Source organism: Micromonospora sp. NPDC003816 (assembly GCF_042874705.1).
Classification (GTDB): domain Bacteria; phylum Actinomycetota; class Actinomycetes; order Mycobacteriales; family Micromonosporaceae; genus Micromonospora.
The window spans coordinates 55,164-111,923 of record NZ_JBIANP010000010.1 but is presented as its reverse complement, the minus strand read 5'-3'; the positions used below and the strand labels follow the sequence as shown (position 1 = coordinate 111,923).

Sequence of the window (56,760 nt, the reverse complement as noted above, 5' to 3'; positions counted from 1 at the left end):
CCGGACGGCGGCGACGGTCGGTGGGCGGCCCGGGTGCGTGCGGCGATGACCCGGACCTACCAGGCGGCCACGGTGGTGGCGGTGACCGCGCCGTCGTTGCGGGACGCGGTCGTCGGGGTCGGGGCCGACGCGGCCAAGGTCCGGGTGGTGCTGAACTGGACCGACGAGCGGATCTTCCTGCCCGCCACCGCCGGCCCGGCCGCGCGCCGTCTGGTGCGCCGCGACGACCGGTGCGTGGTGATGCACGCCGGCACCATCGGGGCGCGGCAGGGACTGGAGACGGCGGTACGGGCGGCGGTGGCGCTGGACCGGACCGTGGACCTGGTCCTGGTGGGCTCGGGCGCGGACGAGCGGCGGGTGCGGGGGCTCGCCGACGAACTGCGCGCCGACAACGTCCGGTTCGTCGACCGGCGCTCGCCGTTGGACATGCCGGAGATGTACGCCGCCGCCGACTACCAGCTGGTCATGTCCCGGAACCTGCCGGCGCTGCGCAGTGCCGTGCCGGACAAGCTCCAGGCGGCGCTCGCCTGCGGCGCGCCGGTGGTCGCGTCGACCGGTGGGGACACGGCCGCCCTGGTCGAGCGGACCCGTGCCGGGCTCTCCTGCCCGCCGGAGGACTGGGCCACGTTGGCGGACCGGTTCTGGCTGGCCGCGCACATCCCGCCACCGGCCCGCGCCGAGATGGGGCGACGCGGCCGGGAGGCGTACCTGCGGGAGATGTCGTTGCGGGCCGGGGTGGACCGCATCGAGGCGCTGCTGCGGACGGCGGCCGGCACCCCGCCCCGGAACACGAGTCGCGACCGAAACTCACATATGACCCAAGAGCGTCATTAATTCACCAACACAGTCGTTACCTGTTAGGAACAATGGTGGCTTCTGTCCGAATTTCGGAGTGGAGAGTGGTGTGACGGAGAGCGAGAGCCCGCGCCGTACCCGTGGCCGGTCGCGCCGGCGGCGGCGGACCCGACTGCGCCGTGCCCTGCTCGTCACGCTGGTGGTCGGCTCGCTGGTGGCGGGCGTGACCGGATGGGTGGGGTTCCGGGGCTGGCAGGCCCGGGCGCACCTGGTCAACGCCGCCGGGTTGGCCGGTGAACTGAGCGCGCACCTGGTCGGCGGCGACACCGACCGGGCGCAGCGGACCCTCGCCGCGTTGCAGGTGCAGTCCGGCGCCGCCCGTCAGGCCACCGCCGACCCCGGCTGGTGGACGGCCCAGCACACGCCGTACGCGGGCGCCAACCTCGCCGCCGTCCGGCAGATCTCCATCGCGGTCGACGACCTGGCCCGCCAGGCGTTCCCGGCGCTGCTGCGGGTCGACCTCGGCGGTCTGGTGCCGCGCGAGGGTCGGCTGGACCTGACCGGGCTGCACGGGGTCGGTGACGAACTGGTCGAGGTGGACGCCACCGTCCAGCGGATCCGCGCCGAGCTGTCCACCGTGCCCGCCGACCGGCTGGTCGGGCAGGTACGCGAGGCGCTCCAGCAACTGCGCGGCGAGATCGACCGGCTGGCCACCATGACCTCGGCGGCCGGCAAGGCCACCCGACTGCTGCCGCCGCTGCTCGGGGTGGACGGCGCGCGACAGTACCTGCTCGTGTCGCAGAACTCGGCGGAGTTGCGCGCCACCGGCGGCATGTTCGGCGCGTACGCGGTGATCCGGGCGAACAAGGGCCGCATCGAGATGGGCGACCAGGGCGCCAGCAGCGGCCTGGGAATGTTCGCCAAGCCGTTGAAGATCCCGGCCGAGCAGCGGGCCCTCTGGGGCGAACTGCCCGGCATGTACCCGGCCGACGTCAACCTCAGCCCGCACTTCCCGACCGCCGCCGCGCTCTACCGGGAGATGTACCGGCGGCACAGCGGCGACACCGTGGACGGGGTGCTCGCCGTCGACCCGGTGGTGTTGTCGTACCTGTTGCAGGCCGCCGGGCCGGTCCGGGTGCCGGGCGGCGTGTCGCTCAGCGCGGAGAACGCGGTGCGGACCCTGCTCAGCGACACCTACCAGCGGATGGCCCCGGAGGAGCAGGACACCTTCTTCGCCTCCGCCGCGGCGACCGTGTTCGACACCCTTTTCGCCCGCAACACACACCCGAACGGGCTATTGTCCGCTTTTAGCCGCTCTATACAAGAACGTCGGATACTGTTCTGGAGTGCCCGTCCGGAGGAACAGCGGGTGTTCGGCGAGAGCCGGATGGCCGGGACGCTTCCGGAACAGGACACCGTGCCCACTGTCGGCGTGTTCCTCAACGACGGCAGTGGCGCGAAGCTCGGCTACTACCTCCGGCAGACCGCCGACCTCACCGTCGGCGACTGCCACGCCGACGGCCGTCGCGAACTGCACCTCCGGGTGACGTTGCGATCCACCGCGCCCGCCTCGGGGCTCACCGAGTCGGTGCTCGGGTTGGCCCAGGCAGGAGACCCGTACACGGTTCGGACCCTGGTCTCGGTCTACAGCCCGGCCGGCGGGGCGGTGCTCGACACCCACCTCGACGGTGCCGAGACGTCGGTGGGCAACGGCACCGAGCGACGCCGCCAGGTGGCCACGGTGAACGTCGAGACAGGACCCGGTGACACCCGGACGCTGCAGGTCTCGTTGCTGACCGGCAAGACGGGCAGCGGCACGGCCGAGCTGTGGCTCACGCCCACCGCCACCCCATGGACCACCCATGTTGTTACCGCACCAAGCTGTACTCAGTAGGAGGGAACCAACAATGCGGCTATCCCGCATCATCATGGCGCTCACGGTCGGTTTGGCCGTGGTAGCCGTGCCGACCGCGGCGGGGGCGGCGCAGCCGCAGCCGACGCCATCCGTGAGTGGAACACCCCAGCCACCGCCCTACCCGCCGGTGCTGGCCTCGCTCACGGTGAACCGACCCACCATCTTCCTCGGTGAGACGGTCATCCTGACCGGCCGCAACTTCGGGCCGAACGAGACGGTCGACATCACCGTCACCACCCGGCCGCTGGCGGCACCCGCCGCCGGCACCGCCCGCCGCAGCGACGGCAGCACCGTCGCGATGGCCCCGGTCGCCTTCCAGGCCAGCGCGCCGCTGACCTTCACGGCCCGGACCAACGGGCGGGGCGAGTTCAGCCGCCGGTACACCCCGTCGGTGACCGGTCTGCTCACCTTCACCGCCGTCGGCCGGGAGTCCGGCCGGACCGCGTCGACCGAACTCCGGGTGCTGCACAAGAAGAAGCCGCACCTGCCGGTCACCGGCAGCAGCACGAGCACGCCGATGAAGGTCGGTGGCGGTCTCGTCGCCGCGGGCGCGGTCATGCTGCTCGGCACGGTGCTCTGGCGCCGCCGCCGCTTCGGCAGCGTGAACTGATCCGACACCGCGGGTCCGTCCCGCAGTGAGCACCGGTGCCGGTGCCCGCCGATCCCTCCGGCGGGCACCGGCACCGTTTCGTGCCACCCCGTGCCTCGCCGCCCCGCCGGTGCTACGCCGGGAAAGGGCGGGTGCGGCGGGCGTCGGCCAGCACGTCGGCCCACCACCGCAGCTCGTCGAGACAACCGGCCAGGCCACGGCAGAGGCCGTCGTCCGGCGCGTACCGCTGCTGGTCGTTCAGGCAGTCCCACGGCGCAGGGAGGCCGACGACCCGCCGGGTGGTCACCATGCCGAGTTCGGCCAGCACACCGCGGAGCTGCTCGATCGCGGCGTATCCGCCGTGGACGCCGTACGCCACGATCGTCGCGGGTTTCAGGCGCCACTCCCGGTAGTGCCAGTCGATCAGGCGCTTGAGTGAGGCCGGGTAGCTGTGGTTGTACTCCGGCATCACGAAGACGAAGGCGTCGGCCGCGTCGATCCGGTCGGCCACGGCGCTCTTCGGACCACCGCCGGGATACAGGAGACTGTCGTCGGGCAGGGGCGTGTCGGCCAGGTCGATCAGATCGACGTCGGCGGAACCCCCCAGCGCGGCGACGACCCAGTCGGCGATCGTCGGCCCCATCCGGTCCTTGCGGACGCTCGCCGAGATCACGGCCACGCGTACGCCTGCGGGTGGGGTGCCGTCGTGCTGTTCGTGCGAAGCGGTCATGGCAGCGAGGTTCCATGTTGAACATTGGTTGAAGTCAAGTCGGGGCGTGACTACGGTGCGGATATGAGTGTGAAGCCGGCCTCCCTGATGACGCTCACCGTCGGCGACGTCGCCGTGCGCAGTCGCGTCGCGCCGTCCGCCGTACGGTTCTACGAGAGCCATGGCGTGATCACCGCGGTCCGCACCACGGGCAACCAGCGCCGTTTCGAGGAGTCGGCCGTGTGCCGCATCGAGATCGCCAGGGTCGCCCAGCGGGTCGGCATGACCGTGCGCGAGATCGCCGCCCTCTTCGGCGGCCTGTCGGCGAACCCGACGCCCGAGGAGTGGGGGCAGGTCGCGCACCGGCTGGTCAGCGAGGCCGAGGAGCGACTGGCTGACCTCAGGACGCACCTCGCCGCCCTGGAGTCCGGCACCAGGCTCTGCGACATCGGGCGCGCCGAACCGGTCCGGTCAGCACCCGCACGGCCTTGACTTCACCATATGTTGAACCGTGATCGTGCGTCGTATGAGCGGACGCACGTACGACCTTCAGCGGGCTGGGCACCGCATCTCATCCCTCGTCGACCACGCCACGATCGTCGGTCTGGGCACCTCCACCCGTGAGGCGCACGAACTCTTCGGCCTCGTCGAGCAGACCACCCACGCGTTGGTCGAATCCGGATTCCGCGTCGTCGCGGTGCTGGACAACCCGCGCATCGGTGAGCGGTACGACCAGTTCGTCCAGGGGCAGCAGATCGATCTCGACGCGGCGCTCGGTCAGGCGTGGGGGCCGTGGCGAACGACCGAGATGCGCGAGGCGCTCGGCCGGCTGCGCCGGCACAACGAGCGGCACCCGGCCGATCCGGTGCGGATCGTCGCGATCGGCGGTTCGCGCGTGCTGCCCGCCGACTACGACCGGGCCGTGGGGCTGATCGCGCGGCGCGACGCGACGACGGCGACACGCGTCACGCAGCTCTTCGACGTCATCCGCACCGCCCACGACGACGGCGAGCACGTCCGACGTGCGCGCGGCACCCACCCCGGCACGCCCTTCGTCGACCTCGCCCGCACCGCCCAGGACCTGGTCGCCGGGCTCGACCCGGGCCCGGAGCGTGACGAAGCGCTGCCGCTGCTCGACGCGATCGTGGCGCATCACGCCAACGCCATCGGCGTGGGACACGACCTGGCGCGGGAGGAACGGGCCGCCGCCGACCGCCTCCTCGCACACCAGCGGCGCACCGGTGACCGCATCGTCCTCTGGGAGGGCAGCGCGCGCGTCGCCACACACGAGGTCATGACCGGCGGCCATCTCCGGGCGGCGCTCGGCGACGGGTACGCCGCCGTCCACCTCACCTTCGGTGATGGCCGGATTCCCGGCCGCGACCTTCCCCCGGCGAGCCCGGACTCGCTGGAGGCGGTGCTGCTGGCCGACGGGGACGACGACGTACGGGTGGTGGACCTGCGCTCGCCGCACCCGACCGAAATCACCCCGATTCTCGATCGGCCCGCGCGGACCCGGGTGATCTCCGGGATGTACGACCCCGAGCGCGACGAGGAGCCTTACCACGAGCTGCCCTCGCCCCGGCACAGTTTCGACGTCGTCGCGGTCCTCCCCACGATCACGCCGATCCACCCGAGATAGCCGACAGCCGCACCGGAGCGGCTGCGGGTACCCACCGCCCGGTTGATCAAGAGGTTTTGGTGCTCTCGGGCGCGCGTCGAGCACCAAAACCTCTTGATCAACCGGGCGGGGTGGGGCGGGGTGGGGTGGGTGGGGGAGTGGGGTGGGTTAGATCAGGCCCTGGGCGAGCATGGCTTCGGCTACTCGGCGGAAGCCGTTGATGTTGGCGCCGGCCACGTAGTCGCCGGGGAGGCCGTACTCCTCGGCGGTGGCCCAGCAGCGGGCGTGGATGTCGCGCATGGTCTCGCGGAGCCGCTGCTCCGACTCGGCGAACGTCCACGACTCCCGGCTGGCGTTCTGCTGCATCTCCAGGGCGCTGACCGCCACCCCACCGGCGTTGGCCGCCTTGCCGGGTGCGAACCGGACCCCGGCCCGGCCCAGGATGCGGACCGCCTCCGGGGTGGTCGGCATGTTCGCCCCCTCCACCACCGCGACGCAGCCGCCGGCGACGAGCTGCGCGGCCTCGGCGCCGCCGATCTCGTTCTGCGTCGCGCACGGTAGGGCCAGGTCACAAGGCACCTCCCAGGGAGTACGCCCGGCGACGGCGACCGCATGCGGCACCTCGCGTACGTAGTCGGCGAGCCGGCCCCGGCGGCGTTCCTTCAGGTCCCGCAGCACGTCGAGGTCGATGCCCTTCTCGTCCAGGACATACCCGGACGAGTCGGAGCAGGCGACCACCCTGCCGCCGAGCTGGTGCACCTTCTGGATCGCGTAGATCGCCACGTTACCGGCGCCGGAGACCACCACCCGTTTGCCGTCCATGCTGTCGCCGCCCTGGGTGAGCATCTCCTCGGCGAAGAACGCCGCGCCGTACCCGGTGGCCTCGGTACGCGCCTGCGCGCCGCCGTACGACAGGCCCTTACCGGTGAGCACGCCCGACTCGTACCGGTTGGTGATCCGCTTGTACTGGCCGAACAGGTAGCCGATCTCCCGGCCGCCCACCCCGATGTCACCCGCGGGCACGTCGGTCTGCGCGCCGATGTGGCGGTACAGCTCGGTCATGTAGCTCTGGCAGAACCGCATCACCTCGCGGTCCGAGCATCCCTTGGGGTCGAAGTCGGCACCGCCCTTGCCGGCCCCGATCGGCAGCCCGGTCAGCGCGTTCTTGAAGATCTGCTCGAAGCCGAGGAACTTGACGATGCCCAGGTAGACCGAGGGGTGGAAGCGCAGGCCGCCCTTGAACGGGCCGAGGGCGCTGTTGAACTCCACCCGGAATCCCCGGTTCACCCGGACCCGACCCCGGTCGTCCTCCCACGGCACCCGGAAGATGATCTGCCGCTCCGGCTCGCAGATCCGTTCGATGATCCGGGCGTCGGCGTACTCCGGGTGACGCGCGAGCGCCGGGCCGATGCTCTCCAACACCTCCCGTACGGCCTGGTGGAACTCGGGCTCACCCGGGTTGCGGTTGACCACACTGGCGAACACCGACTCGACCGTCTCCGGCATCACCGACACGTCCTTCCGGTCCGGGCACGGCGTGGTGCCGTGCCTTGTCGCCCCGTCACGCGGTGCCCCCGGATACGGATGGTGACCACTGTCCGGTTCACTGGCAGCGTGGACGAGACGATCTGGACGACTGTACGCACTGCGCGTGACTGGCTGGACGTGACAAACGGCACCGGTGAGGCGGAGCTGACCTGCCGGATGCTCAAGCTCACCGAGGAGGCGGGTGAGGTGGCGGGCGCCTGGATCGGGTTCCTCGGCCAGAACCCGCGCAAGGGGGTCACGCACACCCGGGCGGACGTGGCGGCGGAGCTGGCCGACGTGGCGTTCACCGCGTTGGTCGCCATCGAGAGCCTGGGTCTGGACGCCCGCGAGGTCCTCGGCGGGTGCGCCGACAAGGTCGCCGGTCGGCTGGGCGCACCGGTCGAGGGGGAGGTTCGTCCCCGAGTTGACTGATCCGACCCGCTCCCTGGCGCGTACCTGCTGGTAGGGGACCGTGGAAGGGGACGTGGCATGGCCGAGTCGGAGCACGAGGCGTACCGCCTGACACCCTCGGGTCGGGGGTCGGAGGACGCGGTGCCGGCACCACCGGCAACTGTCGGTGACGAACCGCGAGACGCGGACGACGTGACCGTGGGTGACGACGCGACCGTGGGTGAGGACGAGCCCGAGATCCGGGACGAGCCCGGGGACGGACGACCGACATGGTCGGCCGGGGCGCGGCTGCTCGCCGCCGCCGCGGTGCTGATGCTGGGGCTGGGCGCGACCGCCGTGGTGGTGATCCTCTCCGACCCGCACCGGCTCGGTCGGGTCTTCTCCGGCGACCTGCCGGAGGTCACCGCCGCCCCCGAGGGCACCAGCGGACTGGGTGGCGCGGCGCAGGCGGCGGCGCAGCGCCCCGAGCAGGTCGAGACCGCGCCGCTGGACGGCCGTCGGCGGGCCACCTTCGAACTGGTCGACGACGTGACCCGGTTCGACCTGCGGGTGACGGACCTGGGGGAGGAGCTGTACCGGATCATCACCCCGGCCGAGTCGGTCACCCGGCTCCTCCCGGAACTGGTCGGCGACCGGGTGCGGCTGCGGCTGACCCGCGACGGTGCGGGTCCGGGCGAGGTCGAGGTGCTGCTCAACGCCCGGGTGAGCTGGCAGGTGGCGCTCACCGGTGGGAGCACCGAACGGCGGCTGGACCTCGCCGCCGCCCGCCTGGGCGGCCTGGAACTGGCCGGTGGCGCGACCCGGACCACGCTGCGGCTGCCCGCCGTGGAGGGGCTGGTCGTGGTGCGGGTCACCGGCGGGGTCAACCGGTTCGACGTCACCGTGGTCGGCGGCGTTCCGGTCCGCGTCCGGTCGGTCGCCGGAGCCGGAGCGATCGCCGTGTACGACGAGCGCCTCGACGGGGTCGCCCCGCAGACGGTGCTCGGGTCGCCGGGCTGGGACCGGGCCGCCGACCGGATCTTCCTCGACCTGGTGGCGGGCGCGAACCGGGTGACCGTACGCGGAGGCTGAGCGGGTCCGGCGCGCGGGCGTACAGTCGGATGGTGGAACGTGCCGAGTCGATGCCCGCGCAGACCCGACCGCCCGGTGTGGCCACCGTCGACCCCGGCAGCGTCCTGTTGCCCGGCCACGACGTGCCGCTGGGGCGCTACACGACGGTGCGTCGGCTGCTTCCGCAACGCACCCGCCGGATGGTCGGCGCCTGGTGCTTCGTGGACCACTTCGGTCCGGACGACGTGGCGCAGCGCCCGGGCATGGAGGTGCCGCCGCATCCACACACCGGGCTGCAGACCGTGACCTGGCTGCTCGACGGCGAGATCCTGCACCGCGACAGCCTCGGCAACGTGCAGCCGATCCGACCCGGGCAGCTCAACGTGATGACCTCCGGGCACGGCATCGCGCACTCCGAGCGGTCCCCGGCCGCCCATCCGCCGCTGATGCACGGCGTGCAGCTCTGGGTGGCGCTGCCGGACCCGGCCCGCGCCGGCGCGGCCGACTTCGCCCACCACGCCGAGTTGCCCCGGTGGCGCGACGGCGACCTGGACGTCACCCTGCTCGTCGGTGACCTCGGCGGCGAGGTCTCGCCGGCCCGGGTGCACACCCCGCTGCTCGGCGCGCAGCTCGACCTGAGCGGTGCGGGTCCGGCCGCACTGCCGTTGCGTCGCGACTTCGAGTACGCGCTGCTGGCGCTCGACGGCGCCGCCGAGGTGGACGACGTGGCGCTGGAGCCGGGGGCACTGCTCTGGCTCGGCGCCGGGCGGGACACCCTGACCGTGCGCGGTGGGCCGGGTGCCCGGCTGATGCTGCTCGGCGGGACGCCGTTCGAGGAGCCGCTGGTGATGTGGTGGAACTTCGTCGGCCGCAGCCACGAGGAGATCGCCGACGCCCGGGAGGACTGGATGGCCGGTCGGCGCTTCGGTACGGTCGCCGACGACCCCGACCCGCCGCTGCCCGCCCCGGCGCTGCCCACGGTCCGGCTCAAGGCCCGCGACCGCTCCGGCGGCTTCCGGAACTGACCGGCGGCGCCCGAACAAACCGGATGAAATACCTTCGTCCGGCACCCCCTGTCCGTTCGGCTGATGGCGTGCGGTAAGGTAGTCGCAGTAACAGCCGCCCGGTTCGGGTGGTTGTCGCCGTCTGGTCATGGCGACCCGGTTCGGGTTCGCCGTGCTAACAGGGCAGGCGATTACGTAGCGGCGCCCCCGGTCGCGGTTCGCGGCCGGGGCGCCCGCCTGTCGGAGTCCTGTCGGGTGCCGTGACCCCGACCTGCCGACAGGCGGTCCGGGCGATCGCCCGTCGACCGACCGATCAGATGCTGCGCAGGTGCTGCGACACCCGCTGGTGACGCTTGTCCCGTCCGGCCGCGCCGCGCTGGGCGTCGTCGGCCTCCTCGCTCGCGTCGATGTGGGCGGAACGCGCCACCTCGGTGCTGTTCGCGTAGTCCACCGGCGGCAGCGCGCGCAGGGCCTGCACCACGTCCGGCGGTGCCCCCTCGCGTTCGGCCTCGCGTACCACCTCGTCCTTGTCGGCGGGGTAGTCCAGGCGGGACAGGTACTGCAGGACGTCGGCGTAACTCGCCATGGATTCGGCTCCTCCCGGCTTCGATCCGGCCACGACCGGCCGCGGTTACCCACCCCGGCTGCCGTCACGCCCCGCCACGGGCCGCCGTTTCCGACCCGCTCCGCCGGGTAACCGCCGCCCGAGGGGGTACGCGATGGACTACGACACGTTCGTCGACCAGGTCGCCCGGCGGGCCGGTACGACGCCGGAGCGGGCGGTGGACCTGACCCGGGCGACGCTGGCCACGCTGGCCGAGCGGCTGACCGGCGGGGAGGCCCTGGACCTGTCTCTGCAACTGCCGGCGCCGCTGCGCCAGTCGATGCGGACGACACCCGACGGTGAGGCGGCCCAGCGTTTCGACGCCGACGAGTTCGCCGCCCGGGTGGCGTTCCGCCTCGGGGTGCAGACGTCGGCGGCCCGAGGCGGGGTCCGCGCGGTCTTCACCGCACTGCGCGAGGCGCTGGCCGGTGAGTTCGAGACGCTGATGGTCCAGCTTCCCCGCGACTATCGCGACATGGTCGAGCCCGCGCTGGCACCCGGCGCGACCCTGCGACGCCGCTGACTCAGCCCACCGCCCCGTCGGCCCGCAGGGCGGCCACCCGTTCCGGTCCGTAGCCGATCTCGGCGAGGACCTCGTCGGTGTGCTCGCCCGGCCAGGGCGGCGGTCGGCGTACCGAGGTGGGGGTGCCGGAGAAACGGGGGGCCGGTGCCGGTTGCACCACGCCGTCCCGCACCACGAACGTGTCCCGCGCCACCAGGTGCGGGTGCTCCGGCGCCTCGGCCCAGTCCAGCACCGGCGCGACGCAGGCGTCGGAGGCGGTGAGCAGGGCCGCCCACTCGTCCCGGGTACGGGTCCGGAACAGCCGCGCCCAGGCGGCGCGCAACGCCGGCCAGTGCGCCGGGTCGGTCCGGTCCGGTGCCTCGTCGCCCGGCAGTGGGAACCCGGTGCGGCGGACCAGTTCCTCGTAGAAGCGCGGCTCCAGGGCGCCGACCGCCACGTGGCGCCCGTCGGCGCACTCGTAGGTGTCGTAGAACGGCGCGCCGCCGTCGAGCAGGTTGACGCCGCGCGGGTCCTGCCAGCGGCCGAGCCTCCGCAACGCGTGGATCTGCGTGCCGAGCACCGCCACGCCGTCCACGATGGCCGCGTCGATCACCTGGCCGGTGGCGCCGCCGCGTACCGCGTAGAGGGCGGAGACCACGCCCAGGGCCAGCATCATCCCGCCGCCGCCGAAGTCGCCCAGCAGGTTGAGTGGGGGCACCGGCCGCTCGTCCGCCCGCCCGATGCCGTGCAGCGCGCCGGTCAACGCGAGGTAGTCGATGTCGTGTCCGGCGTACGGGGCGCTCGGGCCGTCCTGCCCCCAGCCGGTCATCCGGCCGTACACCAGCTTCGGGTTGAGCGCGTGGCAGTCGGCCGGCCCGAGACCGAGGCGCTCGGTCACCCCGGGTCGGAACCCCTCGATTAGCGCGTCCGCGCTCTGCGCCAGGGCGAGCACCGCCTCACGTCCGCCGGCGGACTTGAGGTCCACGCCGACCGAGCGTCGACCTCGGTTGAGCAGGTCCGGGTGGGCGGTGCCGAAGGCCGAGGGGTCCACGTCGGTGAGCCGGTCCACCCGGATCACGTCCGCTCCGAGATCGGCCAGCATCATCGCGGCGAAGGGGCCGGGGCCGATCCCGGCCAGCTCGACCACGCGTACTCCGGCCAGCGGGCCGGCCGCCTGCTCTGCGGTCACCGCCATCACGATAGGCGCTCGGGTCCGGGTCCGGTACCGGCATCGTCACTCCGGGTTCCGGCCTGGTCGGACGCGGTACACGCCGACAGGAGCCCCCGTCTGGCGGGTCGGATCGGGCTGTCCTAACCTTGGCGGTACGAGGGGAGTACTTCCCACGAACCATACCGGTCAGTACGGCGCACCCCGGGTGTGCCTCGGGTGGTTGCCCACGAAACGTGGGTGAAGGAGACCTCGAACATGACACGGTGTTCGAGGAGGCCCAATGTCCGAATTGTCCTACGCTGCTGCCGGTTTGCAGTCGGTGGGTACGCCCACTCTCTGGGCGGTGACGATCGCGGGCGTGCTGGCCCTGCTGGTGCTCGACTTCGTGGTGACCCGCAAGCCCCACGAGGTGTCCCTGCGGGAGGCACTGGGTTGGTCGACCTTCTACATCGCGCTGCCGCTGGCCTTCGGTGCCTGGGTGTGGTCCGAGTTCGGCTCGGAACGGGGCTTCGAGTACCTGACCGGTTACCTGGTCGAGAAGTCGCTGTCGGTGGACAACCTGTTCGTCTTCATGCTGCTGCTGGCGGCGTTCGCGGTGCCGACCGAGTTGGCGCAGCGGGTGCTGCTCTTCGGCATCACCGGCGCGCTGGTGCTGCGGGGCATCTTCATCGCGTTGGGCGCGGCGGCGTTGCAGACGCTGGACTTCGCGTTCCTGATCTTCGCGTTGATCCTGTTGTTCACCGCCGCGAAGCTGCTGCGCGACGCGTTCACCGGGCACGAGCAGTCGGTCGACATCGGCAACATGCGGTCGGTGCGGCTGCTGCGTCGGTTCATGCCGGTGGTCCAGGAGTACCACGGCACCAAGATGACCGTGCGGGTCGACGGACGGCGTGCCCTCACGCCGCTCGCGCTGGTGGTGGTGGCGGTCTTCGCCACCGACGTGGTCTTCGCGGTGGACTCGGTTCCGGCGGTCTACGGCATCACCGAGGACCCGTACCTCGTCTTCGCCACCAACGCCTTCGCGCTGCTGGGTCTGCGGGCGCTCTACTTCGTGCTGCACGCCGCGCTCAGCCGCCTGGTCCACCTCACCTACGGTCTGGCGATCATCCTGGCGTTCATCGGCGTCAAGCTGGGCCTGCACTGGGCGCACGGGATCTGGGAGGGTGTGCCGGAGATCCCGACCGTGGCGTCGTTGCTGGTCATCATCGGTGTGCTGACGGTCGTGACGATCACCAGCCTGCGTGCCACCCGCAACGTGGTGCCGGGCTCCAAGGAGGTCGTCACCGAACGGAAGTGACCCGCCCCCATGGCGGAGCCGGGCGTGGTACGACTGTGCGGTGGGTATCGTCACGCCCGGCTTCCAGGGCCGGCCACGCTCCGAAGCGCCGGACCTGCCACCCGGTCAGTACCTGACACCCGACTTCCCCGTGCTCTCCGCCGGCCCCACACCGAAGGTGCCGCGCGAGAGCTGGGAATTCGTGATCACCACCGAGACCGGCGCGGAGTACCGCTGGTCCTGGGCCGAGATGATGGCGTTGCCGCAGGAGACCCCGACGGTCGACATCCACTGCGTCACCCGCTGGTCGAAGCTCGGCACCAGCTGGCAGGGCGTCTCGCTGGACACCCTGCTCGACGGGGTGGACACCGCCGCCGACTACGCCCTCGCCCACTCCTACGGCGGCTACAGCACCAACCTGCCGCTGGAGGACCTGATGGACGGTCGGGCCTGGCTGGTGCACACGTACGACGACGCCGAGCTGCCCGCCGAGCACGGCGGTCCGGCCCGACTGCTGGTGCCGCATCTGTACTTCTGGAAGTCCGCCAAGTGGGTGCGCGGCATCCGGCTGGGCCTGGAGGACACCCCCGGCTTCTGGGAGACCGCCGGCTATCACGACTACGGGGATCCGTGGCGTGAGCAGCGGTACCAGGGCGATTGAGCGGGCGGATGCGGTGGCAGCCGGCCCGGTTGGTGCACCGCCGGGTCGAGACGCCCAGCGCGCACACCCTGGTGCTCCAGGTGCCGGGCTGGACCGCCCACGTACCCGGACAGCACGTCGACCTGCGGCTGACCGCACCCGACGGATACCAGGCCGCCCGGTCGTACTCGCTGGCCGCGCCGGCCGACGGCGACCGGATCGAGGTCACCGTGCAGCGGGTGCCCGACGGCGAGGTGTCGCCGTTCCTGGTGGACGGCTACCGCGAGGGTGACCCGATCGAGGTCCGGGGCCCGGTCGGCGGCTGGTTCGTCTGGCGGCCCACGCAGACCGACCCGGTGCTGCTGGTCGCCGGTGGTTCGGGTGTGGTGCCGCTGATGGCGATGATCCGCGCCCGACGGGCCGCCGGCAGCCGCACCCCGTTCCGGCTGATCTACTCCGTCCGCACGCCCACCGACGTGTTCTACGCCGACGAACTGCGGCGACGGGTCCGCGACGACGCGGGCCTGGACGTCGCCTACGTCTACACCCGCGAGGCTCCGGACGGCTGGTCGGGCGAGCCGCACCGCCTCGGCCTCGCCGACGTCAACACGCACGGGTGGCCGCCGGAGCTGACGCCGCTGGTCTACGTCTGCGGACCGACCGGCTTCGTGGAGACCGTCTCCGACCTGCTCGTCGGCCTGGGTCACCCGGCCCGACAGGTACGCACCGAACGTTTCGGCCCGACCGGCTGAGAGGAGCCGCGGATGACCGCCCTGCCGTACGTGGACGGGAACATGCTCGACGGTCCGCTGGGGGAGGTGTTCGCGGTGGACCTGAGCACGGCCACCGGCCGCTGCGCCCACTGCGGCACCGCCGGCCCGATGGCCGGACTGCGGGTCTACTCGCACGCGCCGGGGCTGGTGGCCCGCTGTCCGGCCTGCGCGGACGTGATGCTGCGGCTGGTCCGCGCGCCGGACCGGGCCTGGCTGGACCTGCGGGGCGCCACGTTCCTCCAGTTCCCGATGCCGCCGGACCGGACGTCGCGCCGATAGGTCGGCGGGGCGACGTTTGTCGGCCTGCGGGGTGGGAACGGGCCCGGAATGACGAAGCCTCGTGTGGTGATCGTGGGGGCCGGTTTCGCCGGGTACCACGCGGCGAAGACGCTGAGCCGGCTGGCCCGCGACCGGGCCGAGATCGTCCTGCTGAACTCGACCGACTACTTCCTCTATCTGCCGCTGCTGCCCGAGGTGGCCGCCGGCGTGGTGGAGCCGGGTCGGATCGCGGTGCCGCTGACCGGCACGCTGAACGGGGTCCGGGTGGTCATCGGCGAGGCGGACCATGTCGACCTGCAGAACCGGTGGGTCGGCTTCACCCAGCCCGAGGGCGAGCGCAACCGGCTGGCGTACGACCGGCTGATCCTCGCCGTCGGCAGCGTGAACAAGCTGCTGCCCATTCCCGGGGTGACCGAGTATGCGCACGGGTTCCGGGGCCTGCCCGAGGCGCTCTACCTGCACGACCACGTGGTCCGTCAGATCGAGTTGGCCGAGCAGGCCGAGGACCCGGCCGAGCAGCGGGCGCGGGCCACGTTCGTGGTGGTCGGCGCCGGTTACACCGGGACCGAGGTGGCCGCACACGGGCAGCTCTTCACCGACGAGTTGACCGCCCAGCGTCCCCGGTTGCCGATCCGCCCGAAGTGGATGCTGCTGGACGTCGCGCCCCGGGTGCTGCCCGAGTTGGACCGGCGGATGTCCCGTACCGCCGACCGGGTGCTGCGCCGACGTGGCGTGGACGTGCGGATGGGCACCTCGGTGGCGGTCGCCACCTCCGACGGGGTCACCCTCACCGACGGGGAGTACGTGCCGACCTGCTCGCTGATCTGGTGCGTCGGCGTCCGTCCCGACCCCTTCGTGGCGCAACTGGGCCTGCGGACCGAGAAGGGGCGGCTGGTCGTCGACGAGTATCTCAACGTGCCCGGCTTCCCCGAGGTGTTCGCCTGTGGTGACGCCGCCGCCGTGCCCGACCTGACCCGGCCCGGCGAGATCTGCACGATGACCGCCCAGCACGCCCAGCGGCAGGGCAAACTCGCCGCGCACAACATCGCCGCCTCCTACGGGAAGGGGCGGCGTCGGCCGTACAAGCACCACGACCTCGGGTGGGTGGTCGACCTCGGCGGCAAGCAGGCGGCGGCGAACCCGCTCAAGGTGCCGTTGTCGGGTCTGCCGGCGAAGGCCGTGACGCGTGGCTACCACCTGTTGGCCATGCCGGGCAACCGGGCCCGGGTCAGCGCGGACTGGCTGCTCGACGCCGCGTTGCCCCGCTCGGCGGCGCAGCTGGGTCTGATCCCCGCCGACGCGGTGCCGCTGGAGAGCGAGTCGCCGGAGCTGCCGAGCCACGCCCGCTGACCGGCCGCCGGGCCGGGGAACTCGTCCACCCGGCCCGGCGGCGGGGATCAGCCGTCGGCCATTCCGGCGCCCGCCTCGTCGATCGCGTCGTCGACGGCGTGGGCCAGGTCGACGTCGAGCGCGGTCACCGCTCCGGCGTTGCGGCTGCTGACGGTCAGCACCGCCGTGGTGGGGCCGGCGCGGCCGATGCGCGGCCGTCGTCCGGTCTCGTCCCGGAGCAGGTCGAGCCGGTCGAGCACCCGGTCGAGGTTCTCCGCAGGCAGCTCCAGCGTCCGGGACAGCGCGTCGCTGTTACCGGACCAGTAGGGCAGCCCGCTCAGCGCGTCGCGTAGCTCCGTGTCGGTGAGCGGCGGGGTGCCGCCGTTCGTGCCGACCACACCGCCGCCGGCTGCCGGCGGCTCCAGCAGGTCGCGCAACCCGTCCGGTACGTGCAGCGACTCGACCAGGTCGCGGTCCTGCTCGGCGAGCGCCGCCAGGGTGGCCTCGGCCTGGTAGCGGGCCTGCTCCGGGGTGCGTCCGCTGATCCGGCCCACCTCGGACAGGAACCCGGACAGGTCCCGGTGGCGTCGGATGCCGTCGACGGGCACGACGTCGTGCAGCGAGTCCGGTACCGCCCGCAGCAGGCGCTGGCGTTCGCCGGCCTCCAGGGCCGTGGCCAGCACGAGCACCGTCGACTCGACCCCGACCTTGGCGGTACGGAAGTCGACGCCGGACCGCCGGACGACGTCCTCGACGAGTTCGCGGTAGCCCATGCTGGTGACTCCCGGGGCGTTCGTGCCCGGATCGGGTCGGGGCCGAGGGTTCGCGGCGACCCCGGCCGGCGGGGGCGCGGGCCCACCGCGCGTCGTGTCCGGTTTGTGGCTCTTTCCGGCCGGCGGTGGACCGGCGCGCTTGCTCTGCTCCAGGTGCGTGAGCTGCTTGGAGGCGCTCAGGCTCGCGCCGGTGTCGGCGGCCTGCATGCCGCGCTCACGGGCCTGCCGGGCCAGAGCGCGGCGGCGCTGGTTGTCGCCCTCCATCTGCTTGCGCACGGTGACACCTCGCTTCCGTCGGTTCTCGTCGGGCCTCCCGCGACGCCTTCCCGTTGCCACCGAGCACGAAACGATCGCCCGGCGCCCGAGACGGCCACTCCGGATCGGGTCGGCGCGCTTCATCCGGCCGGGGTGAGGGACGCTCACCCGCGCCGGCCGGACGATCGGGGTGGCCGGGCAACCCGGTGTGAGGCACGAACTTCCGAGGCACGCGGAAGGGAAGGTCCGATGAAGCAGATTGTCGAGATCGTCCCCGCCCGACCGGGCTGGTACGCGCGATGGCGGCTGACCGCCGAGGACACCCGGTGCTACCCGGTGACGCTGTGGGCGCTGCTGGAGGAGCCGGACGGCACCGGCCGTGAGGTGATCGGGGTCGACTGCGCCGGCCAGTGGCCCGGGGCGGAGGACGACGGCACGGACGGGGAGTTCGTCCGGTATCTGTTCCAGCCGCCGGAGGCCGGACCTCCCGAGGACGCGGAGACCGCCGTCGCACCGCACCGCGCCGTCAGCCGTACGGTCCCGACGCCCTGATCCCTGTTCCGGCCCCCGGCCCCTGGTCCCAGGGTCGGGGGCCACCCCTGTCGGGCGGCGTCCGGCGCGGTCAGCCGACCGCGGTGATGCCGTCGCCGTCCACGGCCGGCGGCAGTTGCAGCAGCTCGGCCAGGCCGGTGCGGTCCAGCAGCTGACGTAGCGGCGGGTTGACGTTGACCAGCCGGATCGGCTCGGAGCCGCTGCGGTGGGCCATCACGAAGGCGCTCAGCCCGGAGGAGTCGCAGAGGCCGACCCCGGCGAGGTCGATGACGAGCTGCCGGTAGCCGGAGCGGTGCAGCTCCGTGACGGCGGCGATCAGGTCGGGTGCGCTGTCGAAGTCCAGATCACCGGTGAGCCGTAGCTCGGCGCGCTCGGCGTCGAGACGGCTGACCGTGATGGCCAACAGCGGTGAGGACATGCCTCCATGCTCCCAGTCCCTGCGTCTGACGCAAGTCGCGGGGTCGGCGTTTCTCCCGGAGACCGGCATTTTCGCAGTGATGGCCTTTTACGCGGTGACGGTCGGCTGGCCCTCGGACCCGGTCGCCGGTCCACCGCCGCCGACCGGACGGGCGAGCAGCCCGGTGACGCCGGTCATGTCGAGGATCGTCTCCAGGAATCGCGGCACCGCGCGCAGCTCGACCGTGCTGCCGTGCTGCTGCCCCTCACGCCAGGCGTGCACGATCACGCTGAGCCCGGTGCTGTCGATGAACTGGAGGTCGGCGAAGTCCAGCACGAGCGTGACGGGCCCGGTGCCCAGCAGCCGGTCGATCTCCACCCGGAGCGGGGCCGCCGTGGTGTAGGCCAGGTCTCCACCGACCCGGATGACGGGTGCTCGGGGATCGGCCCGGTCGACGGACATGCTCAGGGGCGTCGACTCGGGTCTCCGACCGTGTGACAGCAACGATCAGCCTTCCGCGGGGGTGGGCGGGCAGGGGCGTCCCGGATCGTAACAATCCCTGAGCTGCACCGCCTCCCGGGCGCGACCGGCACGCTCGCGTCCGCCGACGCGTTCCGCGCGGGCCGCTCGGCCGTGATCGCTGCCGGGTGGCGGTAGCGCGGGAGCAGCGTAGGGTGGGTGGGGAAACGCCGTGCACCCCGCGCAACGCGGGTGCGGAAATCGACAGGAGTAGGGCCGAGCTGGTGACGGGTACCGACGTCAGGGATCTCGAGCCCGGCGACGGACGGTCTACCCCGCCGCGTGTCGCCCGGGTCTCGGCATGGCGCCCGGATGCGTCCCCGACCGCTGGCCTCTCCGCCCTGGAGCGCTCCCACGCCGCAGCCGACTGGCCCGAGGTGGTCGAGCACCTCCGTGAGGGACTCGTGGTGTGCGGTCCCGACGACACCGTGTGGCACGTGAGCCCCGTCGCCGAGCGACTCCTGCCGGAGATCGCCGTCGGGGGCACGCTCGGCACGATCGACGGACTGCGTGCCGATCCGACCGAGTTCGTCCACCACGGCCGGCGACTCCGGGCCCGCCGGGTGCCGCTGTCGGCCGGTCGAAGCTGCTGGTACGTGGAGGACGTCAGCGAGAGTGTCGTCCGCGCCGACGCGCTGGCGGCCGAGCGGTCCAGGTCCGCCTTCCTGGCCGTGGTCGGCGAGAAGCTGGGCAACCCGCTGCACCCGGACCGGGCCGCCGCGGCGGTGGTCCGGCTCGCCGTACCCACCCTGGCGGAGGTGGCGGTGCTGGTGCTGGCGCCGCGTTCCGGCCGGGCCCGTTGGTGGCGGGCCAGCCGCGCCGACGACGACGCGCCGGTGGTGGAGCGGGGCGTGCTCTCCGTCACCGAGCTGCCGCAGGCGGTCGCCGACAGCCTCCGGGGAGTCCAGCCGCACACCGTCGACTGGCTCGTCGAACAGGCCGTCGAGGCGGGCTGGTTGCCCGGGTCGGCCGCTGCCGAAGTCTGCGCCCGCCTGGTGCAGCTTCCCGGCCGGGACGCGCCCGCCGGAGTGCTGCTGGTGGCCCGCGCGGCCACCGACTGGTACGCCGAGGAGGACGTCGACCTGATCGGGGCGTTCGCCGCCCGCGCCGGTGCGGCCCTGACCACCGCGCTGCTCTATCGCGAACAGGCGGAGGTCGCCGACACCCTGCAGTCCAGCCTGCTGCCGGTGGAGCCGGTGGAGGCACCGGGCGTGCAGTGGGGCACGGCGTACCGCCCCGCCCAGGCGGGGCTGCGCATCGGCGGCGACTTCTACGGCTCCCACCGGCTGCCCGACGGCGGCTCGGTGTTCTTCCTCGGCGACGTCTCCGGCAAGGGTGTGGAGGCGGCCGTCTTCACCGGCCAGCTACGGCAGTGCCTGCACGCGCTGCACCGGGTCGAGCAGCAGCCGGCCCGCCTGTTGCAGCTGCTCAACGACGCGCTGCTGGAGACCACCCTGGCGCACGGACAGGGCCGGTTCGCCACGCTGGTGCTGGGCGTGGTCCGGCCGCACCGCGACGGCGGCCTGTCGCTGACGCTGGCCGGTGGCGGGCACCTGCCGCCGCTGGTGCTGCGGGCCTCCGGCGAGGTGGAGCAGTTGCCGCTGCGCGGAATGCTCATCGGCGTGGTGCCGGACCCGCGGGTCGGTCAGGTCACCGTCCGGCTCGCCCCCGGTGAGACGTGTCTGCTCTACAGCGACGGGGTGACCGAGGCACGCGGCGGACGGCGCGGCGACGAGCAGCTCGGCACCGACCGGCTGGTGCAGGCGGTGACCGACTGCCAGCGGATGCCCGCGCCCGCCCTGGCCGAGCGGATCGAGCAGGTCACCTGCGACTGGCTGGCCCACCGCGACCACGACGACATCGCGGTGCTCGCGCTGCGCGCCACCGGCGCCGGCCCGCGCTCGCACCGGCACCTGCACGCGGTGCCCACCCCACCTGGGGACGGGGCAGGGACGACCGGGTCGTGACCACCGCGACCAGAGGTGTCCTCTCCGCCGCCGCGTACGAGGACTACCTGCACTGTCTCGCCGAGGCCGACGAGCCGGCCGCCATCGAGGTGGCCCGGGGCCTGCTCGACGGTGGGGTGCCGGCCGAACGGCTGCTGCTCGAACTGGTCGCCCCGGCCCAGGCTGAGGTGGGGGAGCGGTGGGCCCGCAACGAGTGGAGCGTGGCCCAGGAACATGCCGCCACCCACATCAGCGAGCGGGTAGTGGGGGCGATCGCGGCGTATCGCGAGGTGCGGCCGACCCGAGGTCGGATCGTGGTGGCCTGCATGGACGGCGAGTGGCACGCGCTGCCGGCGCGACTGGTCGCCGAGATGCTGCGGCTGCGTGGCTGGCAGGTGACCTTCCTCGGGGCCAGCGTGCCCGCCGCGCACCTCGTGTCGTACCTGCACCGCCACGACGCGGACGCGGTCGCGCTGGCGTGCGCGCTGCCGATGCGGCTGCCGCACGCCCACCGCATGGTGGAGGCATGCCAGCGCGCGGACGTGCCGGTGGTGGTCGGCGGGCGGGGCTTCGGCACGGACGGCCGCTGGGCGCGGCGCCTGGGCGTGCTGTGGGCGCCCGACGGACCCACCGCGGCACGCCTGCTCGGCGACGAGCGGGCGCTGCGGGCGGGGCCGCCACCGGCCAGCCTGGCGCACCTCGCCGACGACGAGTACGCCGCCCTGGTCGCCCGGCGCGGTGAGCTGATCGACAGCGCGCTGGCCGATCTGGCGCACCGACATCCGGCGGCCCGGGACTACACCCCGGCCCAGACCGACTCGACGGTCAGCGACCTCGGCCACGTCCTGGACTTCCTGGCCGCCGCGCTCTACGTCGACGACGACACGCTGTTCACCGAGTTCGTCGAGTGGATGGCGGCCGTGCTGGGCAGTCGCGGGGTGCCGGAGTCCGCCGTGGACACCGTCCTGAGCCACTACGCCCGCGTCCTGCAGGACTTCCCCCGCGCCGCCGGATACCTGCGGTCGGGCCGCGCGGTGGTGGCGGCGCGCTGCGCCCGTCCGGCACCCGCCGAGGCGTAGGATCCGGCCGGCTGTCAGGCTGGCTCTATACTTGCGCCACTGCAAGCATCCGTCTCTGGACGGCGGGAGGGATCACCGTGACGTTCACCGTCACGTACGCCGAGCGTCTCGGTGGCGGGCCGACCCGCCTCCGGCTCGCCGGCGAACTCGACATGAGCAGCGCCGGGCAACTCACCGCCGTCATCGAACGGCTGGCCGACGCCGGTGAGCGCCGGCTGCTGGTCGACCTGACAGACCTCACGTTCTGCGACTCGACGGGCATCTCGGTCTTCGTCCGGGGAGACAACCGGGCGGCGGCCGAGGGCGGCTGGTTGCGCGTCACCGGCGCCACCGGCCGGGTGCAGCGGGTGCTGACGGTGACGGGTCTCGCCGAGGTGCTGGGGTACGGTGCTGACGCCGTCGACCCGGCGGCCACCGACCGCCCGGGGATGGGCTAGATTTCCCGCCAGCGCGGGGCCGAGAGGTCCCGCCCTCGCCGACCTGAGGGCAGGTAACGATGGGCGCACGCACCCTTGACCCGGTACACATCCTCGTCGTCGACGACGATCCGGGTGACGTGCTCATGATCGAGGAGGCACTGGCCACCTCGACCGTCGACAAGGTCATCGACGTGGTCAGCGACGGCCAGGAGGCGATGGAGTTCCTGCGTCGCGAGGGGCGGCACACCGGGGCGCACCGGCCGGACGTCATCCTGCTCGACCTGAACATGCCCCGGATGGACGGGCGTCAGGTGCTGGGCGAGGTCAAGAACGACGAGGACCTGCGGACCATCCCGATCGTCGTGCTGACCACCTCGAACGCCGACACCGACATCATCAGCAGCTACACGCTGCAGGCCAACGCGTACGTCACCAAGCCGATCGACCTGGACGACTTCAACGACGTCGTGCACCGCATCGACGAGTTCTTCGGCCGGGTCGTCGTGCTGCCCAAGCGCGTCTGACACGTCACGTCGCGGTCGGGTCCGTCTCCGCCGGTCCGGCCGACGTCCCCGCCGGACACGAGGGACGGGCCGGACCGGCGACGGCGCGTCAGGTCAGCGCCGCCACGATCGTCTCGGCCCGCTGCTCGTGCTGCGCGTACGCGTACGGGTAGGCGGAGATCTGCACCGCCTGGGCGGCCAGCGTCATGCTCATCTGCTGCCAGCCCGGCACCTTCACCAGCGCCTCGTAGAAGGCACGTGAGGCGTAGGCGGGCCGCATCAGGTCGCGTACGGTGCCCCAGCCGCTGCTGGGCCGCTGCTGGAACAGTCCGACCGAGTCGTGGTCCCAGCCGATCGCCTGGTGCGGGTAGTTCTGCGACTCGGGCAGCACGCCGCTGGCGTAGTTGAGCAGCGTGCTCTCCTGCATGGCGGTGGCGACGGCGACGACGAGGCCCTGCCGCGGGATCTTGAGGTCCACGCCGACGTCCACGATCACCTTGGCGTTGTCCATCTGCGCCTGGGTCAGTCCGGCGACCGGCCTGGGTCGCGCCGGCGGGGCGGGCGTCGTCCTCTTCGGCTTCGGGGAGGTCGTCTTCTTCGGCGTCGGCGAGGCGCTCGGCGACGCGCTGGGGCTCGGGCTGGGCGGCGTGGGAGAGGGGCTGCGGTCGAAGGAACGGGAGGCGGGGTCGTCCTCGGCGGCCAGGGCGCGCTCGGCCACCGCATCGGCGACCCGGGCCCGGGGTGGCTCGTCGTCGTTCCGGGTCGCCGTCGCCACCGCCGCCGCGCCGAGGCAGCAGGTCACGCCGGTGGCGAGGGCCACCCGGACCGGGGTGGAGGCCAGCCGGGCACGGACACCACGACGTGGGTTCACCACGCGGCGGTGTCGTCCGGTCGTCCTTTCGGAGGATGCTCCGTCGGCCGTACGGCTCGCCGGTCGCTCGGGGTTCAGCTTCTGGTCGATGGGGTCGTCGGGATGCACCCGCCGAGGCTAGAAAGCCTTCGGCCCGTTGCCATCAGCCCGCTTGGTGGCGTGCGTCACAATTCGTCGCAGTTCACCGGTCGATACCGCCCGGTTGACCGGATAGCGGATGCACCTCGCCTATCCGTCGTGCCCGTAATGCCAGATTTTACGGTGTGAATAGGACGAAAAAGGGATCTCGCCGCCGTCGATGGAGACCCGACCGCGCCTCCCCCGAACGGTGGAGGGCTGCCTGGGCCCATCGCGTCCGCAGCGGTCAGGTGGTCGGCCCCCCTCGTCCCCAGCCGCCCCGCCCGCCCCACCGCCCCCGCCCGCCCCACTGTCCTAGGCGCCGAGTACCCAGGCGCCCCCAGCGTCCGGGGTGCCCGTCGATCATGGACTTGTGGCGACGACATAAAGCCCGACAAGCGGACGAACCGGGTGCCATGACGCCATGATCGGCGGCCGAGTGTGCGTCAACGCGTGATCGGCGGGCCGGGTGCCATGACGCCATGATCGGCGCAGAGGGCGGGGGCCGCGACGCGGGCCGCTGGACCTGGCGGGGTCAGTGCCGGCCGTTCTCCGCCGGGGTGACCGTGAGGCGGTGCCGGCTGCCGTCGGCGCTGGAGAACGGCCAGAGCAGGTCGGCCTGCTCCACCAGCTCGGTGAGCTGCTGGCGGGTCAGGCCCACCGACGAGATCGAGGCGTGCACGTCGGCCCGGTACCGGCCGTCGTCGTCGCGTCCGAGGCTGGCCTCCGCCCGTACCTGTACGGTGTGCGCCTCGTCGGTGATCCCCCCGGCCGCCTCGACCGCCGCGTGGTGCAGGCAGGAGGCGAAGGCGGCGGCGAGCAGCTGCGACGGGGTGAGCCCGCTGCAGTGTGCCGCCAACGGAGAGGCGAGGCCGGTGGAGAGCGCCTCGTCGTCGGTGTGGATGTGGCCGCCCTCGGCGGTGGCCGTGGCAACCTCGTTCAGCCAGGAACTCATCACGTTCCTCCCGTCGCTCCCCGCCCGGCTACCCGACCCCGATCGGGTGAAACTCACCGGGGATGCCGGCTCCACTGCACACGCGGTGCGGCCTCGGTGGCCTCGGACGCCGCCCGCTCGGTCCACGGACTCACCGGTGGGCGCTGACGGGGCAGCAGGGGCTGGTGCATCGGCACGTACACCCGGGCGTCTACCGCCTCGGCCAGCAGCAGGGCGGTGACCAGGCTGGTCGGCCGCCGGGCGGGATCGTCGGCGAGGCAGCGCCGGCACAGGTCGGCCACCTCGGCGGGCAGGCCCGGGACCTCGGGCAGGGGGCGCGGTGGCTGCCGTCCGTGCGGCCCGAGCAACTGGGTGACGCTGTCCGCCGAGTACGGCAACCGCCCGGCCAGGCAGCAGTAGAGCAGCACGCCGAGGGCGTACATGTCGGCCGCCGTGGTGACCGGCGCCTGACGCAGTTGCTCGGGGGCGAGGTACGCGGGCGTACCCACCACCACGCCGTCGGGGGCGTAGTCGGCGGTGCCGTTCGGGGTGGCGATGCCGAAGTCGAGCACCTTCACCCCGGACGGGGTGAGCATCACGTTCGCCGGTTTGACGTCACGGTGCACGATGCCGTGGGCGTGTGCGGCGGCCAGCGCGGCGCTGACCTCGGCGCAGACCCGGACGGCGATCTGCCAGTCCAGCGGCCCGGCGCGCAGGTGCGCGGCGAGCGTCAACCCCTCGGCCAGCTCCATCACGATGTACGGCTGCTCGCGTCCGGGCAGGCCGGCGCAGGTGCCGAAGTCGTGCACGCTGGCGACGTTGGGATGCACCAGGCGGGCCGCCGACCGGGCCTCGGCGCGGATCCGCTCGACCGAGGCGTCCCCGTCCGGCTGACCCGGCGACACCAGTTTCACCGCGACCGGCCGGTCGAGCACCGAGTCGTGGGCCCGCCAGACCTCGGACATCCCGCCGACGCCGATGCGCTGTTCGAGCCGGTATCGCCCGTCCAGCGTCCGCATGGACCGCTCCTCGTCCTCGTGCTGCTGTGCCGCGCCTCACCTGACGTGGCGGCGTCCGGCACGGTACCCCGTCGTTGATCAGGGCAAACCGGCCTCCGGCGGCGGCCGGTGCGTTAGCGTGCGAGCCGGGACGGCGACGAACCGGACGAACGGAAGGCGGAGCACACGATGAGTGAGGTGACCGTACGTTTCGTCGGTGGCCCGGCCGACGATCTGGTCCGGGCGTTGCCGGCCGGCCCGGACGGGGCACCGCCCCGGCTGTGGGTGCTGCGCCGGCCGGAATCGGCGCCGGATCCCGCCGCCGACCATCTCTACGCGCGGCAGCGGCCCGACGGCACGGGCGACTGGACGATGCGTTTCGTCCGGACCGACCCGGTCGGCGTGACCGAGTGACGGACCCCGCGCGCGGGGAGTCCACACAGCCGGCACACAGGAACCGCACAAGCGGAGCCCAGTCGGTGCGCTCACGATGGGGACCATGATGAGCGAGGGAGCGGTCGGGCCGGGCCGCGTCGAGCTGCGCCGGCCCGACGGCGAACCGGTCCGGGTGCTGGTCGTCGACGACGAACCCACCCTGGCCGACCTGCTGTCGATGGCCCTGCGCTACGAGGGCTGGCAGGTCCGCACCGCCGGGGACGGAACGGCGGCGGTCCATGCCGCCCGGCAGTTCCGGCCCGACGCGGTGGTGCTCGACGTGATGCTTCCCGACCTGGACGGCTTCCAGGTGCTGCGCCGGCTGCGCGAGGAGGCCGCCACCCTGCCGGTGCTGTTCCTGACCGCCCGGGACGCGGTCGAGGAACGCATCGCCGGGCTGACCGTGGGCGGCGACGACTACGTGACCAAGCCGTTCAGCCTGGAGGAGGTGATCGCCCGGCTGCGGGCGCTGCTGCGCCGCTCCGGCTTCGCGGTCGCCGCCCGCCCCGACGCGGTGCTCACCGTCGGCGGCCTCACCCTGGACGAGGAGAGCCACGAGGTACGCCGGGACGGGCAACTGGTCACGCTCACCGCGACCGAGTTCGAGCTGCTGCGCTACCTGATGCGCAACCCGCGTCGGGTGCTCAGCAAGGCACAGATCCTCGACCGGGTGTGGAACTACGACTTCGGCGGCCAGGCCAACGTGGTCGAGCTGTACATCTCCTACCTGCGGAAGAAGATCGACGCCGGTCGCCCGCCGATGATCCACACGTTGCGCGGGGCCGGGTACCTGCTCAAGCCGGCGGAGTGAGCGTGCTGCGGCGCTGGCTGGCCGGCTGGTCGCTGCGTACCCGCCTGGTGGTCACGCTCCTCGCCCTGCTCGCCGTGGTCAGCCTGGCCATCGGCGGCCTGACCACGGTGGCGCTGCGGCAGTTCCTGATCTCCCGGGTGGACCAGCAGTTGCAGTCGATGCCCGGCGGCCGGCCCGGCGTGCCGTGGGAGCCCGTGCCGGGCGGTGGGCCGTGGAACGGCGACGTGCGGGTCCCACGCGGCTTCCCGTCCGGCACGATCAGCGCGCGGGTCGTCGACGGTCGGGTCACCGAGGCGTGGACCCTCCTCGACCGCCAGGAGCAGGAGGTGCCGGTCACCGAGCTGTCGGCGCTGTCCGGGGCGCCCACCGACGGCCGTCCGCGCAGCGTCGACCTGGGCGAGCGGGGCGGCTACCGGATGGTGGCCCGCCCGTCGGCCACCGGCGTCCGGGTGCTCGCGGTGCCGCTGTCCGGCGTCCGGGAGACCGTCTGGTGGATGGTGGCCGCGCAGACCGGCGTCACCGCGGCCGGGCTGCTGGTCGCCGGCACCGCCGGGGCGTTGATCGTGCGGGCCACACTGCGTCCGCTGCGTCGGGTCGCCGCCACCGCCGCCCACGTCAGCGAGCTGCCGCTGGACCGGGGCGAGGTGGCCCTCTCCGAACGGGTGCCGGTCGCCGACACCGATCCGCGCACCGAGGTCGGGCAGGTCGGGTCCGCGCTCAACCGGATGCTCGGGCACGTCGCCGCCGCGCTCGCCGCCCGACAGGCCAGCGAGACCCGGGTACGCCAGTTCGTCGCCGACGCCAGCCACGAGCTGCGCACCCCGTTGGCCGCGATCCGGGGGTACGCGGAGGTGGCCCGTCGGGGTCGCGACCAGGTCCCGCCCGACGTGGCCCACGCGCTGCGCCGCGTCGAGTCGGAGAGCACCCGGATGACCCGACTCGTGGACGACCTGCTGCTGCTGGCCCGGCTCGACTCCGGCCGACCGCTGGCCCTCGAACCGGTCGACCTCACCGCGCTGGTCGTGGACGCGGTCAGCGACGCGCACGTGGCCGGCCCGGAGCACCACTGGCAGCTCGACCTGCCCGACGCCGTCGTCCGGGTGCCCGGTGACCCGGCCCGGCTGCACCAGGTGCTGGCGAACCTGCTGGCCAACGCGCGGGTGCACACGCCACCCGGCAGCACCGTCACCACCGGCCTGCGGCTGGCCGACGGCGTCGTCGAACTCCGCGTCGCCGACGACGGGCCGGGCGTGCCGCCGGAGCTGCGGCCGGAGGTGTTCGAACGGTTCGCCCGGGGCGACAGCTCCCGCTCCCGCGCCTACGGCAGCACCGGACTCGGCCTGTCCATCGTCGCCGCCGTGGTGGAGGCCCACCACGGCAGCGTCACCCTGGACACCCGCCCCGGCCGCACCGTCTTCACCGTCCACCTCCCCCGGATGTAAGGAGGGGACCCCTGCTAACGCCTCGTGCATAGCAGGGGTCCCCTCCTTACATCCGACTCGAACGCGGGGAAGTGGGCGTTGTGCCCGACAGGCAGCGGCAATCCGCGTACGGTGGCAGGAGTCCGGCAAAACGTGCGAAACGTGAAACGTATGCCGTAGACGACGACGTAGACGGCGAGGGGAAGGAGCGGTCGGTGGACCACCTGGCCTACCTGGACGCGGGATCCGGCAGCCTGATCGTGCAGGCGGTGGTCGGCGGTGTCGCCGGCGTCGCGGTGGCGGCCAAACTGTACTGGCGCAGACTCGTCGACCGGTTCCGCCGCCAGCCCACCGACCAGAACTGACCCGCCGGGCATGACGATCCCCGACCTCGGCCGGGCCGACCGGCAGACCTCGTCCGGCGTCGAGCTGCGGGCCGAACCCGGGTCCTTCCGCGACCCGGCCAACCGGGTCTTCCACGCCGGTGACGACGTGCTGCGGGCGCTGGACGAGACCGCCACGCAGCACTGGCGGGCGCTCGCTGGCAGCACGTTCTTCCCGCCCCTGCTCGCCGCCGGCAAGGTCTGCGGCACCGAGGAACTCCCGGCCGGCGCGCAGGTGCCGCCCTCCGCCGCACCGGCCGGCTCCGGAGACCCGACCGGCACGGGAGACCCCGCATGGGCGGCGGTGCTGCGGCACGAGCGCATCCCGTTCGTCTCCCACCCGTACGAGTGGTCCTTCGCCATGCTGCGCGACGCGGCCCTGCTGCACCTGGAGATCCTCCGGGCGGCCCTGCCGGCGGGCTTCACCACGAAGGACGGTTCGGCGTACAACCTCCAGTGGCGCGGCGTCGAACCGGTCTTCATCGACGTCGGCTCGTTCACCCCGCTGCGCGACGGCGAACCGTGGGCCGGCTACCGGCAGTTCTGCCAGACGTTGCTCTATCCGCTGATGCTCGGCGCCCACCTGGGGATGGATTTCCGGCCCTGGCTGCGGGCCCGGATCGACGGCATCGAACCGGAGCAGATGGTCCCGCTGTTCCGGGGCGTACGGCGGCTGCTGCCGGGCGTACCGACCCACGTCCACCTGCATGGCAGCGTGCAGCGGCGCAGCGCCGCCACCAGCACCTCGGACGTCCGCGCCCAGTTGCGCGCCGCCGGCTACACCCGGGAACTGGCCCTGGCCACCGTCCGGGGCATCGAGAAGCTGGTCCGCCGTCTCGACCACCGGCCCACCGCCACGCACTGGGTGGACTACCAGCGCACCTGCGGCTACTCCGGCGACGACCGCGCCGGCAAGGAACGGTTCGTCACCGCCGCGCTGACCTGCGCCGCCCGGCCGCGCATGGTGCTCGACCTGGGCGCCAACGACGGCCGGTACGCCCGCCTCGCCGCCCGGCACGCCGACTACGTGGTCGCCGTCGAGCAGGATCCGGCGGTGCTCGACCGGCTCTACCGCACGCTGCGCGACGAGCGGGAACCGCGGATCCTGCCGCTGGTCATGGATCTCGCCGACCCGTCGCCCGGCGGCGGTTGGCGTGGCGTGGAGCGGGCCTCGTTCGCCGACCGCGCGCAGGCGGACACCGTGCTCGCCCTGGCCCTGGTGCACCACCTGGCCATCGGGCGCAACGTGCCGCTGCCCGAGGTGGTCGCCTGCCTGGCCGGGTACGCCGTCCGGGGCGGCCGGCTGGTGGTGGAGTTCGTGCACCCCGACGACCCGATGGCCGCCCGGCTGCTGGCGAACAAGCCCGACGGTCTCTTCCCCGACTACCGGCGCGACGCCTTCGAGGCACTGCTCGGCGCGCACGGCACCGTCGAGGACCGGCTGGAGCTGCCCTCGGGCACCCGCACCCTCTACCGGGTGGCCCTGGGTGCGTGACCGACCCGCCGACGGGTCCGGCTCCACCGCGACCGGCGCTGACAGTGCCGGCGCCGAAGCGGGGACCGGGGCTGCCGGGATCGACGGCGCCGGGGCCGACGCTGCCGGGGGCGCGAGGGCGGGTCGCCGGTGGGGCGGTCGGTCGTGGGGCGGGTGGCGGGCCGAGGGCGGTCGGGTGCGGGAAGTGACGGCACTGGTCGGGCTGGCGGTCACCCAGCCGCTGCTGGACGTCCTCGGCCGCAGTCCGGACTTCTTCCTGTTCCACCGGGCCGACCGGGGCGAGATCCTGCTGCTGGTCGCCCTCGTCGCGATCGTGCCCACCGTCGCGCTCGGGCTCCTCGGCCTGCTGTCCGGGCTGGCCGGTCGGCTCACCCGGGCGGCCACGCACACGCTCCTGGTCGGCCTGCTGGTCGGCGCGTTGGCGGTGCAGGCCGGCCGGCACGTCACGCCGCTGCGGGGCGTACCGCTGCTGCTGGTGGCGGCGGTGGCCGGGGCCGTGGCGGCGCTCGCGCACCGGCGGTGGCGGGCTCCGGGCCGGGTGCTGCGGGTGGCCGCCGTGGGTCCGCTGATCTTCGTCGGTCTGTTCCTGTTCGCCTCGCCGACCGGGCCGGTGGTGCTGCCCCGGGGCGACGGCGGCGCGGCCGGTACGGCGATCGGTGACCTGCACCCGCCGGTGGTCATGCTGGTGCTGGACGAGTTGCCCCTGGTCTCGCTGCTCGACGCGGACGGCGGCATCGACGCGGCCCGGTACCCGCACTTCGCCGAACTGGCCGCCGGCTCCACCTGGTACCGCAACTCGACCGGGGTCAGCGGCTGGACGCCGTACGCGCTGCCGGCCATGTTGACCGGCCGCTACCCGGCCCAGCCGTACGCGCCGCACTACTCGCACTACCCGGACAACCTCTTCACCGCCTTCGGTGGGCTGTACGACATCCGGGCCGAGGAAAGCATCACCCGGCTCTGCCCGCCCAGCCGCTGCGAGCAGCCGGTCACCCCGGAACAGGGGATCGGGGTGCTGGTCCGGGAGACCGGGAGGCTGGCGCGGCAGATCACCGCGCCGCACGAGAGCCGGATCGACCCGGAGGACTCGTACCGGGAGCGCACCGCCGAGGAGGCGGGCATTGACGCCGCCGAGCCGGTGCCGAGCGACCCGAAGTTCCGCTGGGACAGCCTCAACGTCAACCAGCCGGCCCGCTTCACCAGCTTCCTGAACGGCCTGACCCCGTCGAACCGGCCCACGCTGCACTTCCTGCACCTGCTGATGCCGCACAGCCCGTGGGCGTACCTGCCCTCGGGTGCCCGGTACGAGGCGCCCGAGGACTTTCCGTACGAGGGACGGGGCTGGGTGGACCTGGCCCGGCAGCGGCACCTGGCACAGCTCGGCTACACCGACCGACTGATCGGCGAGACCATCCGCACGCTGCGCGCCAGCGGACTGTGGGACCGGGCGCTGGTGGTGGTCACCGCCGACCACGGCGTCAGCTTCACCGAGGGGGTGCAGGGCCGGGGCGAGGACGCCATCCGGGCCGCCCCCGAACAGGTGGCCTGGGTGCCCACCTTCGTCCGGACGCCGGGGCAGCGCACCGGGCGGGTGGACGACCGCAACTGGGAACACGTCGACCTGCTGCCGACCATCGCCGACGAGGCGGCCATCCGGCTGCCGTGGCGGGTCGAGGGCCGCTCGGCCCGGCAGGCGCCGCGTACCGATCCGGGCAAGGTCTTCTACGACCGGCCGTCGCAGCCCATGCCGATCCGGGGCGGTGTACCCGCCGCGATGCCGTCGCCGCCACCGCACCCGCTGGTCGGCACCACCGTGGGTGACGCGCCGCCCGGCGGCACCGCCGTCGTCGGCGGGCAGGACGCCTTCCGCGCCGTCGACCCGGACGACGGGCGGCTGCCGGGGATGATCTGGGGCACGGTGCCCGACCGGGTCGCCGACGGTACCTCGCTGGCGGTGGCGGTCAACGGTGTCGTCGGGGCCGTGGTGCCGGTGGTCTCCCCGGATCCGGGTGGTCGCCGCTTCGCCGCGCTGCTCGCCGACGACCGGCTGTTCCACCCCGGCGCCAACCGGCTCGACCTGTACCTCGTCGACGCCGCCGGTGACCTGCGCCGGCTCGCCGTCACCTGACGCCGGCACGTCCGCGCGCGGCCCGCCGTCACCCCACGAGGGGCACGTGACTGAGCGCTCGGACAGTTACGTACCCGTCGCGTACCGACACTCTTCGTGGTTTCTTTGTGCCTGTATGCCCCTGCTCGTCGGGGTTTCCCAGCGCCCTGGTCGGGAATCGGGTGACGCATACCTCACCGCCGAACCACGGCAGGCGGTGTCGCCGCAACCGCAATTACGGTAGAAGCGAAGGCAATTCAACGTAGATCTGCCGGCGAAGCGAGGAACCACATGACGGAAGTCAAGCTCGATCACCCCGGCGGGCAGCTGTCGATGCCGGTGCATTCCGCGGTCGAGGGCCCCGGCGGGGTCGGCGTGGGCAAGCTGCTGAAGGAAACCGGGATGACGACCTACGATCCCGGTTTCGTCAATACCGCCGCCTGTTCGTCCGCGATCACCTATATCGACGGCGATGCAGGCATCCTGCGCTACCGTGGCTACCCCATCGAGCAGTTGGCCGAGAAGAGCTCCTTCCTGGAGGTCTCCTACCTCCTGATCTACGGTGAGCTGCCCTCTACCGAGCAGCTCACCGAGTTCACCGAACGGATCCGGCGGCACTCGCTGCTGCACGAGGAGATGCGTCGGTTCTTCGACGGGTTCCCCCGGGACGCGCACCCGATGGCCGTGCTCTCCTCGGCCGTCAGCGCCATCTCCACCTTCTACCAGGACAGTCTGGACCCGTTCGACGCCGAGCACGTGGAGATGTCCACGGTCCGGCTGATGGCGAAGGTGCCCACCATCGCCTCGTACGCCTACAAGAAGTCGATCGGGCAGCCGCTGCTGTACCCGGACAACTCGCTGGGCTACGTCGAGAACTTCCTGCGGATGACGTTCGGCGTGCCGGCGGAGCCGTACGAGGTCGACCCGGTGATGGCCCGCGTGCTGGACATGCTGTTCATCCTGCACGCCGACCACGAGCAGAACTGCTCCACGTCGACCGTGCGGCTGGTCGGCTCCAGCAACGCCAACCTCTTCGCCTCGGTCTCGGCCGGCGTGAACGCGCTGTTCGGCCCGCTGCACGGCGGTGCCAACCAGGCGGTGCTGGAGATGCTGGAGCGGATCCAGGCCGAGGGCGGTGACGTGCAGTCCTTCGTCCGCAAGGTCAAGGACAAGCAGGACGGCGTCAAGCTGATGGGCTTCGGCCACCGGGTCTACAAGAACTACGACCCGCGTGCCGCGATCGTCAAGAACGCGGCGCAGGACGTGCTCGGCCGGATGGCCAAGCCGGACCCGCTGCTGGACATCGCCATGCAGTTGGAGGAGATCGCGCTCGCCGACGACTTCTTCGTCGACCGCCGGCTCTACCCGAACGTGGACTTCTACACCGGGCTCATCTACAAGGCGATGGGCTTCCCGACCAAGATGTTCACGGTGCTGTTCGCCCTGGGTCGGCTGCCGGGCTGGATCGCGCAGTGGCGCGAGATGATCAACGACCCGGAGACCAAGATCGGCCGTCCTCGGCAGGTCTACACCGGTTCCGCCGAGCGGGACTACCTCCCCTTCGAGAAGCGCTGACCCCGCAAGGAAGGGCCCCTTACTCACGCCTCGTGTAGAGGAAGGGTCCCTTCCTCACAGCGACACGACGGCCGCCGTCCCCGGTTCACGGGGGTCGGCGGCCGTCGTGCGTCCGCGAGGAGGGGGTTGGCCCCACGGACGGTCAGTGCGCCGGGTGGCCGTCGTCGTCCTCGCCGGCCGTGGTCGGCAGCGAGCCGAGGACCCGGTTGATGACATGGATCCGGGTGCCGGCGGCCTGGTAGTCGGCACAGACGGTCTGTGCCTCGTCGCCGAACCGGGCGGCCTCGCCCTGTCCGGTGACGGTGAGTTCGGTGTCGGCGAGGGTGCGTACGCTGCCGGCGGTGACCAGTTCGGAGACCGACATCGGCCCGGTCACCACGTGCTCGCGCAGCAGTGTGCGCAGGTCGTCGACATCGTGCAGCAGCAACTCGTCGAGGTTGGTGCGGGAGAACTTCGCCGAGAAGGCGTCGTCGGTGGGGGCCAGCACGGTCACGCCGGCCAGTTCGCCGCCCAGACCGGTGGCCCGGACCGCCGCCTCGAAGGTGGTCAGCACGGGAATCCACTGGAGGGCCTGGTCGGCGGGCTGGCCGACCAGCGAGCCCGGGTTACCCGGTTCGGTGCCCGCCGGCAGTTGCTCGCAGAGCGGGCCGGTCACCGCGACGGCGACCGGCGTACCGGTGTCCGCCGCGTCGGTGGCGCGATCCTCGCCGCCGGTGCAGCCCGCGACCGCGAGCAGCGTGGCCAGGGCCGCACCGGCGACCGGGACCGCGCGCCGTCGGGCCCGTCGCGGGTCCGTCGTCGAGGGCCTGAGGGTGTCGGTCACGGTGGTCTCCCCTTGTGTCGGGCGGGTGGTGGGTACCGGCAGGCCGGGCGCGGATCCGGCCTGCCGGTACGTCGGTCGGTCGAGGTTCAGCAGGTCACAGGCGTGCGCACTGGCTGGACTTCGGACCGCTCACCGAGTTGACGACCTCCAGGTTGACCGGCGCGGCGGTGTTGCCGGAGCAGGACAGCGGGCCGTTCACGGTGTTGCCGGCGACCAGCGGAGCGTCACCGGTGTTGTTGACCACGTTGACCGGGCCGTTGGTGCGGTTGCCGACCAGGACCACCGGGCCCCGGACGCCGGTGGCGTTCACCGGACCGTGCACGGTGCTGGCGGTCAGCACGAAACCGGCCGCACCACTGGCGTCCACCGGCCCGTTGATCGAGCTGCCGTTGACGATCAGCGCGGCGCCCGGCTGGACCTTGATCGGACCACGGATGGTGGCGTCGGCGAGGCACGTCACCCCGGAGACGGTCAGCGGGCCGTTGCGGGTACCGGTCACCGTGGCGGCGATCCGCTCGCCCACGACCAGGCCCTCCACGGCCTGCTCGTCGAGGAGCAGCGGCACCAGACCCCGCTCCGGCTGGGACAGCGGCACGACGTACCCGTCGGCGACCTTGATCACCTTCCAGCCGTGTGCGGCGAGCCGCTGGGCCACGGTGGTCTGTCGACCGGCGGGACCGTCGGTGCGGGCACCGTTGTACTGCGCCTCGGTGAGCTTGTACGCGCACGGCGCCTGCTCCAGGATCCGCGCCGGCGTGGGGGCGTCGACCGGCGGCGGGGTGTCACCCGGGTGCGGGGCGGGGTGCGCCTCGATCGGACGGGAGCCGCGGAAGACGATCCGGCCGGTGTTCGCCGACTGGAACCTGATCGCCTCGGCCCGGGCGCTGCTGAGGTTGGTGGCGCTGGCCTGGTGGTAGGCGAGGAACTGGGTGAACGTCCACAGCGCCGAGTAGGTCTTGCGGCGCCGGTTGTTGGCCGTGTTGGTCTCGTCCGGCCGGGTCGGGCCGCCGGAGCTGCGCAGCTCCAGCAGGGAGTTGACCACGTTCTTCAGACCCAGGGTGTTCCGCAGGATGGTCTCCTCACCCAGGCCGACGTTGGCCCCGGTGCACCCGTACGGGCAGGCCCACCAGCCGTCCTTGGCGCCCTGGGTGTACATGTGACCCTCGATCATGTTCTGCGACTCGTCGAAGATCCCCTGCGCCACGTTGGCGTGCCTTGGCGGCAGCATCGGCAGGTCACCGGTGTTGGCGTTGCCGTACTCGTGGCCGTCGTAGCTGGCGATCGGGCGGTAGTCGCGGATCATCTCCACGAAGGTCTGCGTCTCCGGCTGGCGGATCAGCGAGTAGTCCCGGTTCAGGTCCTGGCCGGTGGAGTTGCCCCGGCTGTTGGCGGCCCGACCGTCGCCGTTGATCGTCGGCAGGATCAGCATGGTGGTCTTCGACAGCCGGTCGAGGGTGGCCGGGTCGTCGGTGAAGGCCAGCTGGCGGGCCATGATGAAGCACGCCTCACGGTCGCCCGGCTCGTTGCCGTGCACGTTGCAGTTGAGCAGCAGCGGGTTCGTCGCGGCCACGGCCTCCGGGGTCGCCGGCGGGGTGGGGTAGCCGATGACGAACATGTTGATCGGCCGGTTGTTGATGGTGCGGCCGAGCTCCACGACGCGGACCCGCTCGCTCAGCTCGTCGACGGCCGCCGTGTAGGCGTACTCGTTGACGTCGCTGGTGTACTGCGCGCCGAGGGTGTTCTCCCACTGCGTACGCAGGTTCTGGCCGGGGACGTTCGGGTCGCCCCAGTGCGCCGTGGTGGTGCCGCTGACGGCCGCCGAGTACGGCTGCGCCTCGGTGCCGAGGCGGGCGCGTACCCGCCACTGGAACCGGTTGCCCGGCACGAAGCCGGCGTCGGCGAAGGTGGGCTCGGAGTTGTTGATCTGACGGTTCGGTCGCCAGACACCGACGATCACACCGTTCCCGGAGGGGGTCCCGTCCTCCGCGAGGGCGGTGCGCTCGATCTGGTAGTCGGTGGCGCCGTCGACGTGGGTCCAGGCCAGCGTGGCGTACCCGTCGCCCTGGACGACCGTCAGGCCCTGGACCTGGTTCGGTTCCGCCTGCGCCAGCGCGGTGGGCAGCTGGCCGAGGGCCGGGGCGGGCTGGGCGGTCGCCGCGAGCACGGCGACGAGAAGTGTGGAGAAGACACCGGCCGTTGTCCGTCTGTATCTCAAGGGGGGTTCTCCAAACAGGAGGGAGGGCTGGATACCGACAGCACACCCTCAGCGGGCCGACTGCGGGGCCGCGAGCAGGGATTCTTGAGGATGCCTTGAGGTTCGGCCGGCCTCGGCCCTGAGTCGATGCTCAGCCGGACCGGAGGCGATAACCGACCCCGCGTACGGTTTCGACCAGCCCGGCGTCGTCGAGCTTGGCACGCAGCGCGGCCACGTGGACGTCGAGGTTGTGCCGGGTCGCCCAGGTGGTCTGCCAGACCTCCAACTGCAAGCGGTCCCGGGGCACCACGGTGCCCGGCTGCCGGGCCAGCGCCAGCAGCAGGTCGAACTCCTTGCGGGAGAGGCCGACCTCCCGGTCGGAGACCCAGACCCGTCGGGCGTCCACGTCGATCCGCAGCGTGTCGACCTGCACCAGGGTCGCCGGCCGGGCGGTACGCGTCGTCCGCCGCATCACCGCCTCGATCCGGGCCTGCAACTCGACCATCGAGAAGGGCTTCACCACGTAGTCGTCCGCCCCGGCCCGCAGCCCGGCCACCCGGTCGTGCTCCTCGACGCGCGCCGTCACGGCGATGATGGCGACCTCCTCGTTGTGCTGGCGGATCCGCCGGCACACCTCCAGGCCGTCGCGGTCCGGCAGGTTCATGTCGAGCAGGATGAGGTCCACCGGCTCCGCCTCGACCGCCTCGGCGGCCGTCAGCGCCTGCACGACCTCGTGCCCCCGGCGCCGCAGCGCTGCGGAGAGGCCCGCCGACACGCGGAGGTCGTCTTCCACCAGGAGCACCCGCACGCACACCCTCCTCGACCTCGCGGAGGCCGCAGCCTTCCCGAATTCTTGCGAGTCTGTCGGATGTGAAGTAGTGGTGACCAGTGCAGATACAAGATCGTAACGACAGAATCATCTGGCCGAACGGGTCTGGCCGCCTCGGATCCGACCTCGGCGGACCCGCCCGACGGCAGGGCCACGGACGCCGCCCCGGCACGACCCGCCCCGGGACCTGCCGCACCGGGGCGTCACTGTCGGTAGCCCACCCCGGTGTCCGCGGTTTCCCCTGCGGCCCCTTTGCTCTGCTTCAACCCACGCATCGGTAACCCTCTGCAGTGGATGCGCCGTCGCCGTGATGGCACCGTCGTCGGATCGGTGCAGCTCAAGTGCTATTGCGTGGGTTGAAGCAGAGCAAAGGCGGGGAGGTGGACCACTGGTGGCGGCCGGGCACCGTCACGTTCGGCGACGCTTACGCAACGCCACCACCCTGGTGGTACGCGACCGTCCCGGCACCGTTCGCCCCGGCACGCGAACGAGCCAGTGCCGACCGGGTGGGTCGACACTGGCTCGTCGAGGCGCAACGCCGTGTGGCGCGAGCGCTGTGGGGTGTGGGGCGTGGGTCAGCGCAGGCCGGCGGCGGCCAGCAGGTTGCCCTCCGGGACCACCGGGCGCGACCGGCCGTGCGCCATGAGCTGCGCGGCGCGCTCGGCGGCCACGTTCGGGGCCTGGGCGATGGCCGTCGCGTACGCCGAGCCGGTGCGGCTGGCGATGGCGGCCCAGCCGTACTGCTCGTGCACCATGGCGCGGGCGCGACGGGCCAGCGCCCGGGCGCGTTCCCGGTCGGAGAGCACCGCGTGCACGGCGTCGGTCAGCGCGTCCGGGTCGTGCGGCCGGAACGTCATGCCGGTGACGCCCGGTTCGACGATCTCGGCGAGTCCACCGGTCTCGGCGACCGCGAGCGGGGCACCGGCGGCGGCGCCCTCCAACGCCACCATGCCGAACGGCTCGTAGATGCTGGGCACCGCGAAGCAGTCCGAGGCGGCCATCACGGCCGGCAGGTCGGTGCCGCCGAGGAAGCCGGGCAGGCTGACCATGCCGCCCAGACCGAGCCGGTGCACGTCGGCCTCCAACTCGCCACGGTACGGCCCGTCGCCGACGATCACCGCGCGCAGCCCGGGGTGCCGCTCGCGCAGCTTGGGCAGCCCGGCGAGCAGGTGCTGCACGCCCTTCTCGTAGACCAGCCGCCCGGCGAAGGTGACCAGCGGGCCGTCCCCGGCGAACCGGGCCCGGGCCTGCGCCACCGCGCTGGCCGACACCCGCCAGCGATGCGGCTCCACGCCGTTCGGCACCACGTCGACGCGATCGGTCGGCACCCCGAACAGGGCGCTGACCTCCTCGCGCATGTATCCGGAGCAGACCACCACCCGGGTCGACTCGGTGCTGAGCCAGTGCTCGACGCCGTGGATGGTGCGGTTCATCTCCTCGGGCAGCCAGCCCTGGTGCCGGCCCGCCTCGGTGGCGTGGATGGTGCTGACCAGCGGCAGGTCCAGGTGGTCGCGCAGGGTCATCGCGGCGTGCGCGACCAGCCAGTCGTGCGCGTGGATGACGTCGTAGCCGCCGGAGGAGGCGGCGCGCAGCGCGGCCCGGGTCAGCGTGTGGTTGAACGCCATCGTCCAGGCGAGCAGGCTCTCGGTGGCCAGCGGGAAGGCCACCGGGTCCTCGGCGGCGCGGACGACCCGGACGCCGTCGACGTACTCCTCCAGCGGAGCGCCTTCGCAGTGACGGGTGACGACGGTGACCTCGTGGCCGGCGGCGACCAGGGCCACCGAGAGCGCGTGCACGTGCCGGCCCAGACCGCCCACGAGCACCGGCGGGAACTCCCACGACAGCATCAGGATGCGGTGGGTGCGCGGCGAGGTGGCCGGACCGGGCTGGGCCGGGATCTGGGGTCGCGAGGTGAGGGTGGGCCGGTGGATTCGGTCCGTGGCGGTGGCGGTACGCCCGCCGATCCGCAGGGTCGTCACAAGAGTCTCCGTCCGTGCAGCAGAGAACGTGCCGGCGTCGGTGGCGGCGGGGGAACAGCGTCGGGGGTTCGGGCACGCGAGAACTTGCCCGGTAACAAGGAAACGGCATGATGGCCGATAACGCACCTTGAGAACGGTCACAGTGACGGACGGCACCGCAAGGGTTCATCTCGCATCAGTCGGCTGGATACCGGGCATTCACCCGATCGGATGGATTGGTGGCGGACCGTGCGGGGCATTACCGCCCCGCGCACCGGCCCGGCTCCCCCGGACGGGTGCGCTTCCGGGCGCGGGCGCGCGCTCGTGACACGTGGCCGAAGGAGCGACATGCAGGTCTGGCCGGGCGAGCGGTATCCCCTCGGGGCCACGTACGACGGGATGGGCACCAACTTCGCGATCTTCTCCGAGGTGGCGGACAAGATCGAACTGTGCCTCTTCGACGAGTGGGACGTCGGACACGAGCGTCGGGTGGAACTGCGCGAGGTGGACGCGTACGTCTGGCACGCGTACATCCCGGGGGTCGGACCCGGCCAGCGGTACGGCTACCGCGTGCACGGCCCGTACGAGCCCGCGAACGGGCTGCGGTGCAACCCGCACAAGCTGCTCATCGACCCGTACGCCAAGGCGATCGACGGGGACGTGCAGTGGGACCCGGCGGTCTACGACTACGAGCACGGCGACCCGGACCGGATGAACGTCACCGACTCGGCGCCGTTCATGCCCAAGTCCGTGGTGGTGAACCCGTACTTCGACTGGGGCAACGACGCCCCGCCCCGCATCCCGTACCACCACTCGGTGATCTACGAGGCGCACGTGCGCGGGCTGACCATGCGGCTGCCCGGCATCCCCGAGGAGTTGCGCGGCACGTACGCGGGCATCGCCTCGCCGCCGATGATCGAACACCTGACCCGGCTCGGCATCACCGCCATCGAGCTGATGCCGGTGCACCAGTTCGTCAACGACCACCGTCTGGCCGACCTGGGGCTGCGCAACTACTGGGGCTACAACACGATCGGCTTCTTCGCCCCGCACCACGCCTACTCGGCGCTGGGACACCTGGGTCAGCAGGTGCAGGAGTTCCGGGGCATGGTCAAGGCGCTGCACGCGGCCGGCATCGAGGTCATCCTCGACGTGGTCTACAACCACACCGCCGAGGGCAACCACCTCGGCCCGACGCTCAGCTTCAAGGGCGTCGACAATCCCAGCTACTACCGCCTGTCGGAGGAGAACCGGCAGTACTACGTCGACTACACCGGCACCGGCAACAGCCTCAACGTCCGCAGCCCGCACTCGCTGCAACTGATCATGGATTCGCTGCGGTACTGGGTCACCGAGATGCACGTGGACGGTTTCCGGTTCGACCTGGCCGCCACCCTGGCCCGTGAGTTCTACGAGGTCGACCGGCTCTCCACCTTCTTCGAGGTGGTGCAGCAGGACCCGGTGGTGAGCCGGGTCAAGCTGATCGCCGAGCCGTGGGACGTGGGCCCCGGCGGCTACCAGGTCGGCAACTTCCCGCCGCAGTGGACCGAGTGGAACGGCAAGTACCGCGACACCGTCCGCGACTTCTGGCGCGGCGAGCCGGCCACCCTCGCCGAGTTCGCCTCCCGGATCTCCGGCTCCGCCGACCTCTACCAGGACGACGGACGCCGCCCCTTCCACAGCATCAACTTCGTCACCTGCCACGACGGCTTCACCCTGGCCGACCTGGTTTCCTACAACGACAAGCACAACGAGGCCAACGGCGAGGAGAACCGCGACGGCGAGAGCCACAACCGCTCCTGGAACTGCGGCGTCGAGGGCGACACCGACGACCCGGGCGTACGCGCCCTGCGCGCCAAGCAGCAGCGCAACTTCATCGCCACCCTGCTGCTGTCCCAGGGCGTACCGATGATCGGCCACGGCGACGAGATGGGTCGCACCCAACGGGGCAACAACAACGCCTACTGCCAGGACAGCGAGATCGCCTGGATCGACTGGGACGCGATCGACACCGGCCTGCTCGACTTCACCCGCCGGCTGGTCGAGTTCCGGCGCCAGCACCAGGTGTTCCAGCGCCGCCGCTTCTTCACCGGCCTGCCGGTGCACGGTCGCGGGGTCGACGAGCCCCTGCCCGACCTGGCCTGGTACACCCCGGACGGGCGGGAGATGACCGGCGAGGACTGGGGCAACGACTTCGGCCGCTCGGTGGCGCTGTTCGTCAACGGCGAGGGCATCCGGGAACGCGGCCAGTACGGCCAGCGCCACCACGACGCCTCGTTCTGGCTCTGCTTCAACGCCCACGACGCGCCACTGGACTTCACCCCGCCGCCGGCCGAGTTCGGCCAGCGCTGGAAGCTCGTGATCAGCACCGCCGAACCCGACCAGGACAAGGGCACCACCGTGGAGACCGGCGATTCGGTCTGCGTACCGGACCGCTCGCTGGTGGTGCTGGAGAGGGTGGACTGACCATGACCGTGACCCCCGTCGGGGCGACCTACCGGGTGCAGGTGAGCCCGGGCTTCGACCTGGACGCCACCGCCGGCCTCGCCGACTATCTCGCCGACCTCGGCGTCACCCACCTCTACAGCGCGCCGCTGCTGGCCGCCGCGCCGGGCAGCGCGCACGGTTACGACGTCGTCGACCACCGCAGGGTCAACCCGGAACTCGGCGGCGAGCCCGCCCGGCAGCGCCTGCTGCGGGCCCTGCGCGCGGCCGGTCTCGGCCTGGTCGTGGACATCGTGCCCAACCACGCCGGAGTCGCCGTGCCGGCCGCCAACCCGGCCTGGTGGGACGTGCTGCGCCGGGGCCGCGACTCGGCGTACGCCCACTGGTTCGACATCGACTGGACGCGCGACCGGCTGCTGCTGCCGGTGCTCGCCGACGACCCCGAGGCGCCGGCCGACCTGAAGATCGCCGACGGCGAGCTGCGCTACCACGAGCACCGCTTCCCGATCGCCGACGGCACCGGCGACGGCAGCCCCCGCGAGGTGCACGACCGGCAGCACTACGAGCTGGTCTCCTGGCGACGCGGGGACGCCGAGCTGACGTACCGCCGGTTCTTCTCGATCGCCTCCCTGGCCGGGCTGCGGGTGGAGGACCCGGAGGTGTTCGCCGCCACCCACGAGCTGATCCTGGCCTGGGTGGCGGCCGGTGAGGTCGACGGCATCCGGGTCGACCACCCCGACGGGCTGCGCGACCCCGGCGGCTACCTGGCCCGGCTGCGCGAGGCCGCCCCCGACGCGTGGCTGGTGGTGGAGAAGATCCTGGAGTACGGCGAGGAACTGCCCTCCTGGCCGGTGGAGGGCACCACCGGCTACGACGCCCTCAACGCCGTCGGTGGACTCTTCGTCGACAGCGACGCCGAGGCCGACTTCACCGCCCTGGACACCCGGCTGGTCGGGCGGGCCACCTCCTGGGCCGACCTGACCCACGACACGAAACTCGGTGCCGCCACCCGACTGCTCGCCACCGAGCTGGCGCGACTCGCCGCACTCGCCCCCGACGTGGAGCCGGACGCGGCCCGCGCCGCCCTGGCCGAACTGGCCGCCGCGTTCCCGGTCTACCGGGGCTACCCGCCCGACGGGGCACGGCACCTCGCCAACGCCCGCGCCGAGGCCGGCCGCCGTCGCAGCGACCTGACCGGCGCGCTGGACGCGGTCACCCGGCGGCTGCGTGACCCCGACGACGAGCTGGCCCGCCGCTTCCCCCAGTTCACCGGCGCGGTGATGGCCAAGGGCGTCGAGGACACCGCCTACTACCGGTGGACCCGGTTCGTCGCGCTCAACGAGGTCGGCGGCGGCCCCGCCCACTTCGGCACCCTGCCCGGCCGGTTCCACCGCTTCGCCGCCGCCCGGCACGACCGCTGGCCGGCGAGCATGACCACGCTCTCGACCCACGACACCAAACGCGGCGAGGACGTCCGCGCCCGCCTGGCCGTCCTCGCCGAACTGCCGCGCCGCTGGGCCGAGCAGGTCACCGCCTGGACCTCCGCCGTGCCGCTCCCCGACGCCGCCCTGGCCCACCTGCTCTGGCAGACCGTCGTCGGCGCCTGGCCGATCGCGCGCGAGCGGATGCATGCGTACGCCGAGAAGGCCGCCCGGGAGGCCGCCGCCTCGACCGGTTGGACCGACCCCGACCCGGCCTTCGAGCAGGCGATGCACGCCCTGGTCGACGCCATGTACGACGACCCCGCGGTGCACGCCTCGATCGCCGCGTTCGCCGCCGAGATCACCCCGCCCGGCTGGTCCAACTCGCTCGGGCAGAAGCTGGTGCAGCTCGCCATGCCCGGCGTGCCCGACACCTACCAGGGCACCGAGCTGTGGGACGACTCCCTCGTCGACCCCGACAACCGCCGCCCGGTCGACTTCGCCGTACGCCGGGACCTGCTGGCCCGGCTCGATGCCGGCTGGCAGCCGGCGGTGGACGAGACCGGCGCGGCCAAGCTGCTCGTGGTGTCCCGGACCCTGCGGCTGCGTCGCGACCGCCCGGAGCTGTTCGGCGACTACCAGCCGGTCGTCGTGCACGGCCCGGCCGCCCGGCACGCGGTCGCCTTCGACCGGGGCGGCGCGCTCGCCGTCGCCACCCGGCTGCCGTTGCGCCTGGCGGCGGGCGGCGGCTGGCGCGACACCACCCTGTCATTACCCGTTAAAGAGATGTCGTGCCAGTTCACCGGGCAGGTCTACAGTGACGGTCAGGCCCGTCTGGCCGACCTGCTCGCCACCTATCCCGTCGCGCTGCTCGCCCCCCTCGATGGCTCCGGGAAGGCGTCATGACCGAGTTCACCGTCTGGGCACCGGAGGCGTCCCGGGTCCGGTTGCGCCTGACCGGCGCCGCCGACCACGAGATGCGCGCCTCCCGGGGCGGCTGGTGGCGCGTCGAGGTGCCCGACGCCGGCGACGACTACCAGTTCCTGCTCGACGACGACGACCAGGCGCTGCCCGACCCCCGCTCGCGGTGGCAGCCCGACGGCGTGCACGGCCCGAGCCGCCGCTACGACCACGCGGCGTTCGACTGGACCGACGGCGGCTGGACCGGCCGCCAACTGCCCGGCAGCGTCCTCTACGAACTGCACGTCGGCACGTTCACCCCGGAAGGCACCTTCGACGCCGCGATCGGCAAGCTCGACCACCTGGTCGACCTCGGCGTCGACATGATCGAGCTGCTGCCGGTCAACGCCTTCAACGGCGAACACAACTGGGGGTACGACGGCGCCTGCTGGTTCGCCCCGCACGAACCGTACGGCGGCCCCGACGGCCTGAAACGGCTCGTCGACGCCGCCCACGCCAAGGGGCTGGGGGTGATCCTCGACGTCGTCTACAACCATTTCGGGCCCTCCGGGGCCTACGCGCCGATGTTCGCGCCGTACCTCAGCGAGCGGGACACCCCCTGGGGCCAGGCGGTCAACCTGGACGGCCCGCACTCCGACGGCGTACGCCGCTTCATCACCGACAGCATCCTGATGTGGCTGCGCGACTACCACGTCGACGGCCTGCGTCTGGACGCCGTGCACGCGATGCCCGACTCCCGCGCGGTGCACCTGCTGGAGGAGATCGCCGTCGAGGTCGAGTCGCTCTCGGTGCACCTGGGCCGCCCGCTCTCCCTGATCGCCGAGTCCGACCTCAACGACCCCCGACTGATCAGCCCCCGCGAGGCCGGCGGCTACGGCCTGCACGCCCAGTGGAACGACGACGCCCACCACGCCCTGCACACCCTGCTCACCGGCGAACGGCAGGGCTACTACGGCGACTTCGGCACCATGGAGTGCCTCGCCGAGGTGCTCACCGGCGCCTTCTTCCACACCGGCACCTGGTCCACCTTCCGCCACCGCCAGCACGGCCGCCCGGTCGACCCGCGTACCCCCGGCCACCGCTTCGTCGCGTACCTCCAGAACCACGACCAGATCGGCAACCGCGCGCTTGGCGACCGCCTCTCGGCGACGCTCTCCCCGGCACTGCTGCGCGTCGGCGCGACGCTGCTGATGACCGCACCCTTCACGCCGATGCTGTTCATGGGGGAGGAGTGGGCGGCGTCGACGCCCTGGCAGTACTTCACGTCGCACCCGGAGCCCGAACTGGCCACCGCCGTGGTGACCGGCCGCCGCAGCGAGTTCGCCGCCCACGGCTGGCCGCCCGGCGACGTGCCCGACCCGCAGGACCGGCAGACCTTCGTCCGCTCCCGGCTGGACTGGGCCGAGCTGGACAAACCCGAACACCGCCAGATGTACGAGTTCCACCGCCGACTGATCGCGCTGCGCAAGTCCCGCCCCGAACTGTCCGACCCGCACCTGTTCGCCATCGACGTCCGTCACGGCGACCGGTTCCTGGTGATGCGGCGTGGCGGCTGCCTGGTGGCCGCGAACCTCGCGGACAAGCCGCAGCGCGTGACGCTGCCCGGGGTGGCCCGCCGGGTGCTGCTGGCCACCGGGGAGGGCGTCACCGTGCAACGCGACCGCATCGAGCTACCGGCGGAGACGGCAGCGATCGTGGCACTCTGACCGGCCGGTCGTCCCCGCCCACGGGGGTCTGTCGCCGACTACCAGAAGCGCCACCGGGCGGGATCCTCGTGGCCCTCCACCAGCCGGATCGAGGCCGCCAGCTTCAGCGCGTCGTCCCGGTCCCCCATCACGGCAGACGCGTACGGCTCGATCCACACCTCCGCCACGCAGTCGGCGCATCGACCGGGCAGTTGCGCCACCCGGTAGATACCCATGGTGCCCGCCTTTCTCCGACTCTCAGACACCGTGGCGGACCGGCCTGCCACGGTGACTCGGTCGAGGTGTCTGGCGCGGGCCAGCTTCTCCGTGCTGACCCCGACCCGAACCACCGGCCGCGAATCCGGCTGGTCCTCCTCGACCCGCCCCACCAGGTAGTCGGCGGAGTACGAGATGTGTCCGTCCGCCTTCCAGTACAGCCGCGTCTTTTCGAGCACGGCGCCGTCGGGCAGGCCCTTCACCCGGATCGGCAGGGCGCGTGGCGTGGCTTCCAGGCGAACGCCCTCGGCCACCCGACGCGCGATCTCATCCCGGCGGTCCTCCGCGCTCTTCGCGTACAACATCATGTGCATCCACGCGTCCGGTGCGTACTCCCAGGTCAGCACCCGGCTGAAGTCGAAGGTGGCCTGGAAGGCGGGACGGCCGTGCACCTGGAGGCGTTCGCCACGAACGGGCACCTCGCCCGAGTCCTCGTCGTACGGAACGACACTGCGGATATCGACACCCCGCGCTGCCATCCGGAGCTCGATCGACCAGTCGGGGTCGAATGAGGAAGCGTCTTCCTCCTCGGTGCTCGGCGCGTCGTCGAATGATCCGTGGATGTCGAGGCGATGAAACTCTGGCCCGGTGGTGTATTCGGCTGTTTCCACGGGGCCGGGCAGATAGCCGAGGCGCATGATCTGCTGACCCGGGTCGAATCGCACGGGTGCCGACGTGACGATGTCGTCCGTGTTCAACGCCCGTCCGGTGACCCACGCGCTCAGACTCGCCACCACCGCCACCCCGACCGTCACGGTCACCAGGATCAGGACCCGACCTTTGGTGCTCGCCATGGAACATCCTCCCCGATGCGGCGCGGTGCGGCGGCGCGGTGTTGGAGTTTCCGACTACCAGGTGCGCCACTTCGCGGGATCCTCGTGGCCCTCCACCAGCCGGATCGAGGCCGCCAGCAGCAGTGCGGCCTTCCTGTCCCGCACCGCCGTGGCGCCGGCGCTTCGCTTGGGTATGTGCAGCTCCGCGACGCACTGGGCACACCCACCGGGGAGTTGACCCACCCGGTAGGTCCCTGCGCTGCTCTTCCTGCTGAAGACGTCTGCGGTGGCGGCCCGGCCCGACACGGTCACGGCTTCGGTGCCGCTGTCCAGGCTCTCGGTGGTGAGACCCACCGTGAAGTCGGGATCGATGAAGCCTCCGTAGTCCTTCTGCTCCAGCAGGTACCCGGCGGAGGACCGAACAGGTCCGTCCTCGGACCATTCCAGGACCGCACTGCCGAGTACGGCGCCTTCGGGCAACCCCGCCGTCTCGAACGGCAGGGCGAGCGGTCTCGTCTCCCAGCGAATGCCCTCGGCGACCTGACGAGCGAGCGCGAGCTCAGTGCTCCGGTCGACACCGTGCACCGTTATCCGGATCCATGAATACCGCACGTACTCCCAGGACAGCACCTGACCCTCGTTGGTGAAGGCGGGACGCCCGCGCACCGGCGCGATCTCATCGCCCGGTAACGTCCATCCGGCCTCTTCGTCGTACTCCCGGTCCCAACGGTGCGCGTCGACGTCCTGTGCCGCCATCCTGACCTCGACCCGCCAGCTCCGATCGACGGGCTTTGGGGGGTCTCCCGACTGCCAGTTCCAGTCGCTGGGCGGCTGCCCGCTCACCATGATGCTCTGCATACCGGGCTCGGTCTCGTATCTCGCCCAGCGGACAGTGCCAGGCAGAAAAGTGAGGTGGATCAGTTGCTGGCCGGGGTCGAATCTGAAGGGCACCGATGTGGGTAGGCCGTGAGAGACGTCGTCCGTCTGCGGAGCCCGTCGGATGGCCCAGACGGTCAGGCCCGCCACCACCGCGACCAGGGTCGTCACGGTCACCAGGATCAGGGCCCGGCGGCTGGTGCCGCGCCTGTCGACAGGGGGCATCTCGGCGGCGGAGGCAGGAGGCAGCTTCCCCGGTTCGTGCGCGTCACTCGCCACGGACGTCCTCCCGAGTCGGTGCGCCGTGCGGCGGCGCGACCCGGGGAGTCTATGACCTGTCCCGTCCCGGCTGCTGTCCCTTAGCTCGACCAGGGTCCCTGTTGATGCCGCACTCACCGATGCCGCACCGGCGTCCACCATCATCGTGGCAGTGCAGCTGTTTCCAGCCCGGCGTGTCGAACAGCTACGCTGCCACGATCACAGCCGCAAATGGGGACAGGTGATCAGGTAAGGGTGAATCGTGGTCGGGCGCCCATTCGACCACTGCGGACCGGGTGTGGATCTCCGACCCGGACAACCACCTGAAGGTGTATGCCAACCTGTTCGTCAGCCACTGGACGATGGTGTGGGACCTCGCGGAGATGCGGGAGGACACGCTGCACGTCGTGGCGAGTCGGCTGTTCGAGTCGGCGGTGGCGCGCGAGTGGTGGAAGGTCAATGGTCAGTCCTACTGCAGCTCCCGTCGACGGAAGAAGTTCGTCGCCATCCTCTCCGATGAATGTGATCTCGCAGCTCTGGCGGCCCGGCCGTCTTCGCTGCCGACATCGCCGGATCCGCTGCCGATTCCGCCGCAGCCGACGTCTTCGAGCGGCAGTCGTAGTCGCACCCTCGTGATCGGTGTCGCTGCCGGCATCGGTATCGGGATCCTGCTGCACTCCGCGACGCGTAGACGCAGGGTGATGTGCCTGGTCGGCTCTCGTTCGTGAACTGGCCGCAGGTCACGCCGTCACACGGTTGACCGCTGCAAAGGTGGGGTCGCTGGAAGGTAGATCGGCCTGCGCTGGGAGCGGGCGTGGAGGGCGGCGCTGACTCGGTGGGCCACGGTGGTGGTGAGGAGCTTCTCGGCTTCGTCGGGCGGGAAGAAGGCGGCCTCGGTAAGTTCGTCCGCTGGCAGATCGAGACGCTCGGTGCCGGTGAGCGTGCCGCAGTCGAACGTGAAGTGGACCAGGGAGCGCAGGCGCGGACCGTCGGGCGGTGCCCAGTCCACCACGAGCAGGTCGCCGACGGGCAGCGTGAGGCCCAACTCCTCGTGGACCTCGCGGGCGCACGCGTGGTGCGGCGCCTCGTCGGCCTCCACGCCGCCGCCCGGGAACGCCCAGTGGTCGCGGTAGCGGGGCTTGACCAGCAGTACGTCGCCGGCCGGTTCGGTGATCAGGGCACCGGCCGAGGCGTGGAAGGTCGGCAGGTTGGCGTACCAGACGGAAGGCTCGGTCCACGTCACGAACCGAAGGTAGCGGCCCGGATGTCGACGGTGCGGTCCCACGCCGAGGTCGATCGGTGCCGCTGATCCGTCTGTGCCGTCAGCTCGAAAGGGGCCGGGGAGCACACTTCGAGGCGCGAGCGGAGGCGCGCACCTGCCGTGGGGAGCGAGCTGGGACGCCGACGAGCCTGTCAGGCGCGAGCGGGTCCACGTGCGGCGCGGCGAGGCACGAGCGGGGCCGGGTGCCACCCGGTGGCGGACGGGTCGGTGGTCGGCGCGTACTCCTGGCGGGAATGCGTGGCGACGGGCCGCACCGGCCGGCGTCGCGCGCCTGGCGGTGCGGCCGTGCCGCCGTTCTTTCAGCGGCGCGTCGCGAAGACCACGCCGGCCAGGCAGAGCGTGCCGCCCAGCAGGGCGAGCGGCGCGGGTACCTCACCCAGCAGCGTCCAGGAGAGCAGGACCGTCACCGGCGGGACCAGGTAGGTCGCGGCGGTGGTGCGGCCCGCCGTCCAGCGGGACAGGACGTAACCCCAGGTGAGGAAGCCGATCGCGGTCGGGAACACGCCGAGGAACAGCACGCCCAGGGTCGCCGGGAGCGGCGCCGCGGCGAACTCCGCGAGCAGCGTGGGCGCGAACGGCAGCAGAGCCGCCGTCCCGGCGAGCGCGCCGAGCCAGGTCATCGTCACCGCGTCCACCCGCGCCAGGAGACGCTTCTGGAGCAGTACGCCGAAGGCGTACAGCAGGGCGGAGAGCACCGCCAGCGCGACGCCCACCGGGTCGGCGTGCCCGGTGAAGCCGCCGACCGCGATCAGGGCCACGCCCGCGAAGGCGATCGTCACCCCGACGCCGAGGCGGCCGGTGAGCCGCTCGCCGAGTACGAGTGTCGCGGCGATCGCGACGAGGATGGGCGCGACCGCCACCAGCAGCGCGGCTGTCCCGGCGTCGATGAGTCGTTCGGCGGCGTTGAGCGCCACGTTGTACCCGCCGAACCAGGCCACGCCCCAGAGCGCGATCAGCCCCAGCGTGCCGCCCCGGGGGACGGCGACCCGGCGGGGGACCGTCGCTTCGGTGTGCCGGACCCGGAACCGCCGGGTGACGGCGACGAACAGGGTCAGCGCGGCGGAGGCCGCCACCATGCGGCCCAGCGCCATCGCGCCTGGCGAGTAGTCGTGCCCGGCGAAGCGGATGCCGACGAACGCCGAGGCCCAGAGCACGACCGTGGTCCCGGCGGCTACCACGATCGGCCAGGACCGGCGCGGTGCCGCAGGTCGGGGGTACGACGCGCCACGGGAGTCGTCGGCGGCGGCCCTGGCGGGAGCTTCGGTGAGCGTCATGGACCGATTCTCGAATGCTCGACGATTCAGCACCAGCGACTCTTTCTTCACGACAGTTAAGTTTTGCTTTACGGTTGTGAGGTGCTCGACGTCCACCGCCTCCGGGTCTTCCGTTCCGTCGTCGCCTCCGGCTCCGTCCAGGCTGCCGCCGCCAACCTCGGTTACACCCCCTCCGCCGTCAGTCAGCACCTCACCGCGCTGCAACGCGAGACCGGGCTCACTCTCCTCGCCCGCGCCGGCCGGGGCCTGCGTCCCACCGCCGCCGGCCATGCCCTCGCCGCCGAGGCGGACCGGGTGCTCGCCCGCGTCGGCGCGGCCGAGTCGCTGATCGCCGACCTGCGTACCGGTCGCACCGGCTCGCTCTCCATCGCGTACTTCGCGTCGGTGGGCGAGGCGTGGATGCCGCTGGTGGTACGCCGCATCCTCGCCGACCTGCCCGGCGTCCGGATCGACCTGCAACTCCGGGAGCACATCCCGGACAGTCGGGAGGAACGCGCCGACGTCCAGGTGGTCGTGGCGGACCCCGGCTTCGATCCCGGTGCGGGCTTCACCGCCCAGCACATCGTCGACGACCCGTACGTGGCCGTCCTGCCCGCCGGGCACCCCCTCGCCGGCCACGACGAGGTGGACCTCGCCGAACTCGCCGAAGAACGCTGGGTCGACAACGACTTCGCCCGAGGCTGGTGCCGCGCCAAACTCCTCGAAGCCTGCACCGCCGCCGGATTCAGCCCGGCGTTCCGGGTCGAGGCGCACGACTACCGGACGGCGCTCGCCTTCGTCGCGGCCGGCATCGGCCTCACGGTGCTGCCCGCGCTCGGCGCCGCACACCTGCCGGACGGTGTGACTCCGATCCGGGTGGTCCGCCCGACACCGGTCCGCTCGATCCACGTGGTGGTGCACGACGCCGTCGAACACACTCCCGCCGTACGCACCACGATCGCCGCCCTCCGCGAAGCAGCCGGCACCTCGCACACGCGATAGATCGCTCAGCGGCCGGCGCGTTTCCAGGCGCGGTAGAACTCCTTGTAGAGGAACCGCTGCACCGGTGTACCCGTGGCGGAGACCTGCTTCCCGATCGCCCGTGCGCCGATCCACATCCCGGCCACCTTGGGCACGCCGGGCAGCGACTCGGTCACCGACGCGACCCCGTTGACCAGTTCCTGCTCCACCGTCGAGAGCGCGACCTTGCGTAGGCCGAGCCGTTCCAGCAATTGTCGTTTCGCTCCGCTGATGTCCCGAGCGAGACGCAGGTAATCCTCGTCGGTGACGCACCTGGCGACGGCGGCGCGCAGGTCGGCCGCCTTCTCGCGGTACTCGGCGATGCGCGCGACGACCAGCCCGATCCAGTCGCGCTCGTTCATCCGACCGGTCTCCGCAGCCTGCCAGAGCCGCCCACCGAGCAGCGGCAGTTCGAGTTCCAGAAGCTGCACCCGGTGGGTGTCGTTGTCGTCCGCCGCCGTCACGAGAGTCTCGTGGATGCCGCGAATGGCCTTGATGACGTCGAGTACGACCCCCTCCGTCGCGCCTTCGGTGGAGAGATCGAAGGTCAGCAGGAAATCACGTCGGATCGGATGTGCCTGATAGGTCAGCCCGGTGGCGTCGGCCCGCGAGCGGTACTTCAGGCCCCGCGCCAGAGTCGCCGCGACGTACACCTCCTCGTCGGGCGGAGCCATCGACCGCAGCGGGCCCCGGAGCACGATCGATGCCGCCCGTGCCCAGGTGCCGAAGGGATCGTCCTCGACACCGTCAGCGGTACCGATGCGATCCGTGTGGTGGCCCTCCACCCGTACGTGCGCCGCCTGGAAGGCACACCATCCATGGATCCGCTTCGACAGCGAGTTGCGCACGCCGGGTATCGCGTCATCACACGCGATCGCCTGCTCGATGAACTGGCCGAGCACCTGATTCCCGCGCCGGCTCTGCAACTCGTCCAGAGCCTCCTCCTCTGCACCGCGTACCCGGCTTGTCTCGGCGTCGCCGAGCTGCAGTGGGTGCAGCAGGCCGGCGTCGGCGAGCGCACGCAGCAGGTGCGGTTTGCCGCCGAAATCAGCGGCGGAGGGCCGGGCGAGGACCGGATGGGCGACCCAGACCCGCTCCATGAAGATCAGGGACTGGATCAGTTCCACGAACGACTGACGGGCGAAGGGGTCGCCAGGGCGAGTGCCGTGATTCTGGGCAACCACGAAATCTTCGGCACTGATGATCGATGTGACGTCTACGAGGACTTCGGTGTTCCGGTGGGGGAGTCCCGAGCTAGCTCCACGAACCACTTCACGGCCTCCGGGCGACCCATCACGGTGCTGGCGAAAGTCGGCTCTGGTTGGGCGAGCGTTTCCATCGACACCGGAAGGCGGCGAATGGCATTCACGTCCGTGGACATTAGACCGACGATCTCACCGAGGCACAAGCCCGCGAGACCGTCCCAGACCTTCTGCCGAGGACGATAGAAGAGGTCGAAGCGTGGAGAGTGTGCCGCGAGATCGGTGAGGTCCAGGGCGGTGCGCAGCATGTCCAACGTCTGTGACGTGGTGCGCGTCTTGACCGCGTACCCGGCGTCGATCATGCCGTTCTCGTGCGGCGGTGGCGTCGAGCCCGCGCTACGGGTCAGGGATACGACACGTGTCGGTTCCTCGTGGTGACGGGCGGGCCTGCCGTTGACGGTGATCGTCCGTCCAGATCGTGAGGCGACCACGACGACCGGCATACGACCGGCGGCCAGTTCAGGGGCGACGATGAGTGCGGCCACCGGTTCCCGGTGCTCCAACAGGCAGACGACGGAGCAGAACTCCGCGCTCTCCGGCTTGACGAACTCGGCGGTGCCGTCGATCGGATCGATGACCCAGATCCGCTCGGGCTCCTCGTCAGAGCCCGGACGCCACGTGCCGCTGCCGGACTCTTCCGCGAGAATCCGTGCCTCGGGATCGATCTCCCGGATCCTCCCGATGATCATTTGCTCGATTGCGAGGTCGGCTTCGGTGAGCAGGGTGTGGTCGGCCTTCTCCCGTACGTCCAGCTCGGCCACGCGTGACCGGTACGTGGTGAGGACCTCCAGCAACTCCGTCGTCAGGTCGGCCCACAGCTTGCCAAGATCCATCGGCTCGACTCTCCTCGCGACCAGATCGGGATGGCCTTCGATCGACGGGTCCATCATTCCATTCATCGCCCGTCTGGCCGAGCGCTCCAGCTGCCGGAGAGCTGTTCAACGCGAGGTGGTGGGAGCGACTTCGGGCGCGCGGCACCCGGATGTAAGGAGGGGACCCCTGCTATGCACGAGGCGTTAGCAGGGGGCCCTTCCTTGCACCGCCGACTTGCATGGGTATGCGGGGTGGTGCATACTCTTCCTTGTGTCCAAGGTTCTTACCTCCCTGCCCACGGGTGAACGTGTCGGCATCGCCTTCTCCGGCGGCCTCGACACCTCGGTCGCGGTCGCGTGGATGCGCGACAAGGGCGCGGTGCCCTGCGCCTACACCGCCGACATCGGCCAGTACGACGAGCCCGACATCGCCTCGGTGCCCGGTCGCGCGCTTAACTACGGCGCCGAGCTGGCCCGCCTGGTGGACTGCCGCGCCGCCTTGGTCGAGGAGGGGCTGGCAGCGTTGACCTGCGGCGCCTTCCACATCCGCTCGGGCGGGCGGGCGTACTTCAACACCACGCCGTTGGGGCGCGCGGTCACCGGGACGCTGCTGGTGCGCGCGATGGTCGCCGACGACGTGCAGATCTGGGGCGACGGGTCGACCTTCAAGGGCAACGACATCGAGCGCTTCTACCGGTACGGCCTGCTGGCCAACCCGCAGCTGCGGATCTACAAGCCGTGGCTGGACAGCAGCTTCGTCACCGAGCTGGGCGGTCGCAAGGAGATGTCCGAGTGGCTGCAGGAGCGCGGCCTGCCCTACCGGGACAGCACCGAGAAGGCGTACTCCACGGACGCCAACATCTGGGGCGCCACGCACGAGGCGAAGACGCTCGAACACCTGGACACCGGCATCGAGACGGTCAATCCGATCATGGGTGTGCGGTTCTGGGACCCGACGGTGGAGATCCCCGCCGAGGACGTGACGATCGGGTTCGACCAGGGCCGCCCGGTCACGATCAACGGCAAGGAGTTCGGCAGCGCGGTGGACCTGGTGCTGGAGGCCAACGCCATCGGCGGCCGGCACGGCATGGGCATGTCCGACCAGATCGAGAACCGGATCATCGAGGCCAAGAGCCGGGGCATCTACGAGGCCCCCGGCATGGCGCTGCTGCACGCCGCCTACGAGCGGCTGGTCAACGCCATCCACAACGAGGACACCCTGGCGAACTACCACAACGAGGGTCGTCGTCTCGGTCGCCTGATGTACGAGGGTCGCTGGCTGGACCCGCAGGCGCTGATGTTGCGCGAGTCGCTGCAACGGTGGGTCGGCACGGCGGTCAGCGGCGAGGTGACGCTGCGACTGCGGCGGGGCGAGGACTACTCGATCCTGGACACCACCGGCCCGGCCTTCAGCTACCACCCGGACAAGCTGTCCATGGAGCGTACGGAGGACTCGGCGTTCGGTCCGGCGGACCGCATCGGCCAGCTCACCATGCGCAACCTGGACATCGCCGACTCCCGGGCCAAGCTGGAGCAGTACGCGAACCTGGGCATGGTCGGCGGCGCGCCGCAGCGGGTGCTCGGTGCCGCGCAGGCCGCCTCCACCGGGCTGATCGGGGCGATGCCGGAGGGTGGCGCGGAGGCGATCGCCTCCCGGGGTGTCTCCTCGACCGAGGACGCGGCCCTCGACCGTGCCGCCATGGAGTTCGGCGTCGACTGACCGCCGGGGCTCCGACCAGGCTCACCCGCCCGCCGTCGACGGTCACCCACCGTCGGCGGCGGGCGGTGCCGTCTCCGGCGCGAGGATCCGCGACCGGTACGCTGGCCGCCCCCGGGTGTCCCGTACGTCCGACGCCCCCGGGTGTCCCGAAGGAGGTGGCCGTGCCCGCAGTGCTCCGACCCTGGCTGGCGGTCGCCGTGGCGAGCGCCGTCGCGGTCCTCGCCTGGGCCGGCTTCTGGTATCTGGCCGTGCCGCGCGTCGACGTGTGCCCGGCGGTCCACCCCGCGCCGGCCGGTTGCCGGGTCGACGAACGGATCTCCACCGCGTGGGCCTGGACGATCATCGTGGCGCTGCTCTATGCGGCCACCGTCGTCGCCCAGGTGCGTCCGAGTGCGCAGCGCCGCCAGGCGGTCCTGCTGGGCACCGTGGCGCTCGGTGTCTCGGCCGTATACGGCCTCTGGAAGGTGTGGCAGGCGGGCGGCTGAACCCGGGCGGCGCGCGGCCACCGATCGATGGCCGATCGACCGAAGTGACCTTCCTCGCGGATCCGCTTTACCGTGCGTAGCCGGCGGCTACGGCACCCGCAACGACATCGCGGTGCTCTGGCCCCCGGACCGGCCTCCGATCGTGCTGGCGGTGATCTCCGGCCGGGGCGGGAAGGACGCCGAGTCCGACGACGTCCTTCTCGCTCGGGCGACCGCGCTGACCCTGGGCGCCCTGCGCTGAACCGGGCTCACGGCACGGTGGCACCGGTGAAGTCGAAGTGCGCGGTCAACGGGGTGCCGCGTACCCGCAGGGGTTGGGCGCCGCCGATCTGCGCGGCGTTCGGATACCACCGGCTCGGCGTGTACGCGCAGTCGCAGCGCAGCACCACCGACTGCCCCGGCAGCAGCCGCAGCGTGTATTCGGAGCCCGCGTCCGACACGCCCACGACGTCACCAGTGCGGGAATGGAACGCGATCACCTGCGCGTAGTAGGAGATGTCCGGGGCGGTGACGGTGCCGCTGAGCACCGTGCCGGGAGTGAGCGTCTGGTCGAGGGTGGCGGTCCGACCGGCGCGGACCCGGACCGTGCGGGCCTCGCGCCAGTCGGCGGTGCCGCCGGACCACTGGCTGGCCATCTGGTTCGCACTGAAGTACAACGGCCAGTGGTACGGCCCGAGGCCGG

At 72.0% G+C, this 56,760-nt stretch carries 55 protein-coding genes (2 of these 55 running past the window's edge); 34 read left to right on the top strand and 21 right to left on the bottom strand.

Going from position 1 to position 56,760, the window contains the following annotated elements; all coding sequences use genetic code 11:
* From ACFYTT_RS25540 to ACFYTT_RS25530, 3 genes are all read left to right on the top strand, one after another.
* A protein-coding gene (locus ACFYTT_RS25540) for a glycosyltransferase family 4 protein (protein ID WP_387262868.1) crosses the window boundary here: on the top strand, window positions 1–834 show its 3' portion. It extends 426 nt beyond the left edge of the window; 834 of the gene's 1,260 nt are visible here — the last part of the coding sequence; its start codon lies beyond the left edge, outside the window; its stop codon occupies window positions 832–834.
* A gap of 70 nt (window positions 835–904) precedes the next feature.
* Window positions 905–2,689 carry a DUF4012 domain-containing protein gene (locus tag ACFYTT_RS25535; protein WP_162854379.1) on the top strand — a complete coding sequence of 595 codons (1,785 nt, stop codon included), beginning with the start codon at window positions 905–907 and terminating at the stop codon, window positions 2,687–2,689.
* Window positions 2,690–2,801: 112 nt separating this feature from the next.
* Window positions 2,802–3,320 (top strand): hypothetical protein, encoded by a 519-nt coding sequence (locus ACFYTT_RS25530; RefSeq protein WP_236145914.1) that lies wholly within the window; start codon window positions 2,802–2,804, stop codon window positions 3,318–3,320.
* Between the two features lie 112 nt (window positions 3,321–3,432).
* On the opposite strand, the gene ACFYTT_RS25525 is transcribed toward ACFYTT_RS25530, so the two are convergent.
* On the bottom strand, window positions 3,433–4,029 hold the full coding sequence (locus tag ACFYTT_RS25525) for an NADPH-dependent FMN reductase (protein ID WP_131055245.1): 597 nt from the start codon (window positions 4,027–4,029) through the stop codon (window positions 3,433–3,435).
* A 63-nt stretch (window positions 4,030–4,092) separates the two neighbouring features.
* Between ACFYTT_RS25525 and ACFYTT_RS25520 the strand changes: the two genes are divergently transcribed.
* Window positions 4,093–4,500, top strand: coding sequence for a MerR family transcriptional regulator (locus tag ACFYTT_RS25520; RefSeq protein ID WP_131055247.1), 408 nt, complete (start codon window positions 4,093–4,095; stop codon window positions 4,498–4,500).
* Window positions 4,501–4,534: 34 nt separating this feature from the next.
* The gene (locus ACFYTT_RS25515) at window positions 4,535–5,650 is read left to right on the top strand and encodes an erythromycin esterase family protein (protein WP_387262864.1); all 1,116 of its coding nucleotides are present in this window, start codon (window positions 4,535–4,537) and stop codon (window positions 5,648–5,650) included.
* A gap of 147 nt (window positions 5,651–5,797) precedes the next feature.
* Here ACFYTT_RS25515 and gdhA read toward each other — a convergent pair whose 3' ends face one another.
* Complete coding sequence (gdhA, locus tag ACFYTT_RS25510; RefSeq protein ID WP_176095881.1) at window positions 5,798–7,135, bottom strand: NADP-specific glutamate dehydrogenase; 1,338 nt, start codon at window positions 7,133–7,135, stop codon at window positions 5,798–5,800.
* 108 nt (window positions 7,136–7,243) lie between these two features.
* Between gdhA and ACFYTT_RS25505 the strand changes: the two genes are divergently transcribed.
* Genes ACFYTT_RS25505 through ACFYTT_RS25495 form a run of 3 tightly spaced genes read left to right on the top strand, consistent with a single transcriptional unit; the run spans window position 7,244 to window position 9,642 of the window.
* Entirely contained in the window at window positions 7,244–7,588 is a 345-nt protein-coding gene (locus ACFYTT_RS25505) for a MazG-like family protein (RefSeq protein ID WP_131057275.1), read from the top strand.
* 57 nt (window positions 7,589–7,645) lie between these two features.
* Complete coding sequence (locus ACFYTT_RS25500; protein WP_387262861.1) at window positions 7,646–8,638, top strand: hypothetical protein; 993 nt, start codon at window positions 7,646–7,648, stop codon at window positions 8,636–8,638.
* Window positions 8,639–8,670: 32 nt separating this feature from the next.
* Window positions 8,671–9,642 carry a pirin family protein gene (locus ACFYTT_RS25495; protein ID WP_387262858.1) on the top strand — a complete coding sequence of 324 codons (972 nt, stop codon included), beginning with the start codon at window positions 8,671–8,673 and terminating at the stop codon, window positions 9,640–9,642.
* A gap of 292 nt (window positions 9,643–9,934) precedes the next feature.
* Here the strand turns inward: ACFYTT_RS25495 and ACFYTT_RS25490 are convergent, their stop codons facing one another.
* Window positions 9,935–10,207, bottom strand: coding sequence for a DUF2795 domain-containing protein (locus tag ACFYTT_RS25490; protein WP_131055072.1), 273 nt, complete (start codon window positions 10,205–10,207; stop codon window positions 9,935–9,937).
* 133 nt (window positions 10,208–10,340) lie between these two features.
* Here ACFYTT_RS25490 and ACFYTT_RS25485 point away from each other — a divergent pair, with 133 nt between their 5' ends.
* Complete coding sequence (locus ACFYTT_RS25485; RefSeq protein WP_131055070.1) at window positions 10,341–10,748, top strand: DUF2267 domain-containing protein; 408 nt, start codon at window positions 10,341–10,343, stop codon at window positions 10,746–10,748.
* A gap of 1 nt (window position 10,749) precedes the next feature.
* Here ACFYTT_RS25485 and ACFYTT_RS25480 read toward each other — a convergent pair whose 3' ends face one another.
* Complete coding sequence (locus ACFYTT_RS25480) at window positions 10,750–11,922, bottom strand: CaiB/BaiF CoA transferase family protein (protein ID WP_387262855.1); 1,173 nt, start codon at window positions 11,920–11,922, stop codon at window positions 10,750–10,752.
* 256 nt (window positions 11,923–12,178) lie between these two features.
* Here ACFYTT_RS25480 and ACFYTT_RS25475 point away from each other — a divergent pair, with 256 nt between their 5' ends.
* Genes ACFYTT_RS25475 through ACFYTT_RS25455 form a run of 5 tightly spaced genes read left to right on the top strand, consistent with a single transcriptional unit; the run spans window position 12,179 to window position 16,216 of the window.
* Window positions 12,179–13,195 (top strand): TerC/Alx family metal homeostasis membrane protein, encoded by a 1,017-nt coding sequence (locus ACFYTT_RS25475; protein ID WP_131055065.1) that lies wholly within the window; start codon window positions 12,179–12,181, stop codon window positions 13,193–13,195.
* Window positions 13,196–13,235: 40 nt separating this feature from the next.
* Window positions 13,236–13,835: a sulfite oxidase-like oxidoreductase gene (locus ACFYTT_RS25470; RefSeq protein WP_176094366.1), complete on the top strand. Its 600-nt coding sequence runs from the start codon at window positions 13,236–13,238 to the stop codon at window positions 13,833–13,835.
* An 8-nt stretch (window positions 13,836–13,843) separates the two neighbouring features.
* Window positions 13,844–14,566, top strand: coding sequence for a ferredoxin reductase (locus tag ACFYTT_RS25465; RefSeq protein ID WP_131055056.1), 723 nt, complete (start codon window positions 13,844–13,846; stop codon window positions 14,564–14,566).
* A 12-nt stretch (window positions 14,567–14,578) separates the two neighbouring features.
* A complete protein-coding gene (locus tag ACFYTT_RS25460) occupies window positions 14,579–14,866 on the top strand; it encodes a DUF6510 family protein (protein ID WP_131055054.1) in 288 nt (95 codons plus the stop codon).
* A gap of 48 nt (window positions 14,867–14,914) precedes the next feature.
* Window positions 14,915–16,216 (top strand): NAD(P)/FAD-dependent oxidoreductase, encoded by a 1,302-nt coding sequence (locus tag ACFYTT_RS25455; RefSeq protein ID WP_176094364.1) that lies wholly within the window; start codon window positions 14,915–14,917, stop codon window positions 16,214–16,216.
* Window positions 16,217–16,263: 47 nt separating this feature from the next.
* Here the strand turns inward: ACFYTT_RS25455 and ACFYTT_RS25450 are convergent, their stop codons facing one another.
* A complete protein-coding gene (locus ACFYTT_RS25450) occupies window positions 16,264–17,244 on the bottom strand; it encodes a 4a-hydroxytetrahydrobiopterin dehydratase (RefSeq protein WP_387262852.1) in 981 nt (326 codons plus the stop codon).
* Window positions 17,245–17,472: 228 nt separating this feature from the next.
* Here ACFYTT_RS25450 and ACFYTT_RS25445 point away from each other — a divergent pair, with 228 nt between their 5' ends.
* The gene (locus ACFYTT_RS25445; protein ID WP_131057323.1) at window positions 17,473–17,775 is read left to right on the top strand and encodes a hypothetical protein; all 303 of its coding nucleotides are present in this window, start codon (window positions 17,473–17,475) and stop codon (window positions 17,773–17,775) included.
* A gap of 70 nt (window positions 17,776–17,845) precedes the next feature.
* Here ACFYTT_RS25445 and ACFYTT_RS25440 read toward each other — a convergent pair whose 3' ends face one another.
* Together ACFYTT_RS25440 and ACFYTT_RS25435 are read right to left on the bottom strand one after the other, a co-directional pair.
* Window positions 17,846–18,193 carry an STAS domain-containing protein gene (locus tag ACFYTT_RS25440; RefSeq protein WP_131057321.1) on the bottom strand — a complete coding sequence of 116 codons (348 nt, stop codon included), beginning with the start codon at window positions 18,191–18,193 and terminating at the stop codon, window positions 17,846–17,848.
* 87 nt (window positions 18,194–18,280) lie between these two features.
* Window positions 18,281–18,634, bottom strand: a complete 354-nt coding sequence (locus ACFYTT_RS25435) for an STAS domain-containing protein (RefSeq protein WP_131057319.1) — start codon at window positions 18,632–18,634, stop codon at window positions 18,281–18,283.
* Window positions 18,635–19,128: 494 nt separating this feature from the next.
* Between ACFYTT_RS25435 and ACFYTT_RS25430 the strand changes: the two genes are divergently transcribed.
* From ACFYTT_RS25430 to ACFYTT_RS25415, 4 genes are all read left to right on the top strand, one after another.
* A complete protein-coding gene (locus ACFYTT_RS25430) occupies window positions 19,129–20,658 on the top strand; it encodes a PP2C family protein-serine/threonine phosphatase (RefSeq protein WP_387262848.1) in 1,530 nt (509 codons plus the stop codon).
* Window positions 20,655–21,716, top strand: coding sequence for a B12-binding domain-containing protein (locus tag ACFYTT_RS25425; protein ID WP_387262845.1), 1,062 nt, complete (start codon window positions 20,655–20,657; stop codon window positions 21,714–21,716). Before ACFYTT_RS25430 ends, ACFYTT_RS25425 begins: the two co-directional genes overlap by 4 nt.
* A 77-nt stretch (window positions 21,717–21,793) precedes the next feature.
* Entirely contained in the window at window positions 21,794–22,153 is a 360-nt protein-coding gene (locus tag ACFYTT_RS25420; RefSeq protein ID WP_131057746.1) for an STAS domain-containing protein, read from the top strand.
* 59 nt (window positions 22,154–22,212) lie between these two features.
* Entirely contained in the window at window positions 22,213–22,659 is a 447-nt protein-coding gene (locus ACFYTT_RS25415; RefSeq protein WP_131057747.1) for a response regulator, read from the top strand.
* Window positions 22,660–22,747: 88 nt separating this feature from the next.
* On the opposite strand, the gene ACFYTT_RS25410 is transcribed toward ACFYTT_RS25415, so the two are convergent.
* The 3 genes from ACFYTT_RS25410 to ACFYTT_RS25400 form a co-directional block, all read right to left on the bottom strand.
* Window positions 22,748–23,617, bottom strand: coding sequence for a hypothetical protein (locus ACFYTT_RS25410; RefSeq protein WP_176094359.1), 870 nt, complete (start codon window positions 23,615–23,617; stop codon window positions 22,748–22,750).
* A gap of 544 nt (window positions 23,618–24,161) precedes the next feature.
* Complete coding sequence (locus ACFYTT_RS25405; protein WP_131055450.1) at window positions 24,162–24,581, bottom strand: OsmC family protein; 420 nt, start codon at window positions 24,579–24,581, stop codon at window positions 24,162–24,164.
* 53 nt (window positions 24,582–24,634) lie between these two features.
* Entirely contained in the window at window positions 24,635–25,579 is a 945-nt protein-coding gene (locus ACFYTT_RS25400) for a serine/threonine-protein kinase (protein WP_131055458.1), read from the bottom strand.
* 168 nt (window positions 25,580–25,747) lie between these two features.
* Between ACFYTT_RS25400 and ACFYTT_RS25395 the strand changes: the two genes are divergently transcribed.
* From ACFYTT_RS25395 to ACFYTT_RS25365, 7 genes are all read left to right on the top strand, one after another.
* On the top strand, window positions 25,748–25,972 hold the full coding sequence (locus ACFYTT_RS25395) for a hypothetical protein (protein ID WP_131055452.1): 225 nt from the start codon (window positions 25,748–25,750) through the stop codon (window positions 25,970–25,972).
* 85 nt (window positions 25,973–26,057) lie between these two features.
* A complete protein-coding gene (locus ACFYTT_RS25390; RefSeq protein ID WP_131055454.1) occupies window positions 26,058–26,804 on the top strand; it encodes a response regulator transcription factor in 747 nt (248 codons plus the stop codon).
* Window positions 26,805–26,821: 17 nt separating this feature from the next.
* Window positions 26,822–28,246 carry an ATP-binding protein gene (locus tag ACFYTT_RS25385; protein ID WP_387262953.1) on the top strand — a complete coding sequence of 475 codons (1,425 nt, stop codon included), beginning with the start codon at window positions 26,822–26,824 and terminating at the stop codon, window positions 28,244–28,246.
* A 194-nt stretch (window positions 28,247–28,440) separates the two neighbouring features.
* Window positions 28,441–28,590: a hypothetical protein gene (locus ACFYTT_RS25380; RefSeq protein ID WP_162854381.1), complete on the top strand. Its 150-nt coding sequence runs from the start codon at window positions 28,441–28,443 to the stop codon at window positions 28,588–28,590.
* A 10-nt stretch (window positions 28,591–28,600) separates the two neighbouring features.
* Complete coding sequence (locus ACFYTT_RS25375) at window positions 28,601–30,103, top strand: class I SAM-dependent methyltransferase (protein WP_357217152.1); 1,503 nt, start codon at window positions 28,601–28,603, stop codon at window positions 30,101–30,103.
* A 79-nt stretch (window positions 30,104–30,182) separates the two neighbouring features.
* Window positions 30,183–32,231 carry a sulfatase-like hydrolase/transferase gene (locus ACFYTT_RS25370; RefSeq protein ID WP_176095877.1) on the top strand — a complete coding sequence of 683 codons (2,049 nt, stop codon included), beginning with the start codon at window positions 30,183–30,185 and terminating at the stop codon, window positions 32,229–32,231.
* 270 nt (window positions 32,232–32,501) lie between these two features.
* Window positions 32,502–33,785, top strand: a complete 1,284-nt coding sequence (locus tag ACFYTT_RS25365) for a citrate synthase (protein ID WP_131054922.1) — start codon at window positions 32,502–32,504, stop codon at window positions 33,783–33,785.
* Between the two features lie 142 nt (window positions 33,786–33,927).
* On the opposite strand, the gene ACFYTT_RS25360 is transcribed toward ACFYTT_RS25365, so the two are convergent.
* From ACFYTT_RS25360 to ACFYTT_RS25345, 4 genes are all read right to left on the bottom strand, one after another.
* Complete coding sequence (locus ACFYTT_RS25360) at window positions 33,928–34,608, bottom strand: fasciclin domain-containing protein (RefSeq protein ID WP_357217162.1); 681 nt, start codon at window positions 34,606–34,608, stop codon at window positions 33,928–33,930.
* Window positions 34,609–34,702: 94 nt separating this feature from the next.
* The gene (locus tag ACFYTT_RS25355; RefSeq protein ID WP_236145897.1) at window positions 34,703–36,823 is read right to left on the bottom strand and encodes a M14 family zinc carboxypeptidase; all 2,121 of its coding nucleotides are present in this window, start codon (window positions 36,821–36,823) and stop codon (window positions 34,703–34,705) included.
* A 130-nt stretch (window positions 36,824–36,953) separates the two neighbouring features.
* Window positions 36,954–37,610 carry a response regulator transcription factor gene (locus ACFYTT_RS25350; protein ID WP_131054924.1) on the bottom strand — a complete coding sequence of 219 codons (657 nt, stop codon included), beginning with the start codon at window positions 37,608–37,610 and terminating at the stop codon, window positions 36,954–36,956.
* A gap of 596 nt (window positions 37,611–38,206) precedes the next feature.
* Window positions 38,207–39,610 (bottom strand): glycosyltransferase family 4 protein, encoded by a 1,404-nt coding sequence (locus ACFYTT_RS25345; RefSeq protein ID WP_387262835.1) that lies wholly within the window; start codon window positions 39,608–39,610, stop codon window positions 38,207–38,209.
* A 327-nt stretch (window positions 39,611–39,937) separates the two neighbouring features.
* Here ACFYTT_RS25345 and glgX point away from each other — a divergent pair, with 327 nt between their 5' ends.
* The 3 genes from glgX to treZ are packed head-to-tail and all read left to right on the top strand — an operon-like array spanning window position 39,938 to window position 46,082.
* Window positions 39,938–42,055, top strand: a complete 2,118-nt coding sequence (gene glgX, locus ACFYTT_RS25340) for a glycogen debranching protein GlgX (protein WP_176094354.1) — start codon at window positions 39,938–39,940, stop codon at window positions 42,053–42,055.
* Window positions 42,056–42,057: 2 nt separating this feature from the next.
* Window positions 42,058–44,361, top strand: a complete 2,304-nt coding sequence (gene treY, locus ACFYTT_RS25335) for a malto-oligosyltrehalose synthase (RefSeq protein ID WP_387262831.1) — start codon at window positions 42,058–42,060, stop codon at window positions 44,359–44,361.
* Window positions 44,358–46,082: a malto-oligosyltrehalose trehalohydrolase gene (treZ, locus tag ACFYTT_RS25330; protein WP_387262828.1), complete on the top strand. Its 1,725-nt coding sequence runs from the start codon at window positions 44,358–44,360 to the stop codon at window positions 46,080–46,082. The genes treY and treZ overlap by 4 nt, the downstream gene beginning before the upstream one ends.
* Window positions 46,083–46,120: 38 nt before the next feature.
* Here the strand turns inward: treZ and ACFYTT_RS25325 are convergent, their stop codons facing one another.
* Window positions 46,121–47,080, bottom strand: coding sequence for a hypothetical protein (locus ACFYTT_RS25325; protein WP_387262825.1), 960 nt, complete (start codon window positions 47,078–47,080; stop codon window positions 46,121–46,123).
* Between the two features lie 105 nt (window positions 47,081–47,185).
* Window positions 47,186–48,157, bottom strand: coding sequence for a hypothetical protein (locus ACFYTT_RS25320; protein ID WP_387262822.1), 972 nt, complete (start codon window positions 48,155–48,157; stop codon window positions 47,186–47,188).
* A 383-nt stretch (window positions 48,158–48,540) separates the two neighbouring features.
* On the opposite strand from ACFYTT_RS25320, the gene ACFYTT_RS25315 reads away from it, so the two are divergent.
* Window positions 48,541–48,972 carry a DUF6082 family protein gene (locus ACFYTT_RS25315; protein WP_387262820.1) on the top strand — a complete coding sequence of 144 codons (432 nt, stop codon included), beginning with the start codon at window positions 48,541–48,543 and terminating at the stop codon, window positions 48,970–48,972.
* Window positions 48,973–48,992: 20 nt separating this feature from the next.
* On the opposite strand, the gene ACFYTT_RS25310 is transcribed toward ACFYTT_RS25315, so the two are convergent.
* Together ACFYTT_RS25310 and ACFYTT_RS25305 are read right to left on the bottom strand one after the other, a co-directional pair.
* Window positions 48,993–49,487: an NUDIX domain-containing protein gene (locus ACFYTT_RS25310; protein WP_387262818.1), complete on the bottom strand. Its 495-nt coding sequence runs from the start codon at window positions 49,485–49,487 to the stop codon at window positions 48,993–48,995.
* A 338-nt stretch (window positions 49,488–49,825) separates the two neighbouring features.
* Window positions 49,826–50,800 carry a DMT family transporter gene (locus ACFYTT_RS25305; RefSeq protein ID WP_387262815.1) on the bottom strand — a complete coding sequence of 325 codons (975 nt, stop codon included), beginning with the start codon at window positions 50,798–50,800 and terminating at the stop codon, window positions 49,826–49,828.
* An 81-nt stretch (window positions 50,801–50,881) separates the two neighbouring features.
* Here ACFYTT_RS25305 and ACFYTT_RS25300 point away from each other — a divergent pair, with 81 nt between their 5' ends.
* A complete protein-coding gene (locus ACFYTT_RS25300; RefSeq protein ID WP_387262812.1) occupies window positions 50,882–51,781 on the top strand; it encodes a LysR family transcriptional regulator in 900 nt (299 codons plus the stop codon).
* Between the two features lie 5 nt (window positions 51,782–51,786).
* Here ACFYTT_RS25300 and ACFYTT_RS25295 read toward each other — a convergent pair whose 3' ends face one another.
* Together ACFYTT_RS25295 and ACFYTT_RS25290 are read right to left on the bottom strand one after the other, a co-directional pair.
* Window positions 51,787–52,926 carry a hypothetical protein gene (locus ACFYTT_RS25295; RefSeq protein WP_387262809.1) on the bottom strand — a complete coding sequence of 380 codons (1,140 nt, stop codon included), beginning with the start codon at window positions 52,924–52,926 and terminating at the stop codon, window positions 51,787–51,789.
* Between the two features lie 89 nt (window positions 52,927–53,015).
* Entirely contained in the window at window positions 53,016–53,948 is a 933-nt protein-coding gene (locus tag ACFYTT_RS25290) for an inositol monophosphatase family protein (RefSeq protein ID WP_387262806.1), read from the bottom strand.
* Between the two features lie 196 nt (window positions 53,949–54,144).
* Here ACFYTT_RS25290 and argG point away from each other — a divergent pair, with 196 nt between their 5' ends.
* The 3 genes from argG (at window position 54,145) to ACFYTT_RS25275 (ending at window position 56,319) form a co-directional block, all read left to right on the top strand.
* The gene (argG, locus tag ACFYTT_RS25285; RefSeq protein WP_387262803.1) at window positions 54,145–55,593 is read left to right on the top strand and encodes an argininosuccinate synthase; all 1,449 of its coding nucleotides are present in this window, start codon (window positions 54,145–54,147) and stop codon (window positions 55,591–55,593) included.
* A 161-nt stretch (window positions 55,594–55,754) separates the two neighbouring features.
* Window positions 55,755–56,078, top strand: a complete 324-nt coding sequence (locus tag ACFYTT_RS25280) for a hypothetical protein (RefSeq protein ID WP_357217187.1) — start codon at window positions 55,755–55,757, stop codon at window positions 56,076–56,078.
* Between the two features lie 112 nt (window positions 56,079–56,190).
* A complete protein-coding gene (locus ACFYTT_RS25275; protein WP_387262800.1) occupies window positions 56,191–56,319 on the top strand; it encodes a hypothetical protein in 129 nt (42 codons plus the stop codon).
* A 7-nt stretch (window positions 56,320–56,326) separates the two neighbouring features.
* Here ACFYTT_RS25275 and ACFYTT_RS25270 read toward each other — a convergent pair whose 3' ends face one another.
* Window positions 56,327–56,760: the 3' end of a carboxypeptidase-like regulatory domain-containing protein gene (locus ACFYTT_RS25270; protein ID WP_387262797.1), read on the bottom strand. The gene runs 607 nt beyond the window's last position; only the last 434 of its 1,041 coding nucleotides appear in the window; the start codon falls outside the window, past its right edge; the stop codon is at window positions 56,327–56,329.

Coding starts and splice junctions, on each gene's coding strand:
- ACFYTT_RS25525 (WP_131055245.1), bottom strand. CDS start 4,029: ATGACCGCTTCGCACGAACAGCACGACGGCACCCCACCCGCAGGCGTA.
- ACFYTT_RS25520 (WP_131055247.1), top strand. CDS start 4,093: ATGAGTGTGAAGCCGGCCTCCCTGATGACGCTCACCGTCGGCGACGTC.
- ACFYTT_RS25515 (WP_387262864.1), top strand. CDS start 4,535: ATGAGCGGACGCACGTACGACCTTCAGCGGGCTGGGCACCGCATCTCA.
- gdhA (WP_176095881.1), bottom strand. CDS start 7,135: ATGCCGGAGACGGTCGAGTCGGTGTTCGCCAGTGTGGTCAACCGCAAC.
- ACFYTT_RS25500 (WP_387262861.1), top strand. CDS start 7,646: ATGGCCGAGTCGGAGCACGAGGCGTACCGCCTGACACCCTCGGGTCGG.
- ACFYTT_RS25490 (WP_131055072.1), bottom strand. CDS start 10,207: ATGGCGAGTTACGCCGACGTCCTGCAGTACCTGTCCCGCCTGGACTAC.
- ACFYTT_RS25485 (WP_131055070.1), top strand. CDS start 10,341: ATGGACTACGACACGTTCGTCGACCAGGTCGCCCGGCGGGCCGGTACG.
- ACFYTT_RS25480 (WP_387262855.1), bottom strand. CDS start 11,922: ATGGCGGTGACCGCAGAGCAGGCGGCCGGCCCGCTGGCCGGAGTACGC.
- ACFYTT_RS25475 (WP_131055065.1), top strand. CDS start 12,179: ATGTCCGAATTGTCCTACGCTGCTGCCGGTTTGCAGTCGGTGGGTACG.
- ACFYTT_RS25465 (WP_131055056.1), top strand. CDS start 13,844: ATGCGGTGGCAGCCGGCCCGGTTGGTGCACCGCCGGGTCGAGACGCCC.
- ACFYTT_RS25460 (WP_131055054.1), top strand. CDS start 14,579: ATGACCGCCCTGCCGTACGTGGACGGGAACATGCTCGACGGTCCGCTG.
- ACFYTT_RS25455 (WP_176094364.1), top strand. CDS start 14,915: ATGACGAAGCCTCGTGTGGTGATCGTGGGGGCCGGTTTCGCCGGGTAC.
- ACFYTT_RS25445 (WP_131057323.1), top strand. CDS start 17,473: ATGAAGCAGATTGTCGAGATCGTCCCCGCCCGACCGGGCTGGTACGCG.
- ACFYTT_RS25440 (WP_131057321.1), bottom strand. CDS start 18,193: ATGTCCTCACCGCTGTTGGCCATCACGGTCAGCCGTCTCGACGCCGAG.
- ACFYTT_RS25435 (WP_131057319.1), bottom strand. CDS start 18,634: ATGTCCGTCGACCGGGCCGATCCCCGAGCACCCGTCATCCGGGTCGGT.
- ACFYTT_RS25415 (WP_131057747.1), top strand. CDS start 22,213: ATGGGCGCACGCACCCTTGACCCGGTACACATCCTCGTCGTCGACGAC.
- ACFYTT_RS25405 (WP_131055450.1), bottom strand. CDS start 24,581: ATGAGTTCCTGGCTGAACGAGGTTGCCACGGCCACCGCCGAGGGCGGC.
- ACFYTT_RS25400 (WP_131055458.1), bottom strand. CDS start 25,579: ATGCGGACGCTGGACGGGCGATACCGGCTCGAACAGCGCATCGGCGTC.
- ACFYTT_RS25395 (WP_131055452.1), top strand. CDS start 25,748: ATGAGTGAGGTGACCGTACGTTTCGTCGGTGGCCCGGCCGACGATCTG.
- ACFYTT_RS25390 (WP_131055454.1), top strand. CDS start 26,058: ATGATGAGCGAGGGAGCGGTCGGGCCGGGCCGCGTCGAGCTGCGCCGG.
- ACFYTT_RS25375 (WP_357217152.1), top strand. CDS start 28,601: ATGACGATCCCCGACCTCGGCCGGGCCGACCGGCAGACCTCGTCCGGC.
- ACFYTT_RS25365 (WP_131054922.1), top strand. CDS start 32,502: ATGACGGAAGTCAAGCTCGATCACCCCGGCGGGCAGCTGTCGATGCCG.
- glgX (WP_176094354.1), top strand. CDS start 39,938: ATGCAGGTCTGGCCGGGCGAGCGGTATCCCCTCGGGGCCACGTACGAC.
- treY (WP_387262831.1), top strand. CDS start 42,058: ATGACCGTGACCCCCGTCGGGGCGACCTACCGGGTGCAGGTGAGCCCG.
- treZ (WP_387262828.1), top strand. CDS start 44,358: ATGACCGAGTTCACCGTCTGGGCACCGGAGGCGTCCCGGGTCCGGTTG.
- ACFYTT_RS25305 (WP_387262815.1), bottom strand. CDS start 50,800: ATGACGCTCACCGAAGCTCCCGCCAGGGCCGCCGCCGACGACTCCCGT.
- ACFYTT_RS25290 (WP_387262806.1), bottom strand. CDS start 53,948: ATGGACCCGTCGATCGAAGGCCATCCCGATCTGGTCGCGAGGAGAGTC.